Annotated in this window: 42 protein-coding genes and 2 pseudogenes (1 of these 44 cut by a window edge); 20 read left to right on the top strand and 24 right to left on the bottom strand. The window is 70.0% G+C overall.

The genetic code is table 11. From position 1 onward, the window contains the following. From ACFU9P_RS05000 to pdhA, 4 genes and pseudogenes are all read right to left on the bottom strand, one after another. On the bottom strand, positions 1-373 hold the start of the coding sequence (locus tag ACFU9P_RS05000) for an enoyl-CoA hydratase/isomerase family protein (protein WP_384077817.1). The gene continues 377 nt to the left of window position 1, outside the view; 373 of the gene's 750 nt are visible here — the first part of the coding sequence; it begins with the start codon at positions 371-373; its stop codon lies off the left edge, out of view. 61 nt (positions 374-434) lie between these two features. After that, positions 435-1,811, bottom strand: a complete 1,377-nt coding sequence (locus ACFU9P_RS04995; RefSeq protein WP_384077816.1) for a dihydrolipoamide acetyltransferase family protein — start codon at positions 1,809-1,811, stop codon at positions 435-437. Continuing rightward, a pseudogene (locus tag ACFU9P_RS04990) lies at positions 1,808-2,824 on the bottom strand (alpha-ketoacid dehydrogenase subunit beta); the annotation flags it as partial. The pseudogene ACFU9P_RS04990 and the gene ACFU9P_RS04995, both read right to left, overlap by 4 nt. 3 nt (positions 2,825-2,827) lie before the next feature. Continuing rightward, complete coding sequence (gene pdhA / locus ACFU9P_RS04985; RefSeq protein ID WP_384077815.1) at positions 2,828-3,934, bottom strand: pyruvate dehydrogenase (acetyl-transferring) E1 component subunit alpha; 1,107 nt, start codon at positions 3,932-3,934, stop codon at positions 2,828-2,830. Between the two features lie 118 nt (positions 3,935-4,052). Here pdhA and ACFU9P_RS04980 point away from each other — a divergent pair, with 118 nt between their 5' ends. Next, on the top strand, positions 4,053-4,562 hold the full coding sequence (locus ACFU9P_RS04980; RefSeq protein ID WP_384077814.1) for an Lrp/AsnC family transcriptional regulator: 510 nt from the start codon (positions 4,053-4,055) through the stop codon (positions 4,560-4,562). A gap of 91 nt (positions 4,563-4,653) precedes the next feature. On the opposite strand, the gene ACFU9P_RS04975 is transcribed toward ACFU9P_RS04980, so the two are convergent. Next, positions 4,654-5,382, bottom strand: a complete 729-nt coding sequence (locus ACFU9P_RS04975; protein WP_384077813.1) for a GntR family transcriptional regulator — start codon at positions 5,380-5,382, stop codon at positions 4,654-4,656. A 102-nt stretch (positions 5,383-5,484) separates the two neighbouring features. After that, positions 5,485-6,927 carry an FAD-dependent oxidoreductase gene (locus tag ACFU9P_RS04970; RefSeq protein WP_384077812.1) on the bottom strand — a complete coding sequence of 481 codons (1,443 nt, stop codon included), beginning with the start codon at positions 6,925-6,927 and terminating at the stop codon, positions 5,485-5,487. A gap of 139 nt (positions 6,928-7,066) precedes the next feature. Between ACFU9P_RS04970 and ACFU9P_RS04965 the strand changes: the two genes are divergently transcribed. From ACFU9P_RS04965 to ACFU9P_RS04940, 6 genes are all read left to right on the top strand, one after another. After that, the gene (locus tag ACFU9P_RS04965) at positions 7,067-8,065 is read left to right on the top strand and encodes an ABC transporter substrate-binding protein (RefSeq protein WP_384077811.1); all 999 of its coding nucleotides are present in this window, start codon (positions 7,067-7,069) and stop codon (positions 8,063-8,065) included. Next, a complete protein-coding gene (locus tag ACFU9P_RS04960; RefSeq protein WP_384077810.1) occupies positions 8,062-8,916 on the top strand; it encodes an ABC transporter permease in 855 nt (284 codons plus the stop codon). The genes ACFU9P_RS04965 and ACFU9P_RS04960 overlap by 4 nt, the downstream gene beginning before the upstream one ends. Next, on the top strand, positions 8,880-9,734 hold the full coding sequence (locus ACFU9P_RS04955; protein WP_384077809.1) for an ABC transporter permease: 855 nt from the start codon (positions 8,880-8,882) through the stop codon (positions 9,732-9,734). Before ACFU9P_RS04960 ends, ACFU9P_RS04955 begins: the two co-directional genes overlap by 37 nt. A 92-nt stretch (positions 9,735-9,826) precedes the next feature. Further along, positions 9,827-10,651, top strand: a complete 825-nt coding sequence (locus ACFU9P_RS04950; RefSeq protein WP_384077808.1) for an ABC transporter ATP-binding protein — start codon at positions 9,827-9,829, stop codon at positions 10,649-10,651. Positions 10,652-10,818: 167 nt separating this feature from the next. Further along, positions 10,819-11,379, top strand: coding sequence for a hypothetical protein (locus tag ACFU9P_RS04945; protein WP_384077807.1), 561 nt, complete (start codon positions 10,819-10,821; stop codon positions 11,377-11,379). A gap of 58 nt (positions 11,380-11,437) precedes the next feature. Next, positions 11,438-12,178: a DUF1775 domain-containing protein gene (locus ACFU9P_RS04940; protein WP_384077806.1), complete on the top strand. Its 741-nt coding sequence runs from the start codon at positions 11,438-11,440 to the stop codon at positions 12,176-12,178. Between the two features lie 74 nt (positions 12,179-12,252). Here the strand turns inward: ACFU9P_RS04940 and ACFU9P_RS04935 are convergent, their stop codons facing one another. Both ACFU9P_RS04935 and ACFU9P_RS04930 read right to left on the bottom strand, forming a co-directional pair. Further along, positions 12,253-13,527 carry an MFS transporter gene (locus tag ACFU9P_RS04935; RefSeq protein WP_384077805.1) on the bottom strand — a complete coding sequence of 425 codons (1,275 nt, stop codon included), beginning with the start codon at positions 13,525-13,527 and terminating at the stop codon, positions 12,253-12,255. Beyond that, on the bottom strand, positions 13,524-14,627 hold the full coding sequence (locus tag ACFU9P_RS04930; protein ID WP_384077804.1) for a PLP-dependent cysteine synthase family protein: 1,104 nt from the start codon (positions 14,625-14,627) through the stop codon (positions 13,524-13,526). The genes ACFU9P_RS04935 and ACFU9P_RS04930 overlap by 4 nt, the downstream gene beginning before the upstream one ends. Positions 14,628-15,372: 745 nt before the next feature. Here ACFU9P_RS04930 and ACFU9P_RS04925 point away from each other — a divergent pair. From ACFU9P_RS04925 to ACFU9P_RS04915, 3 genes are all read left to right on the top strand, one after another. Next, positions 15,373-17,442 carry a dynamin family protein gene (locus ACFU9P_RS04925; RefSeq protein WP_376379236.1) on the top strand — a complete coding sequence of 690 codons (2,070 nt, stop codon included), beginning with the start codon at positions 15,373-15,375 and terminating at the stop codon, positions 17,440-17,442. A 102-nt stretch (positions 17,443-17,544) separates the two neighbouring features. Next, positions 17,545-17,913, top strand: coding sequence for a BlaI/MecI/CopY family transcriptional regulator (locus tag ACFU9P_RS04920; RefSeq protein WP_376379233.1), 369 nt, complete (start codon positions 17,545-17,547; stop codon positions 17,911-17,913). After that, positions 17,910-18,821 carry a M56 family metallopeptidase gene (locus ACFU9P_RS04915; RefSeq protein WP_384077803.1) on the top strand — a complete coding sequence of 304 codons (912 nt, stop codon included), beginning with the start codon at positions 17,910-17,912 and terminating at the stop codon, positions 18,819-18,821. Before ACFU9P_RS04920 ends, ACFU9P_RS04915 begins: the two co-directional genes overlap by 4 nt. A 54-nt stretch (positions 18,822-18,875) precedes the next feature. Here the strand turns inward: ACFU9P_RS04915 and ACFU9P_RS04910 are convergent, their stop codons facing one another. After that, on the bottom strand, positions 18,876-19,916 hold the full coding sequence (locus tag ACFU9P_RS04910) for an NlpC/P60 family protein (protein ID WP_376379227.1): 1,041 nt from the start codon (positions 19,914-19,916) through the stop codon (positions 18,876-18,878). Positions 19,917-20,144: 228 nt separating this feature from the next. Between ACFU9P_RS04910 and ACFU9P_RS04905 the strand changes: the two genes are divergently transcribed. Further along, positions 20,145-21,647 carry a phosphoesterase gene (locus ACFU9P_RS04905; protein WP_376379224.1) on the top strand — a complete coding sequence of 501 codons (1,503 nt, stop codon included), beginning with the start codon at positions 20,145-20,147 and terminating at the stop codon, positions 21,645-21,647. A gap of 85 nt (positions 21,648-21,732) precedes the next feature. Here ACFU9P_RS04905 and ACFU9P_RS04900 read toward each other — a convergent pair whose 3' ends face one another. Then, positions 21,733-22,356, bottom strand: coding sequence for a TetR/AcrR family transcriptional regulator (locus ACFU9P_RS04900; RefSeq protein ID WP_384077802.1), 624 nt, complete (start codon positions 22,354-22,356; stop codon positions 21,733-21,735). 49 nt (positions 22,357-22,405) lie between these two features. On the opposite strand from ACFU9P_RS04900, the gene ACFU9P_RS04895 reads away from it, so the two are divergent. After that, positions 22,406-23,356: an NADP-dependent oxidoreductase gene (locus ACFU9P_RS04895; RefSeq protein ID WP_384077801.1), complete on the top strand. Its 951-nt coding sequence runs from the start codon at positions 22,406-22,408 to the stop codon at positions 23,354-23,356. Between the two features lie 75 nt (positions 23,357-23,431). Here the strand turns inward: ACFU9P_RS04895 and ACFU9P_RS04890 are convergent, their stop codons facing one another. From ACFU9P_RS04890 to ACFU9P_RS04855, 8 genes and pseudogenes are all read right to left on the bottom strand, one after another. Continuing rightward, the gene (locus ACFU9P_RS04890; RefSeq protein WP_384077800.1) at positions 23,432-26,620 is read right to left on the bottom strand and encodes an amidohydrolase family protein; all 3,189 of its coding nucleotides are present in this window, start codon (positions 26,618-26,620) and stop codon (positions 23,432-23,434) included. Between the two features lie 102 nt (positions 26,621-26,722). Continuing rightward, positions 26,723-28,114 (bottom strand): PLP-dependent aminotransferase family protein, encoded by a 1,392-nt coding sequence (locus ACFU9P_RS04885; RefSeq protein WP_384077799.1) that lies wholly within the window; start codon positions 28,112-28,114, stop codon positions 26,723-26,725. Beyond that, complete coding sequence (gene dpgC / locus ACFU9P_RS04880; protein WP_384077798.1) at positions 28,111-29,487, bottom strand: (3,5-dihydroxyphenyl)acetyl-CoA 1,2-dioxygenase DpgC; 1,377 nt, start codon at positions 29,485-29,487, stop codon at positions 28,111-28,113. Before dpgC ends, ACFU9P_RS04885 begins: the two co-directional genes overlap by 4 nt. Before the next feature lie 93 nt (positions 29,488-29,580). Then, positions 29,581-30,420, bottom strand: coding sequence for an enoyl-CoA-hydratase DpgB (gene dpgB / locus ACFU9P_RS04875; protein ID WP_384077797.1), 840 nt, complete (start codon positions 30,418-30,420; stop codon positions 29,581-29,583). Between the two features lie 46 nt (positions 30,421-30,466). Further along, complete coding sequence (gene dpgA / locus ACFU9P_RS04870) at positions 30,467-31,477, bottom strand: 3,5-dihydroxyphenylacetyl-CoA synthase DpgA (RefSeq protein ID WP_384077928.1); 1,011 nt, start codon at positions 31,475-31,477, stop codon at positions 30,467-30,469. Positions 31,478-31,659: 182 nt separating this feature from the next. Then, positions 31,660-32,904, bottom strand: a complete 1,245-nt coding sequence (locus tag ACFU9P_RS04865) for an aminotransferase class I/II-fold pyridoxal phosphate-dependent enzyme (RefSeq protein WP_376379200.1) — start codon at positions 32,902-32,904, stop codon at positions 31,660-31,662. Positions 32,905-33,097: 193 nt separating this feature from the next. Further along, complete coding sequence (locus tag ACFU9P_RS04860; RefSeq protein WP_384077796.1) at positions 33,098-34,516, bottom strand: phenylacetate--CoA ligase family protein; 1,419 nt, start codon at positions 34,514-34,516, stop codon at positions 33,098-33,100. A 181-nt stretch (positions 34,517-34,697) separates the two neighbouring features. Further along, positions 34,698-35,492: pseudogene (locus ACFU9P_RS04855) on the bottom strand (enoyl-CoA hydratase/isomerase family protein); the annotation flags it as partial. Positions 35,493-36,084: 592 nt separating this feature from the next. Here ACFU9P_RS04855 and ACFU9P_RS04850 point away from each other — a divergent pair. Continuing rightward, positions 36,085-36,798: a LuxR C-terminal-related transcriptional regulator gene (locus ACFU9P_RS04850; protein ID WP_376379193.1), complete on the top strand. Its 714-nt coding sequence runs from the start codon at positions 36,085-36,087 to the stop codon at positions 36,796-36,798. A gap of 39 nt (positions 36,799-36,837) precedes the next feature. Here ACFU9P_RS04850 and ACFU9P_RS04845 read toward each other — a convergent pair whose 3' ends face one another. The 3 genes from ACFU9P_RS04845 to ACFU9P_RS04835 form a co-directional block, all read right to left on the bottom strand. Beyond that, complete coding sequence (locus tag ACFU9P_RS04845) at positions 36,838-38,088, bottom strand: MFS transporter (protein ID WP_384077795.1); 1,251 nt, start codon at positions 38,086-38,088, stop codon at positions 36,838-36,840. 2 nt (positions 38,089-38,090) lie between these two features. Beyond that, complete coding sequence (locus ACFU9P_RS04840) at positions 38,091-39,110, bottom strand: RimK family alpha-L-glutamate ligase (RefSeq protein WP_384077794.1); 1,020 nt, start codon at positions 39,108-39,110, stop codon at positions 38,091-38,093. A gap of 354 nt (positions 39,111-39,464) precedes the next feature. Beyond that, positions 39,465-40,784 (bottom strand): MFS transporter, encoded by a 1,320-nt coding sequence (locus tag ACFU9P_RS04835; protein WP_384077793.1) that lies wholly within the window; start codon positions 40,782-40,784, stop codon positions 39,465-39,467. A 499-nt stretch (positions 40,785-41,283) separates the two neighbouring features. On the opposite strand from ACFU9P_RS04835, the gene ACFU9P_RS04830 reads away from it, so the two are divergent. After that, the gene (locus ACFU9P_RS04830; protein ID WP_384077792.1) at positions 41,284-42,477 is read left to right on the top strand and encodes an acyltransferase family protein; all 1,194 of its coding nucleotides are present in this window, start codon (positions 41,284-41,286) and stop codon (positions 42,475-42,477) included. Positions 42,478-42,521: 44 nt separating this feature from the next. Here the strand turns inward: ACFU9P_RS04830 and ACFU9P_RS04825 are convergent, their stop codons facing one another. Further along, positions 42,522-43,418, bottom strand: coding sequence for a polysaccharide deacetylase family protein (locus tag ACFU9P_RS04825; RefSeq protein WP_384077791.1), 897 nt, complete (start codon positions 43,416-43,418; stop codon positions 42,522-42,524). Positions 43,419-43,770: 352 nt separating this feature from the next. Between ACFU9P_RS04825 and rox the strand changes: the two genes are divergently transcribed. Next, positions 43,771-45,207, top strand: a complete 1,437-nt coding sequence (gene rox, locus ACFU9P_RS04820; protein WP_384077790.1) for a rifampin monooxygenase — start codon at positions 43,771-43,773, stop codon at positions 45,205-45,207. Positions 45,208-45,366: 159 nt separating this feature from the next. Here the strand turns inward: rox and map are convergent, their stop codons facing one another. Next, entirely contained in the window at positions 45,367-46,134 is a 768-nt protein-coding gene (gene map / locus ACFU9P_RS04815) for a type I methionyl aminopeptidase (protein WP_384077789.1), read from the bottom strand. A gap of 985 nt (positions 46,135-47,119) precedes the next feature. Between map and ACFU9P_RS04810 the strand changes: the two genes are divergently transcribed. From ACFU9P_RS04810 to ACFU9P_RS04795, 4 genes are all read left to right on the top strand, one after another. Further along, entirely contained in the window at positions 47,120-47,335 is a 216-nt protein-coding gene (locus ACFU9P_RS04810) for a type A2 lantipeptide (protein ID WP_376379169.1), read from the top strand. Between the two features lie 171 nt (positions 47,336-47,506). Further along, positions 47,507-48,313, top strand: a complete 807-nt coding sequence (locus ACFU9P_RS04805; RefSeq protein WP_384077788.1) for an HlyD family efflux transporter periplasmic adaptor subunit — start codon at positions 47,507-47,509, stop codon at positions 48,311-48,313. A 143-nt stretch (positions 48,314-48,456) separates the two neighbouring features. Continuing rightward, a complete protein-coding gene (locus ACFU9P_RS04800; RefSeq protein WP_384077927.1) occupies positions 48,457-50,574 on the top strand; it encodes an NHLP family bacteriocin export ABC transporter peptidase/permease/ATPase subunit in 2,118 nt (705 codons plus the stop codon). Position 50,575: 1 nt separating this feature from the next. After that, on the top strand, positions 50,576-53,548 hold the full coding sequence (locus tag ACFU9P_RS04795; protein WP_384077787.1) for an NHLP bacteriocin export ABC transporter permease/ATPase subunit: 2,973 nt from the start codon (positions 50,576-50,578) through the stop codon (positions 53,546-53,548). A 45-nt stretch (positions 53,549-53,593) separates the two neighbouring features. Here the strand turns inward: ACFU9P_RS04795 and ACFU9P_RS04790 are convergent, their stop codons facing one another. Next, positions 53,594-56,431 (bottom strand): LuxR C-terminal-related transcriptional regulator, encoded by a 2,838-nt coding sequence (locus ACFU9P_RS04790; RefSeq protein ID WP_384077786.1) that lies wholly within the window; start codon positions 56,429-56,431, stop codon positions 53,594-53,596. Positions 56,432-56,774: 343 nt separating this feature from the next. Between ACFU9P_RS04790 and ACFU9P_RS04785 the strand changes: the two genes are divergently transcribed. Continuing rightward, entirely contained in the window at positions 56,775-57,485 is a 711-nt protein-coding gene (locus ACFU9P_RS04785; protein WP_384077785.1) for a hypothetical protein, read from the top strand. Positions 57,486-57,671 lie beyond the last annotated feature (186 nt).

Raw genomic sequence — 57,671 nt, 5'->3', positions numbered from 1 at the left:
TGCCGGGGCCCGCGATGCGGACATCGCAGGCGTACGACAGTTCCGCCCCGCCGCCCAGCACCCAGCCGTCCAGGGCCGCCACCGTCGGCAGCGGCAGGTGCCGGAGGCGTTCGAAGAGACGGCTGTTGATGCCCTGCAACGCCTCGTCCCGACCGCGCCGAAGCAGCTCGGCGATGTCCGCACCGCCGGCGAACACCCCGTTCTGTCCGGTCAGCAGCAGCAGACGCGGCTGCTGCTCCAGCAGGCCGCACACGTGATGCAGTTCCTCCACCATGTGCGCGTTGATGGCGTTGCGGGCGTGGGGACGGTTCAGTGTGACGACAACGCGGTCGTCCTTCTCGTCGACCAGCAGTGTCTCGTAGCCGACGGTCATGCCCGCTCCACCGGCATGGTCGCCTGGTGTGCTGCTTCCGGCACGGCTGCTCCTCGGCTGCTCATACATCGGCCAGCAGCGTTGTCGGGTTTTCGACGCAGTCGGCCACGTAGCGCAGGAAGCCTCCGGCCACACCGCCGTCGCAGACCCGGTGGTCGAAGCTCAACGAGACCTGGACGACCTTGCGTACGGCAAGAGCGCCGTCCACCACCCACGGTTTGTCGATGATGCGTCCGAAACCGACGATGGCCGCTTCAGGGTGGTTGATGATGGCCGACGAGCCGTCGACACCGAACACACCGTAATTGTTGAGAGTAAAGGTCCCACCGGTCAGGCAGTCGGGTGGCAGGGATCCCGAACGCGCCAGACCGGTGAGACGTTTGAACTCGGCTGCCAGCTGCGCCGTGGTCAGGAGATGGGCGTCCCGGATGACGGGTACGACCAGTCCTCGTTCCGTCTGAGCGGCGAAGCCGAGATTGACATGGGGGAACCGGACGATCTCGTTGCTGTTCGTGTCGACGGTCGAGTTCAGCTCGGGGTAGCGCCGCAAGCCGGCGACGCAGATGCGGGCCAGGAGGGCGAGCAGACCGATGCCGTGATCCGGGTCGGCGGCCTGGAGGACACCCTTTGCCGTCAGCAGTCCGGTGGCGTCCGCGTCGACCCAGGTGGTCGCGTCAGGGATCTCCCGCCGGCTGCGGGACAGCTTGTCCGCGACGGCCCGGCGAAGCCCTCGCAGCGGAATCCGCTCCACCACCGGGTCCCGGCGGTCCACAACAGCGGTCCCGGCATCGACGGACGTGGCCTCCGCCGGCTCCGTCACCTCCGTGATGGCACGCTCCACGTCCCGGCGCTGGATCACTCCGTACGGGCCGCTGGGCACGAGTGCCGTGATGTCCACGTTCTGCTCCCGGGCCAGCCTGCGTACCAGCGGGGAGATCACACGCGGAGCGAGTCCACCGGCGTCGGTGTGGCCGGCGGGAGCGGCGGTGGCCGGTGCGGGTGCGGATGCGGGTGTCGCAGTGGAGGCTACGGGGGTGCCACGGCGCCGGCGGCGCCGGCCGGCCGGGGCGTGCCCGGTGCCGTAGCCGATCAGTACATTGCCAGAACCGGCCTGCTCCTCTTCGCGGTACCGCGCTGCCGCCGCCGCTTGCGCGGAGTTCTCGGGGGCCGTCGGCGGAGCCGCGGCACCGATGGAGATGAGCGGTTCACCGACACCCACGGACGCTCCCGCCTCGGCGTGAAGCCTCACGACGGTGCCCGCATAGGGGACCGGCACCTCGACGGCCGCCTTCGCGGTCTCCACCTCGACAACGATCTGGTCGATCTCGACCGTGTCGCCGACCGCCACCCTCCACTCGGTGATTTCGGCCTCGGTCAGGCCTTCACCGAGGTCGGGCAGCCGGAACAACTGCTCCGAACCGATGCTGGTCGCCGTCATGACACCCCCTGGACGAGGTGGCGGACGTCGGGCTCGTCGTCGAACTGCAGCCGGTCGACGGCGTCCAACACACGGTCGACGCCGGGAAGGTGCGCGTGTTCGAGCTTCGGCGGGGGATAGGGGATGTCGAAACCGGTGACACGCAGGACCGGCGCGGCCAGGGAGTGGAAGCAGCGTTCCTGGACGCGGGCCGTGATCTCGGCGGCGACACCGGCGAATCCCTGGGCCTCCTGCACAACAACGCACCGGCCCGTCCTGCGTACGGACTCCGTCACCGTCGCGTCGTCGAAGGGCACTATGGTGCGCAGGTCGACGACCTCCAGGCTGATCCCTTCCTCCGCCGCGGCCGTGGCCGCCTGCAAGGCCACGGAAACACACGGACCGTAGGCCAGGAGCGTGCCGTCGTGTCCCTTCCGCCGCACGACCGCCCGTCCGAACGGCGGGGCCTGACGGGTTCCCGTATCGGCTTCCTCCTTCGACCAGTACAGCCGCTTGGGCTCCATGAAGATCACGGGGTCCGGGTCGTCGATCGCGTCCCGCAGCAGCCAGTAGGCGTCCTCCGCCGTCGCCGGGGTGACGACCTTCAGGCCAGGGGTGTGGGCGTAATAGGCCTCACTGGAGTCGCAGTGGTGCTCCACTCCGCCGATGCCGCCCGCGTACGGGATGCGGATCACCATGGGCAGGGAGAGGCGCCCGCGGGTACGGTTGCGCAGCTTGGCCACATGCGAGGCGATCTGCTCGAACGCCGGATAGGCGAAGGCGTCGAACTGCATCTCCACCACAGGCCGGAAGCCGCCCATCGCCATGCCCACCGCGAGGCCGACGATCCCGGCCTCGGCCAGAGGCGTGTCGAAACAGCGGTCCTCACCGAACTCCTTGGTCAGCCCGTCCGTGATCCGGAACACACCTCCCAGCGCGGCGACATCCTCGCCGAAGACCAGCACCCGCTCGTCCGCGCGCAGTGCGTCACGCAGCGCGCTGTTGAGCGCCTGGGCCATCGTCATCGAGGCCATGGATCAGTCCTCCTGAGGGTGCAACTCGGCGGCGAGCTGGGCCCGCTGCTCCAGTAGTTGAGGGGTGGGTTCGGCGAAGACATGGTCGAACAGGTCCATCGGATCGGCCTCGACGTCGGCGTTCATCCCGGCCCTGACCTGAGCGGCGAAGGCCTCGGCGGCCTCTTTCGCCTCCTCGATGTCCTGGGTGCCGAGCAGATTCCGTCCCCGCAGATATGTCTCCAGCCGGGACAGGGGATCCGCTGTGCCCCACTCCTCCACCTCTTGCTGCGGCCGGTAGCGGGTCGGGTCGTCGGCGTTGGTGTGGGCCTCCATGCGGTACGTGTGCGCCTCGACCAGGAACGGCCCCTCTCCCGAGCGGGCGTGCTCCACAGCGGCCAGCAGCACCGACAGGACGGCTACCAGGTCATTGCCGTCTACCTGCTCGGACGGCACCCCGTACCCGATGCCCTTGTACGCCAGTGAGGGCGCGGCGGTCTGCCGGGACAGCGGCACGGAGATCGCGTACTGGTTGTTCTGGATGAAGAACACCACCGGCGCCCGCAGCACGGCGGCGTAGTTGAGGGCTTCGTGGAAATCGCCCTCGCTTGTTCCGCCGTCGCCGATGAAGGCCATGACGACGGCGTCCTCGCCCTTGCGGCGCAGTGCCTCGGCCATGCCGGTCGCGTGGATCGTCTGAGTGGCCAGAGGAGTGCACTGGGGAGCCACGCGGGCGGCGGCCGCGTCGTAACCGCAGTGCCAGCCACCGCGGAGCAGGGTCAGGACCTCGATGGGGTCGATGCCCCGCGAGACCAGGGCGACGGAGTCGCGGTACGTCGGGAACAGCCAGTCCCGCTCGCGCAGTGCCAGGACGCCGGCGATCTGGCAGGCCTCCTGGCCGCGGCTCGACGGATACACCGCGAGCCGTCCCTGCTTGGTCAGGGCGGTGGCCTGGGTGTCGAACCGGCGGCCGAGAACCATGCGGCGGTAGGCCTCGCGCAGCAACTCGTCCGCCGGCTCGGCATAACCCGACGGAGGCTTGACGGGCCGGCCGTCGGGGGCCACGAAGCGCACCGGCGCGAGTGAGGGGAGGAGGCCGTCAACCGCTTGGCGGAGAGCCTTCACGGACATGCTGCACCGCTTTCTTTGGACACTTGACACGCGAATCGTGGCCTGTTCCGGTATAACTGTTCAAGCAGTCGTAATAACAAGAGAAGGATTGCCGATCCCTCTCGGGACGGAGCACAAAGTGTCGATTGTTGACGGCCCCGCGGGTCCGGAGGCCGGACGTTCTGCCGCCGGCCTCGACGCCATCGACCGCGCGATCATCGCCGCCCTCCGGCGCGACGGGCGCATGTCTGTCCGCGCGCTCGCCGATCACGTGCACATCTCACGGGCCAACGCCTACGCGCGCATCGGCCGGCTGACGGAGGACGGCATCATCTCCGGCTTCACGGCCCAGTTGAACCCGAAAAAACTCGGGCTGGGCACGAGCGCCTACGTATCGGTGACCATCGAGCAGAACGCCTGGCGAGCCGTCTCCGGCAGGCTGCGGGAGATTCCGCACATCGAGCACTTCGCCCTGGTGGGAGGCGACTACGACGTGCTGGTGCTGGTGCGGGCGCCCGACAACACCGCACTGCGGCACGTCGTTCTGGAGTCGATCCAGGACATCCCCGGGGTGCGCGCCACCCGGACATGGCTGGTGTTCGAAGAGGCCGACGGGCTCGGCACCCAGTGGGACGCTCCGGACCGGTGATCACACCGCCACGATCCGGACACCGGAACCGGCCCGCGTCCGGACACCGGAACCGGCCCGCGTCCGGACACGGAACCGGCGCGCGGTGCTGTCAGCGGCGCATGCCCGCGAAGGCGTCGACCATCGCTTCGGCCACCTCGGTGACGTGATCGCTCATCAGATCCGCGGCCGCCCGCGCGTCCTTCGCCTCGACCGCGGCCAGGATCTGGCGGTGCGCGTCGAGTTCCACGGTTGATGTGATGTGGTGCTCGGCCTTCGGCATGAGGTGGTGCAGCCGCCGTACCTCGTCGAGCTGGTCGGTGAGGATCGCCAGCGCCCTGCCGTTGCCGGTCAGGGCGGCCAGCTCGCTGTGGAAGGCCCGTGCCGCGCCCAGCGCGGGTTCGATCGACTCGGCGTCGCGGGACTGCTCGGAGCAGAGGCCGGACAGCCGGGCGATGTCGTTTTCGGTGCGCAGGTGTGCCGCCTGTCCGGCCATCACGGGTTCTATCATCCGGCGGACCTCGAACACCTCACGGATGTCCTCCAGCCGGACCGGGCGTACGAGATAGCCCTTGCGCGGCATCACCAGGACCCAGCCGTCCTGGAGCAGCAGCCGCAGGGCCTCGCGGACCGGGGTCTTCGAAATGCCGTAGCGCGTGGCGAGTTCGGGTTCGAGGAGCAGCTCGCCGGGACCGTGGCGGACCTGGAGGATCTCCTCCTTGAGCCGGTGGTAGACCTGCTCGGTCAGCGAGAGTCTGCGAGCGGGCTGCTCGGCTCCCGGCTCGGCCGCCACCAGAGTCCTGCGCTGCTCCGCCATGGACCCGACCACCTCCGTCGTCAACAATGCCCAAGGTATATCTGACCGTCCGAGCCGGAACAACTGCCTGCTCCTTCATCCCGCCGAACCCGTCCGCGGACCCCCGCCGGGCCCGGCGCGCCGCTCTCACCGGGCCCGGCGCGCGGCGGCCCGTCCCGCGATCCTGCCGGAGTAAAGACACGGTCCGAACATCGTGCCTTCGAGGGCCGCTCGCCCGTTGATCCTTCCTCCCGCCATGCCCGCGACTTCACCGGCGGCGTACAGACCCTCGACCGGCTCGCCGGAGACGGTCAGCACCTCGCACTCCGGACCCGTGTGCACCCCGCCGAGGTTCTTCTGGGCCATCGGGAAGAGCTGTACGGCGATCAGCTCGCCGGTCAGCTCGGTCAGACCGGCCATGGCGCGGCCGGTCAGCGGGTCGTGGACGGCGCCCGTACGCACGGCCGTGTTGAATTCGCCGATCGCCTGAACCACGGCCTCCTCGGGGAGCCCCGTGGCACGGGCAAGCGCGGCAGGGTCGGCGGCCGTCCGTACGTACGCGGACTCCGTCCAGAACCGTTTCATCGCGGCCGGGTCCGGGCCCGCCGGGGTTCCGTAGTGTTCGTTGTCGATCAGCAGGACGTGCTCGGCCTCGGCCGCCGAGAAGACCGACCAGGCCGTGCGTCCGGGCTGGTCCAGCAGCGCTCCGGTACCGGAGTGGCCTCCGCGGAGGGACTCGTCGTGGAACCTGCGGCCCTCGGTGTTGAGCCAGATCTCCGTGGTCACACCGCGGATGCCGAGCCCACGGGCGCCGGTGCGGTCGCTCGGGTCGGGGGTACCGGTGGGGTAGATCCACACATGGTCGAGGTTGGTGAATTCCGCGCCGCACGCCTCCAGCAGGCCGTGCCCGAGCCCGACCGCGGTCGGTGAGCCTCCCGCGAGGACACGGGGGAGTTCGCGCAGCGCGGCGGAGTGTTTCAGCACCATGTCGATGCGCCCGACATAACCGCCGGTGCACACCGCCACGGCACCTGCGGCGAGTGTCTCGCCGATTCCCGCGGAACGGGTCCGTACAGCGGTGATCCGGCCGCCGGTACGGCACAGCTCCTCGGCGGTGACGCCGGTACGGACGGTCACTCCGAGCGCTCGTGCGCGGGCTTCGAGCACCTCGACGATCCGGCGGCCCCATCCGGCCGGGATGTGCCAGCGCGGCACACTGTTGCCTTCCGGCCGGCCTAGGCTTTGCCACTCGATGCCGAGACCGGCGCACCACTCGTACACCTCGCGGGCGCTGTCGGCGACGTAGCGGCGAGCCCACTCCAGGTCCGCGGTCGGCCCGCCCATCCGCTGCCAGTCGGCCATGGCCAGTTCGACACTGTCGGTGATGCCCTGCGACCGCTGGAGCGGGGTGTCGACCAGGAAGCAGGCCGCCCCGCTCATCACCGACGCCCCGCCGATCGTGTCGGCCGCCTCAAGGAGCCGCACATCGAGCCCCGCCTCCGCGGCCTCCACCGCGGCCGCCAGACCGGCCACTCCGCTGCCGATCACCACGAGGTCCGGGGTACGCCCGGTCGTCTTCCTGCCGCTCATCGGCCCGCCTCCACTGTTGTCGTCCGGTCGGCCTCCTGGATTGAGGCAAGCAGATATATCTAGGAAATACTATTGACATGATAGTGAAATCTGATGACCATCGCAGCATTCGATCGCGGCTGACTGGCGAGAGGTCCTCATGGCCAAGCACTTCTGTTCAGCTTCTCTCACCGCAACGCTCGTCGCAGGGGCCGTTCTCCTGCTGACCGGCTGCGGTTCCGGGTCGGCGGACGACGCCGGTTCGTCGTCCGGTGACAGTGCCGGCCTGACATCGTTGAAGGTCGGCTCGTCTCCGACGCTGACCAACGCGTCGCTGTACCTCGCGACACAGGACGGCACATTCAAGGCGAACAACCTCAAGGTGTCACCGCAGCAGGTGACGTCAGGCGCTCAGGCGCTGCCCATGCTGCTCAACGGACAGATCCAGTTCACCGCTGCCGACCCGCTCGGTGCGATCAAGGCGATCAGCGAGAAGATGGCTGTGAAGATCGTGGGACAGGGCAGTGTGAACGCCACCGAAGCGGCCAAGGACTCCACGGTCCTGGTGGTGGCGCCCGGCAAGGTCACCTCGGTGGCGGGACTGTCCGGCAGGACCGTCGCCGTCAACGCGCTGGGCGGGCTCGCGGAGGTGGCCGCGCGGGCGGCGATCGACGCCAAGGGCGGGACATCGAAGGATGTCCGGTTCGTGGAGATGTCCTTCACACAGATGGTCGCCGCGGTCGAGAACGGGAAGGTCGACGGGGCGGTGCTCAACGAACCGTTCGTGTCCCAGGCACGGTCGGCGGGTCTCACGGATCTGGTGCCGGTGATGTCCACATCGATGCCCACGGTGCCGAACAGCGTCTACCTGACGTCCGAAAGCTATGCCAAGAGCCACCCCGAAGTGGTCCAGGCGTTCTCGGAGTCGCTGGACACGGCCAATGTGACGCTGAGCAAGGATCCGGCGAAGATCCGGGAGGTGGCGGCCGAGTCGACCGAGACCAGTGCCGAGGACCTGGCCAAGATCGTGCTCCCCACCTTCCCGGACCAGCCGTTGAGCCGGCAGACGCTCGACGACCTCCAGACACTCATGGTCAAGTACGGAATTCTCGACTCCCCCGTCGACCTGAGCTCGTACATGCTGGTCGCCCAGCCGTGACCACCGTGAACACCGTCACCGAAGCTTCCCCGCACACCGCCGGCGCGGCCCCGCCGAAGACGGCCGGTGTGCCGAACCGGCGGGCGGCGCTGCTCGGCGCGCGTGTCCTGTGCGTCGTACTGACGCTCGCCGTATGGCAGTTGCTCGTGGTCATCGGCGCTCTGCCGGACGCGGCCATCGCCGCGCCCTGGGACATCGGCCGCGCGCTCGGATCGACGCTCACCGACGGCTCATTGTGGTCGGCCGTCGGGGACACCGCCTCCACGTGGGCGATCGGCCTCGGTCTCTCGCTGGCCGCCGCGGTCCCGGTGGGGCTGCTGCTCGGCGCGAGCGGGCTGCTCTACCGCTTCTCCCGTTTCAGCATCGACTTCCTGCGCTCCATCCCGCCCATCGCCCTCATCCCGCTGGTCCTGCTCGAATACGGCGCCACCACGAAAATGGCGCTGGTCCTGGTGGTCTTCGGATCGCTGTGGCCCGTACTTCTGCAGAGCATGTACGGCATGCATCAACTCGACCCGAACCTGCGGGACATGGCGCGGACCTATGGAATCGGGCGATGGCACTACATCTGCTTCGTCGTGCTGCCCAGCGCCTCCCCCTTCGTCGCCACCGGGATCCGGGTCGCCGCCACCATGAGCCTGCTGCTGGCCATCGCGGCCCAGCTCATCGGCGGAGCACCCGGACTGGGCGCCGAGATGACCCGCTATGAACAAGGCGGCGACGTTCCCCGGATGTGGGCCATGGTCGTCGTCATCGGACTGCTGGGCATCCTGCTCAACCGGGGTCTGCTCGCGCTTGAGAGGAGGACACTGCGATGGCACTCGGCGTACCGTCCCGCCGCGGCGGGCTGACGAAGGCCCCGCCGGGCGGCCGGGCCGGAGCGCCCGGCGGCCGGCCGCTCCGGCTGCTGTCCGGACTGGCCCTGGAACTGATCCTGCCGGTGGGGGCTGTCGCGACATGGTGGGTGCTGAGTGCGGACAGCACGTCGGCGTATTACCCGCCCCTCTCCGACAGCGTCTCGGCGCTGCAACAGATCTGGTTCTTCTCGCACTTCGGATCGGACGCCGTACCGAGCCTGGTGCACCTGGCGGCGGGCCTGGGCATTGCCGTGGTCATCGGGGTCACGGCGGGCCTCCTGCTCGGTCTGGTCCCCTTTCTGGCGGACGCGTTCGCGCCGGTCCTGGAGTTCGCACGCGCCACCCCCGGGGTCGCCCTCGTCCCGGCCGCACTCCTGCTGTTCGGCATCGGTACCGAGATGCAGGTGAGTCTTATCGCCTACGGCACGGTGTGGCCGATCCTGCTGAACACCGTGGACGGGGTGCGCTCGGTGGACCCGGTGGTACGGGACGTGGCCACCAGCTACCGGCTCGGCCGCCGCGACCGGGTGCTGCGTGTGATCCTGCCCGCCGCGAGCCCGCAGATCGTCGCCGGGGTGCGCACTGCCCTGTCGATCGGCATCACCGTGATCGTGTTCAGCGAGATGGCCGGCTCCACCAGCGGTATCGGCTTCCGTATCCTCCACGCCCAGCGGCAGTTCGCGATCACCGACATGTGGGCCGGAATGCTGTTCCTGGGCATCGTCGGCTACCTCGTCAACGTTGCCTTCCGCGGTCTGGAACGCGTCCTGCTGCGCTGGCACCGGGGAATGCAACGCGTGGAGCAGAGGTGAGTCCCCGTGCGCGTCGAGCTGCCTCCACCGACAGTACGCAGCGGAAACAACCGGATGAATCGGGTGGACCGGACAGGATGGATGACCTGGAGATGACTGTGACGACCGGCTCGACGGGGCGTGGTGCCCATGACACGACTCCTGGAGCGGGTGCCGCGGGCGAGTCCGTGGTTCTGCGTGTGAAGGGACTGTCGAAGTCCTATTCGGGCAGGCAGGTTCTGGACGGTATCGATGCGGAGGTCCGCAGCGGGGAGTTCGTCTGTGTCGTCGGCCCGTCCGGTGCGGGCAAGACCACCTTGCTGCGGTGTCTTGCCGGCCTGCTGGCACCGACGGGCGGCGCGGTGTTCATGGACGAGGTGCTGGTGGAACGGCCGCCGGAGAAGCTGGCGGTGGTTTTCCAGGACTACAGCCGGTCGTTGATGCCGTGGATGAGTGTGCTGGGCAATGTGACACTGCCGCTGCGGTCGAAGGGGCTGTCCCGTACCGACCGGCACGAAGCGGGCCTGGCGGCGCTGGCGGGCGTCGGGCTGGAGGGGTGCGAGCACCAGTACCCGTGGCAGTTGTCCGGTGGAATGCAGCAACGGGTGGCGATCGCACGGGCGTTGGCCTATCAGCCCGAGGCGCTGCTGATGGACGAACCGTTCGCGTCGGTCGACGCCCAGACGCGGGCCGATCTGGAGGACCTGATCCTGAAGGTACGGAGGGAATTCGGCGTTACGGTCGTGCTTGTCACCCACGACATCGACGAGGCGGTCTACCTCGCCGACCGGGTCCTGGTGCTCTCCGGCCGGCCGACCACCGTACGGGCGGTCGTCGACGTACCGCTGCCGGCCGACCGGGACCAGCTCCACACCAAGTCGCTGCCGGAATTCGCGGTTCTGCGCTCACGCGTGCTGAAACTGATCCAGGAGGGCTGAGCCGCCACCGGCGTCAATGACGTCCGGCGGGATTCGGGGGTGGGGCGGCGGGCCGGGGCGTGGGCGTGGATGATGAGCGCACCATGAACTGGCCCGGGGGACACGAGTCCGGCCGGCCGCGGCGGCTCGGGCCGGGCGGCCGGTGGGCGAGAGCTGCGGTTTTCACGGTGACCAGCGCCGTACTTGCGGCAGTTGGGCATCACCTTGCGTCGGAGGAACCCGTCCCGTGGCCCCGGCTGCTGGCCGCCGCGGCAGCGATCGCGTTGGTCTCGTCCGTCGGAGCGGGGAAGGCCCGGTCGTGGTGGACGGTGACGGCCGTTACGGGTGGAGCACAACTCGCCCTCCACACAGCGCTGTCCGCACCCGCCGCGCCGGGCCACGGCCATGCCCACGGACATGCCGGGTCAGGCGCGGGTTACGCGGCGTACCACGGCGCGACGGCGATGACACTGGCACACTGCGGGGCCGCCATCGGCGTGGCCCTGTTGATGTACCGCGCGGACCGGGCGCTGAGCGGGCTGCCCTGTACGGTCGGCCGCTGGGCCAGAGCCGGGATGGCGCTCGTCGCCGCCGCCCTGGGGCGCCGGCCGGCCCCGCTCCGTACGGTCGCGTCCGTACGCCGGTTCCCGCAGTACGCCGCGACGGCACCCGGCGCCGAGGCGCTGCTGTCACATGTGGTCGAACGCCGGGGCCCTCCGGGCAGCCGGGCAGGAGAGGCGTTCCCCTGACCCGGCGGGCCGCCCGTATCCGGGATGAGTCCGCCCGTACCGAGAGAGCCCGATCATCGTGAACACATCATCAATCGCCCTTGTCCTGCGGCGCTGCGCCGTGACGACGGCCGCCGCCGTGGTCGTCCTGGCCGCGGCGGCCGGGCCCGCTGCCGCGCATGCCGAGGTCACCGCTTCCGACTCGCGGGCCCTGGCCGAGAACGTCACACTGAGTTTCACCTCGGAGGCCGAGAGGAGCGAGGCGGGGATCAAGGAACTCAGGATTGTCCTGCCCCAGGGCATCGCGCCGGACATGGTCGCGCTCAAAGAGGCACCCGAGGGGTGGAAACTGACGGCGACCGCCGACGGATACACCGTGGGCGGTCCCGCGCTCGCGGCGGGAACGGACGCCGAACACAGCGTTACGGTACGGCAGTTGCCGGACGCGAAGTCGCTGGCGTTCAAGACCGTCGAAACGTACAGCGACGGCGACATCTCCCGCTGGATCGAGGTGCCCGGCGACGGCGAGAAGGTGGAGAACCCGGCGCCGGTACTGGAACTCGAAGCGGCGGCACCGGGAGCCACCCCCATCGCCCCGAGCCCGAGCCCGAGCCCGACACCGGAACCGAGCGTCAGCTCCTCCTCCCCGGCTTCGTCCACGACTGCTCCCACCGCCACGGCGAAGACATCCGCCGACGCGTCAGCGGCAGAGGACTCCGGCAGCAACACCGGAGTGATCGTCGCGGCGATCGCCGTCGTGATCGTCCTGGTCGTGGGCGCCGGGGTGTGGTGGGTACGGCGCGGCCGTAGCCAGGCGTAGGCGCCCGAGGGTGCTGGTGCGCGACCGCCCGGCGCGCACCAGCACCCGCCTGCGCCGTGTCCGTACCCGCTACGTCACGCCCGTACCACGGCGGGAGTTGCCACACCGAGGTGCCCGCCGCGGGCCAGGGCCGCGACCGCCGTCGCGCACCCCGCCCCGACCAGCGCGAGGACCACCCACGGCAGCGCGGCGAAACCGGTGTGGCGGCCGGCGTCGACGACAGCGCCCGTGGCCAGATTCCCCACGGTGATGCCGATGCCGCAGACGGTGTTGTAGAGGCCGTAGTGGGTGGCGACCCACCGCCCGCCGGACAGGGCGACGATCGTGTCCATCTCGAACGGATACAGCACCGCGGTAGCCGCCGCCAGCAGACCGGCGCACACCACCAGCGGCACCATGACCAGCACGGCCCCCCAACCACCCCGCGCGGGAACGGCACTTGAGGTGAGGGCCGGGGGCAGGAAAGCCACCGCCATGAGTGCGAGCCCGGCGACCAGACAGCGATGAGGCGTCCACGTACGCTGACACCACGCGGTGATGCGCATCTGTCCGGCGAGTGCGACCAGACCGGAGACGACGAACAGCGCACTGGTCGCCGCGATGCCGTACACACCGTCGCCCACCAGGCGTTTCGTCTCCAGTGGCAGCGCGAGATACATCTGGAACGACAGGACGTACGAGCCGGTCATGGCGGCGGCGAACAGCCAGAAGGGCCGGTTGCGCAGCACCGTCGCCGCCTGCTCGCGCCAGGTCGCCTCCTGTCCGCCCGAGGCCCTCTCCCGTACGGGCAGCCGCCGCAACTGCAACAGCGTCAGCACCGCGAAGAGCGCCGCCGCCACCGCGCAGGTGACCGGGAACGCCACAGCGGTCAGCGCCAGTCCGATCAGCGGGCCGAGCAGCACTCCCGCCTGGTAGAAGACATTGAAGAGCGCGAACGCCTCGACGCGACGCTCACCCGCCTCGGCGGCGAGATACGCGCGGACGGCGGGATTGAACAGGGCGCCGGCCAGACCGGTCGCGGCCGAAGCCGCCAGCAGACCCGGCAGAGAGTCGGCGACGGCGAGCCCGGCGAAACCGACCGTACGAAGCGCACACCCGGCGATGATCAACGGCCGGTGGCCGAGCCGGTCGGCGAGCATTCCGCCGATGAGGAACATGCCCTGCTGCGACAGGTTGCGCATCCCCAGGATGAGCCCGACCGCCCAGGCGCCCAGAGCCAGCGAGCCCGACAGATGAGCGGCCAGATAGGGCATCAGCATGTAGAAGCCGAGGTTGATGGTGAGCTGGTTCACCAGCAGCAGCTGAACGGTGGCATCGAACGAACGGGCCTTCTTCCAGGTCGAGTTCACCGCCGGCTCCCTTCCACCACCGTGGTGGCGGACAGCGGATCGACGACCGTGGAGCAGCGCGTCCACCGGGTCACTTCCGCTTCGTCGGGCCGGGAGACGACCGCCGGCCCGATGGGTTCTTCCGTGAGGAGGAGACCGTGGGCCCGGCAGTAGTCGTCGTTGAAGACCGTGTCGAAGTAGCGGTGCGGTCCGTCGGGGAAGACAGCGGCGACGCGGGTCCCTTCGGGTTGTGTACGGGCCAGCCATCCGGCCACCAGGGCGACCGCGCCCACACTCCAGCCGCCGGTGGCGAACTGCCGCGCGGCCAGGCGCCGCGCCGACCAGACGGCCTCGGCGGGGGCGACCCAGTGGACTTCGCTGAAGGCGCCGTAGTCCACATTGCGCGGATAGATGGACGAGCCCAGCCCGCGCATCAGCCGAGTGCGGGCGGGCTGGCCGAAGATCGTGGACCCGACCGTGTCGACTCCGACGAGCCGCATCGCGGGCATACGGGCGCGCAGACCGCGGGCGATCCCGGCCGAGTGGCCACCGGTGCCGACCGCACACACCAGCACATCGATGCGCTGCAACTGGCCGGCGAGTTCGTCGGCGAGTCCGGTGTACGCGGCCACGTTGTCGGGGTTGTGATACTGGTCCGGGCACCACGCCCCCGGGTACGCGGCCAGGAGTTCGGCGACCCTCTGACGGCGCGCTTCCTGCCAGCCTCCTTCCGGATGAGGCCGGTCGACGACGTACAGCGTGGCCCCGTGAGCGGCGAGCATCCGCTCCACGATCGGTTCCATGCCCGGGTCGGTGACCAGATGCACCGGATGCCCGTGCAGCACCCCGGCCAGGGCAAGGCCCAGGCCGAGAGTGCCGGAGGTCGATTCCACGACCGGGGCACCGGGACGCAGGTCTCCGCGCTCACGGGCCCGGGCGACCATGTGCAGGGCGGCCCGGTCCTTGATGCCGCCGGGGTTGAAGCCTTCGAGTTTCGCCCAGAACCCTTCGGGCGCGGTGGTGAACGGTTCGTCCACCCACAGCACGGGCGTGTTGCCGACAGCGCCCAGCACACTGCGAGGTGAGCTGATTGGCCGTACGGGCAGGGGGAGTTCAGTCATTGTGCGGTTGGTGTCCTTCGTACGACCCGGGGCACACCGCGGTGACGCCACCTGCCGGCAACGCACCGCGTCACCCCAGGAGAGGAGCGATCGGGGCCGTCAGGCCGCCCGTCGGCGGGCGGCACATCGCCGCACACCGGAGCAGCCGGGCCCGGTCACGTCCTGGACACACACCCCTGACTGAGCACTTCACGCCCGCCCGCGGCGGGAGGCCCGCGCCGCGGCGCGCCGGCGCACAGAGGCGAGCCGGTCACCCGCGGCCGGTCGCCGACCGTTGCGGAAAGGGCCTGGAGCGGCTGGCGTTCATCCACCTGCCCGGCGAGATGGTGTTCGGCCACCGGAGCGCAGGAAGGATCCGGTTCGGCACACTCCGACGAAAGCTCCGAGGCCGAGGCCGCCGGACGGTCGGAACGGGGATCGAGCAGCCGGTGATGCCCACCGCTGTCACAGCCGCCGATCAACAGGGCAGCCAGAGCCCCCAGCAGCAGGGCGACCACCCATCTGCCGTGCTCACGGAAACACTCCGACTGAATTCGCACAGTGACGCACACGCTACCGTGCGTGGAGGCCGGCGATGGCGAGGGGAGCCGCCGAACGGGTGAGGGAGCAGCGGACGCGCAGGGTGTCCGTACCGAATTCCCCCTCGCGGGCAGCGAGTTCGGCCCCGGGTTCGGCCCCGCACCGGAATGAGCACATATCGTGGATACGGCTGACCGCCGGCCCCGGCCTCGGTTATATGTGTGCCATGACTGTGCCAAGGGACCTGGACGAAGTGCGGGACGAACTGCGCGCTGCTCTCGACCGGTGCGAGGCGTGGCTGCGCGCCGCGTCCGACGCTCCCGAGACCCCGGCGGGATGGCCGGAGGACCTTCTCGGTGACGCCGACACGGTGAAGCGGCTGCGCACACGGGCGGCCTCGGCGCTGATCAATGTGGCGCTGCTGGGCGCCTTCTCGTCCGGCAAGAGCTTTCTGCTGAGCGGTCTGCAGTCCGGTCTCGAACTGGTCGAGGTGCCCACCGGCGACGGCCGGACCGCGGACAAGTTCGTGGGACTGCTGCCCTCCTCCCCGGCACCCACCACCGCTTGTCCCGCCAGTGTGGTCCCGGTGGACGGCCAGTCCGCCGTCGACGCTTCGGGCACCGGCTATCTGCGGGTCCGCTTCACCGACTCGCCGGAGGACGAGTGGGAGGACGTCGGCAACTCACCGGCCCCCTCAGTGGTGGCCGCGTACGCGATGCAGGACGCGGATGTGACGGACCGGCTCAGGGAGCACCGGGGCCGTGAGGTCGCCGAGCTCGAAATCATGCTGGCCGGTGCCAGGCTTCCGGCGAAGCTCTACGACCTGCCCGGCTACGGTTCGCCGAACCCGGTCCACGACGAGATCGTGCGCGCCGCGATGGCCGACGCGGACTGCTTCATGTACGTGTCGCACGCCACCCGGACCCTCTCGGAGAGGGACCTCGACCTGATCCGCTTCCTCTACGACCACTATTTGCTGTCGGGGAAACGGGTGGTGTGGGTCGTCACCGCCATCGACGCGGCGTCCAATCTCGATCTGCGGAACGATCCGGAGTGGAAGGCGAGCATCGCCCGCAACAACGCCTATCTGAGGGACAACTTCAAGCTGCCGGGCGGCCGGCCGGATCTGGGCTTCATCGGTGAGGGCTTCCTGCCGGTCTCGCCCGCCCTGGAGGCCCGCGCGGTCAAACTCAGTGAGGACGGGGACGAGGCCAAAGCGCGACGGCTGCGCGCGGAAGGCCGGATGGACACACTGCACCGGGCGATCGAGGAACTGATCAACAGGGGTACGGGCACCCGCCATATCGCCGCCGTCGCGGCGGAGGCCCGGGTCCTGCTCACACCGCGGCGCCAGTTGCTCGACGAACGTCTGAGTACCGAACGTCTGGAGATCGACGAACTCAAGGAACTGCTGACAAGTCAGCAGCAGCGCATGGAGTCGCTGGACTCGGCGCTGCCGCGGCTGCGCGAGGACCTGGAGCGCAAGCTCCAGAACCGTATCGCGCGGTCCGTCCGTCCCTTCAGCCGGCTGGCCGGCCATCTCCACGGCGAACTGGACGCCACGATCAAGGCCACCGACCTCACCAAGCCGGCCAGGGCGAACGAGATCCAGGTCTCGAAGGCACAGGCGCTCCGCACCTGGCTGGAAGGCCCCACCGGTCCCGCGACACTGTGGACCGAGCAGTTCGCCGCCTTCAAACAGGACGTCGTCCAGACGGTGGAACAGGCTCTGGGCGACCAGGAACTCGCAGGACGGCTCCCGGAGTTCAGCCTCGACGTGGCCGGGCTCTCGTCGACGCCCCTGCCGGCCCGGCGGCCGGCCAGCCGCCACGACGTGGTGCAGCGGGCGGCGGCACTGGTCGGTATCGTCACCCCCGTCGCGGCGAGCGGTGGCTGGCTGTACGGTCTGGCCGCGGCCGGCACCATCTTCCCGCCCGCCGGTCTGGTCGCCGGGGTGGCCGCCGCGGTCTATCTCGTGATTCAGCGCCGGAAGGGCGCGATCAGCTCGCTGGAGGCTCTCCAGGACGAGTGGATCAGCGCCATGGACGCCGAAGTCACGGCGGTGATGGACCAGTTCACGCTTGCCACGAGCGTGCAGGGTACGGATGTCATCGACCATCTGGCGGACAATCTGGCGCAGTACCGCGAGCAGCTCGAACAGTCACGTGATCTCGTACGGGAGCGCATCGCGAACCCCGAGAACCAGGTCCGGCAGGGTCTCATCGACGAACTCGAACCACTCTGCACCGAGGGGCGGCTTCTCGTCGACACCCTCCGGGGTTTCGAGGCGGACTGACGGCGTACCCAACCGCGGGGGTGACTTTCCTGGAGGGAGACGGATCTGCGCCGACGCCTACTATGGCTCCGCGTACTCGGTGAGGGAAGGAAGACAACGGCCATGCGGCGGCTGGGGCATCTTGAGGCGGAGATCATGGACCGCCTGTGGACATGGGACCGTCCGGCCACGGTGCGCGAGATCGTCGACGACATCAATGAGACCCGGCCCGTCGCGTACACAACGGTGATGACCGTCACCAACATCCTGTTCACCAAGGGCTGGCTGCTGCGCGACCGACAGGGCCGCGCCTGGCTCTACACACCCGCGCGCAGCCGGGAGGCGTACGCCGCCGCGCTGATGGAGGACGGACTGGAAACCAGCCGGGACCGCCCGGCGGCGCTGATGCACTTCGTCGAGAACATGACCCCCGAGGAGATCGACGCCCTCCACAAGGCGCTGCGGAGCGTGGGACGACAGGCCAGGCCGTGAACGCGGTTCCCGCGCTGACCGGGTACGCGGCGGTGGTCGGCGTGGTCGTGCCCCCGTTGCTGCTGCGCAGTGCCTGGCCCCACCGGATTCCCGTGCTGGGGGCGGTGGTGTGGCAGGCGCTGGCGGTCTCGTTCTCGATCGCGGTCGCGCTCGCCGCGGTCGGCCTGGCCGTACCGACCGAGCATCTGCACGCCGGACTCGTGGGCGTCCTGCACCACTGCGGTCTGCACCTGGGCACGGGCCGGCCCGATCCCGGTACGGCGGACCGGCTCGCCGTCGCACTGCCGAGCGCCGTCTTCTCGGTGCTGGCCGCGAGCTTCACGTTCCATCTCGTACGCGCACGACGCCTGCGGGACCGGCACAGGGACGCCGTGGACCTGGTGGGGCGTCATTCGGCCCGGCTGCGTGCCACCGTACTGCCGTACGAGAGACCGGCAGCCTACTGTCTGCCGGGGCGCCGCCCCCGGATCGTCATCAGCGACGCCGCCCTCCGTGAACTGTCGCCCGAACAGCTCGACGCCGTTCTGGAGCACGAGCGCGCCCATGTCGCGGGCCGTCACCATCTGGCGCTGGCGGCCATGGAGGCGTTCCACTCGGTCTTCCGCCGTCTTCCACTGGCCCGCCTGGGCAGGGAACAGACGGCGCTTCTGCTGGAGATGGCCGCGGACGACCGCGCGCTGCGCAGCCACCCGCACGAGGTGCTCGCCACCGCGATGTACGAGATGGCGGCGGCCCGGGCGCCGAGGGGAGCGCTCGCGGTGGGCGGCGGGAATGTCGCGGTCCGCATGAAGCGGATCCTCGTCCCCCGCAGTGCACCGCACCCCGCCGTCGCGTGGGCAATCGCCGCGCTGGCCACGGTGGTTCCCGTACTGCCGTTGCTGGTCGCCTGCTCTCCCGGCCTCGGCTGACCTCTGCGGGCCCGGAGCCGGGACCGGGACCGGGGCCGGGGCCGCGGCCGGCCGTCAGCCGATGCGGACGCCCCACATGAACGGCATACCGCTCCGGGCGATCGATTCGTACCGCACCTGGGCGCCCGGCTTCGGCGAGTGCAGGATCTGCCCGTTCCCCGCGTAGAAACCGACATGGCTCAGGTCCGTACGCATGATGATGAGATCGCCGGGCTTGAGCGCGCTCAGGGAGTTGATCCGGGTGCCGACGTTCGCCTGGGCCTGTGACGTACGGGGGATCGACACTCCCGCCTGGTTGAACGACCAGGAGGTCAGCCCGCTGCAGTCGAAGGAGTTCGGTCCCGTCGCGCCCCATACGTAGGGCATCCCGACCCGGCTCTTCGCCGCTTCGAAGGCCGCGGCGGCCCGCTGGGAGGCGCTGGCCTCGTTGCCCAGTTGCACCCGCTCGCTGGACCGGTTGGCGCGCTCCTCCTCGGCGGACCGTTCGGCCCGCTCCTCGGCCGTGAGGGTGTTGAGCAGCCGTTGCGCCTGTGCGAGCTTGCCCTGGATCTCCTTCTTCCTGTCCCCGAGTTCCTCGCGGGTCTCCTGGAGGTCCTTGAGCTTCTCCGAGGCCTGGCTGCGCTGTTGCTGGAGATCACGCTGCTGCGACTGGTACTGGTTGAGCGCGGTGATCTGCCGGGCGCTCAACTGGTCGAGCGCGGAAGCGTTGTCGAGGTAGCCGTCCGGATCGGACGAGAGCAGAAGCTGGACGGACGGGTCGAGCCCGCCGGTCCGGTACTGGGCCGCGGCTATCGAACCGAGCCGGGTCCGCAGGTCGTTGAGATCGCTCTGCTTGCGCGCGGCGGTGTCCTGCAGATCATCCACCTGCTTCTGCAGGACGCCGGCCTTCTCCTTCGCCCCGTTGTACTTCTCGGTGGCCTGTGTGGCCTCCTCGTACAGCCGGTCGATCTGCGCCTGGACACCCTTCTTGTTGGGGTCCGGCAGCGGATCGGCCGAAGCCGACTGTGCCGTCACGGCGACGGCCGCGGCGGCCGTCGCCGTGACAACGGCCGCGTAGGCCTGGCTGGTCTGCTTGGGACGACGGTGGGACGCCACTGCGGCGGTCTCCTTCTGATCGATCTCACGAAGGCTTGTGGGTTAATACTATAGAGCTTAGTTCTTTAGTAACAAGGCGGGCGATGGGCGGGGCGGTTCGTTGGGCTCGGCTCCCGGGGGTCGGATTCCGTTGTTCTCAGTAGTCCTGACCCCTGTTCATGTTGTGTTCGGTTTGATCTTTGACACTCGGCCATCGCCCCCCAGTGTTTGTTGACGAGAGGTTTCACCGTGACGGACAAGAACATCGAAGACCCTGAGCAGACGGCGATCTCGCGGCGCCGGCTGGTCAAGTTCGCGGGTGTGGGGGCGACGTTGGCCGCCGCGACCCCGCTCGTGGGAGCCGGTACGGCGTACGCCCACGACAACGACGACCGCAAGCAGGAGAAGTCCGGCGACTCCGGCAAGCGGGTGTGGCGTGCCGGTGATCACCATGTGCACTCGGAGTACAGCGGTGAGTTCGACACGTCGACGAACCCGCCGACGTTCCACAAGGGCGCCGACGCGGTCTACCCGATCGTCACCAACGCGATCATGGCGAAGAACTTCGGTCTCACCTGGGTGATGTGCACCGACCACGGTGGTCCGACGCACTCCAAGGTGAACCTGGAGCAGGCCTACCCCGATCTGCTGCGCTCGCGTGTGCTGGTGCCCGAGGTCCTCCAGTTCTGGGGGATGGAGTTCGACGCCCCCGCCCTGGACCACCACACGCTGATGATTCCCCACCACAGCGACGAGGCGCAGCAGCTCTTCGAGCTGGAGAGCCGCTTCGCCAAGCATGACGCCTTCCCCGCCGATCCGGGCCGGGACACCGAGGCGAAGATGATCGAGTTCCTGAAGGCCGCGAAGGACATGCGGCGCAAGCCGCTGGTCATCGCCCACCACGCCTCGCGCTCGGCGACCGGTCTCGGTGTGTACGGGCAGGACACCCCGCGTGAGTTCCGCAACGGCAACAACGTCGCGCCGGAGATCTACGTGGGCTTCGAGGGCGCGCCCGGTCACCAGGCCGGTCCGCTCAACGGCGGTGCGCGCGGCGGGTACGGCAACTACCCGACGCACGGTGGCTTCGACCAGATGACGGCGCGTGTGGGCGGGCTGTGGGACTCGCTGCTCGGTGAGGGCCGGCGCTGGTGGATCACCGCGACCTCGGACTCGCATGTGCACTGGACCCGCGGCGGCTCCGACTTCTGGCCGGGCGAGTACAGCAAGACCCATGTGCTGGCCCGGCAGGACTACGCCGACATCATGGACGGGCTGCGCAACGGCCGCGTCTGGGTCGGCACCGGCGACCTGATCACCAGCCTCGACCTGACGGCGAGCAACCGCGGTGACGAGGCCGCCATGGGCGAGACGCTCACGGTGAGCCGCCGTAACCGTACGGACGTCGAGATCGAGATCCGGTTCCGTCCGCTGGAGGGCAAGAACGGCAACGGCGACCGGCCCGAGGTCCGCCGTGTGGACCTGATCACCGGTCAGATCACCGGCCCGAGCGCCAGCCTCGACACCGACACCAACCCGACCACCAAGGTCGTGGCACGGTTCGGCCCGCGCGACTGGCGCAAGCAGGGCAAGGAGTACGTCATCAAGCACACCCTGCGCAACGTCGAGGGCGACCTGTACGCCCGCGTCCGCGGCACGAGCACCGACGAGGCGGAGCCGCTCGCGGACGGGCTGGAGAGCCCGTGGGACGACCTGTGGTTCTACTCGAACCCGGTCTTCGTCCACGTCCGCTAGTTCCCGGACACGTAGGTCAAGTCCGACGGCCACGGGTGCCCGATCACGATCGGCCACCCGTGGCCACCGCCGGGTCGGACACGGCCTAGCCTCTGGAGAGCGGCAGCCGGACGGGCGGCGGGAGCGGGGCCGGGACGGGGTTCGCCCGGAACGACTGGATCATCAGGGCCGCGAAGCGGCGCGACGCCGCCACCCTCATCTCGGGCGACTCGGCGCGGATGCCTTCGTTCGCCATCAGCGCCAGGCTGATGTCCTCCAGTACGAAATCCCCCCGCAAGGAGCCCGCTCCCTTCGCGCGCCGTACCAGTTCGAGCAGCAGACGCAGCGTGCGGTCGCGGTCCGCGGCGAAGTCGACCGCTTGAGGGAGCTGCGAGGTGAACGCGCGGGCGAAGCCCCGGTCGAGGGCGTGCATCTCCATGAGCTTCTCGATCACCAGGCAGAACCCGTTCCACGGGTCGCCCGCCGCCAGCCCCTCCTCCACGACCGCCGAGCAGGACGCCATCTGCTCGGCGAAGGCCTCGGTCAGCAGCGCTTCCTTGGTCTGGAAGTGCCGGTAGACGGTCGCGACACCGACCTCGGCGCGCCGGGCGATCTCCCGGATCGGTACGTCGAGGCCCTCCGCGGCGAAGGCCGCGCGGGCGACCGCGAGGATGCGCTCGCGGTTGTCGCGGGCGTCGGAGCGGAGCTTCGTTACCACTTCGGCCGTCACCTCTCTCACTTTAGCCAAACGGACGGGGTGCTCCGTTACGGTCCGGCGCATGAGAGCGATTCAATTCACCGAATACGGCCCGCCCAGCGTTGTGCACGTCGCCGAGGTGGCGGCGCCGCACGCCGGACCGGGCGAGATCCGTATCGCCGTACGGGCCTCCGGAATCTCGCCCGGGGAGACGCTCATCCGCTCAGGGACGCTGCGTGACATGGTGCCCACGACGTTTCCGTACCGGACCGGATTCGACGCCGCGGGCGTGGTGGACGAGGTCGGCGACGGTGTCACGGGCGTGAGCGTCGGCGACGAGGTGTTCGGCTTCGCCGCCATGGCCACGCGCGGCGCCAACGCCGACTTCGCGGTCCTGGCCGCCTGGGCGCCAAAACCGGCCGCGTGGAGCTGGGAGGAAGCGGGCGGCGCGGCGGGCGGCGTCGAGACGGCCACCCGGGTCCTCGACCGGCTCGCGGTCGGCGCCGGGCACACCGTGCTCGTACAGGGCGCGGCCGGTGGGGTGGGCACCGTCGCCGTACAGCTCGCCGCCGCCCGCGGCGCCACCGTCATCGGTACGGCGAGCGAGCACAACCACGACTTCCTGCGCTCCCTCGGCGTGGAGCCCACGACGTACGGTACGGGGCTCGTCGACCGGGTCCGCGCGCTGGCACCGGCCGGGGTGGACGCGGTGTTCGACTGCGCCGGAGGGGCGCTGCCGGACCTCATCGCCATCGCCGGCGACCCGGCGCGCGTGGTGACGATCGCCGACTTCACCGCGGCGGCCCACGGCGTACACATGTCACACGGAGCCCCGGCCGACGACACGGGCGCCGCCGTGGGAGCCCCCGCCGACCCGCCGGCCGTGCACGGTCTCGCGATCGCGGTCACGCTCGCCGCCGAGGGCCGGCTGCGGGTGCCGGTCGCGGCGGCGTTCCCGCTCGCCGAGGCCGCCGCCGCGCACGAACTGAGCGAAACCCGCCATGCCCGCGGAAAGATCGTGCTGGTGAACTGACCGGATGAAGTGAACGATCCCGGTCCGCCGGGCAGCATCGGGCCCGTGACCGGTTGTCGTGACCGGTCACGCCGTTCAGCAGAGGCAGCCCGTTCCCCCGGGGCGCGGGTCCCGCCACCCGTACCGGCGGTCGGCCTCGGGGGAGACCAGGGAGTGGTCCTTCGGGTTGGCGGCGGACCCGCGGGCGGCAGCTGTCGTGGGCGCGAAGGGCGCCAGGAGCGAGTCCACCGTACGGACCGTGCCGCCGGTCACGACCGTCCGTACGGCCGCCGCCGCGTCGATGTCCCGGAGCGGATCGCCCTCGACGAACACCAGATCGGCGAGCATCCCCGGGGCGATCGCGCCGAGCAGCCCGTCCACGCCCATGCGCCGCGCGGAGTTGGCCGTGGCGGTGCGCAGCGCCTCGTACGGGGTGAAGCCGCCCTGGACCAGCGCGCGCAGATTCTGGTGCAGGGAGAGCGCGGGATCGTCGAGCGGGGCGTCCGAACCGGCGACGACGGTGCCGCCCGCGCGCTGGATCCGCAGCAGCATGTCCACGCCGCCCGCCAGCAGCGCCCGGTTCAGCCCGGCCGCCGGGCCGCCCGCCGCGTCGGCCTTCGCCACCAGCGCGGTGTAGTCCCACGGTGGGTAGAGCCGCCGCGTCCGCTCGTCGGCGACGAGCGAGCGGTCGTCCGCGAGCAGCACGGACGAGTTCAGCAGCGTGGAGGTGACGGGCATGGAGGCGGCGGCCAGTACGGCGACGGAGTCCTGGTACGCCCGGCCCAGCCGGGTCTGGGTCTGCGAGTAGCCGACGCGGTTGCCGCCGCCCGTGTGCTCCATGGCGTCCATGCCGTAACCGGCCTGCGGATACGCGTAGTGCGAGGTGACCGGCATACCGCGCTCGTGCGACTGCCGGGTCACCGCCCGCTCCAGGGGCGCGGGCAGCCGGATATAGGTCTTGACGAGGTCGTAGGAGAGCGCCGACGCGCGCGCCAGCTCAAGCCGGAGCTGCTCGGCGGAGACGACGGGCCGGACGTTGTTGTAGAAGACCCGGGCCCCGTCCAGGGCTTCCCCCGTACCGAAGAAACGCGGACCGACGCGCGCCCCCGACTCGATGGCCTCCCTCGTCTCCACCATCTGGTAGGCGGGGTCGGCCGGTGACACGACGGCGGTGATGCCGTACGACAGCATCAGGCGCCCCGTGCGGTCGCCCCACTGCCGGCCGCGCATGTGCCAGTGCACATGCGAGTCGATCAGACCCGGCATCGCGGTCAGGCCCGACAGATCCACGACCTCGTCGCCGCGGCCCCGGCCCGCCGGGCGGATCTCGGCGATCCGGTCGCCCTTCACGACGATGTCCGCCGCGCCGCGCAGCCCGTCGCCGCGGCCGTCCCAGAAGGCGCCCGCCCGCAGCACCACGGTGCGGGTACCGACGGGCCGGCGGAAGGTCAGCGCTACGGGCACGGTCCGCGGGGCGCCGCCGGAGACGGGTACGGTCCGCAGCCTGCCGTTGCTCAGATAGTGCAGAAGGCCGTGCGAATCCACCGACAGCGAGTCGGTGACCTCGGCGGTGATCTGCTCGGGCGCCCCGGTGACCTTGCCGGTGGCGTCGACGGGCACCCGCCAGGCCGTGCTCTCCATGACGAAGACGAAGTGCCGTCCGTCGGGGGTCCACACGGGCCCGTCGTCGCCCCGCGTGGCGATCGACCGATGGGGCGCGACGGGCTCGGAACGCGTCGTACCGGTGGCGAGATCCACCGAAAGGATCTCGCTGAGTCCGGCGCGGTTCCGTCTGGAGTACGGCTTGTTGGCGGCGACGGCGAGCCGGGTGCTGTCCGGGGACCAGGTGGGGCGGCCGGGCTGGAACACGACGGGCAGCACCTGCCGTACGGTCCCGGAGGCCAGGTCCAGCACCCACGTACCGCCGTTCTCGTCCTGGTAGGCGATCTTCGTACCGTCCGGGGACCAGCGCGGGGTCAGCTGCGCGCCCGCCAGCCGGGTCAGCCGTACGGGCTCGCCTCCGGCGAGATCCTGGCGCCACAGGGCGGCGGTGCCGGAACGGTCGCTCACGTAGACGAGGGCCGTGGAGTCCGGGGACCAGTCGGGGTCGGAGGCGAAGAACCCGTCGTCCACCAGCCGGACGGGGATCTCGCCGGGCCGCGTCCCCATCACCCACAGGGCATTGAGCGCGCGGAAGGCGATCCGCTTACCGTCGGGGGAGACGACCGGGCTCGCGATGCCCTTGACCTGCTGTACGGCGGTCGAGGTGAAATCCCTGACCTGGTGCCGCCAGGGCGGACGGTCCAGGGTGACGGTCGCGGTGAAGTCGACCGTACGAGAAGCCGTACGAGCGGCTCCCTCCCCGTCCACGCGGACCCGCTGTACGCGCCCGTTCGCCGTGTAGAGCAGCTCGTCGGCCGAGATCCAGGAGGTGCGCAGGGCATGGACATCGGCGCCGGTGACCACGGCCCGGCCGTCGAGCATCACCTCGGCGCGGGTGCCCGCGATCTGTACGTAGCTCAGCCGGCGCCCGTCCGGGCTCAGCGCCGGGCCGTAGATCCTGGCGTCGCCGCTCGCGGTGACCAGCCGGGTGCGCGCCCCGGTCGCGACGTCCACGGCGTCGACGGCCGTGTCGTTGACCGTACAGACGACACGGGTGCCGTCGGCCGACCAGGCTGGCATGCCGTCCTCGTCGTCGCCGGAGGTGAGCCGGGTCCGGGCGCCGGTGGCCGGTTCCAGCAGCCACAGGTCGTTGCTTCCGGAGCGGTCCGAGGTGAAGACGATCCGGCTGCCGTCGGGCGAGTGGCGCGGCTCGCGGTTGTCGTATTCGTCGTCGGTCAGCCGGGTGAGGCCGGTGCCGTCCGGCCGTACGGACCAGAGCTGATACGTCCCGTCACGGAAGGACTGGAAGACGAGCGTGCGCCCGTCCGGGGCCCAGTCCGGCTGGGTCGCGTCCTGCAACTCCCCGGTGAGCCGGACGGCCTCGCCGCCGTCGGCGGGCACCAGCCAGATCGCGCCGAGCGGATCGATGGCGAGGCGGGTGCGGTCGGGGGAGAGCGCGGCGGCCATGTTCGTGCCCTCGAAGACGGTGACTGTACGGGGCGCCCGTCGGTCACCGCCGTCGCCGGCACCGTCCAGGGGCGGGTCCGGTACGGCGGCGGTCGCCGGGCCCGTGGCGGCTCCCGTGGCGGCCAGCGCTCCGGCGGCCAGAACACCGCCCCCGACCAGGACGCGGCGTCTGCTCGGGCGGGCGGAGGCGGTATCGGCCGCGGTGTTGTCGTCCATGACGTGTTTCGGCTTCCTCTCGGGAAATGGGCGGCGCAAGGGGTCCGGGCGAGACATGGGGGTCCGGGCGGGACATCGCGGACACGCCCCGGGGGCAGGGCCCTATGGGCACACGGCGTGCAGGAAGCGCGTCAGCCGGGCGACGCCCTCCTCGATCGTGTCCGGGTCCAGATAGCTGCACGCGAGCCGGAGCTGACGGTCCCCGCCGTCGCCCAGATAGAAGTGCGACATCGGTGTCCACAGCACACCGAACTCACGGGCCGACCGTTCGAGCAGCCGCTCGTCGGCCACGACGGGCAGCCGCACCCGTACGAAGAAGCCGCCCCGGGGCCGGTTCCAGGACACCCCGGCGGGCGCCCCCGTCCCAGGGCCGAGGCCGCGGTCCAGCGCGTCCAGCAGCAGCCGCAGATTCCGCTGGTACAGCGCGGCCTTCGCCCGGACGAGCGAGGCCAGCGAACCGTTGTGCTCCAGCAGGATGCCGCCGATGACGGCCTGTGCGAGCGGCGAGGTGTTGACGGTCACCATGCTCTTGAGCGTGGCGAGTTCATCGGCGAGCAGGACCGTACGGCCCGAGGCGTCGTCGCGTACCCGCTGGTCCGCGACGACATAACCGACCCGGGCCCCCGGCATGCACACCTTGGCGAACGTGCCGAGATGGACGACCCGTTCGCCGCCCGGCAGCGCTTTGAGCGGCGGAAGCGCGCCCGGCTGCTCCGCCGTGAACGCGTAGGCGTTGTCCTCCAGTACGAGGAAGTCCTCCCGTTCGGCGACGGCGAGCAGCCGGTGCCTGGCGGCCAGATCCATGAAGCCGCCGGACGGGTTGGAGAAGTCGGGTGCGATGTACAGGGCGCGGATACGGCGGCCCGCCCGCCGGGCGGTCCGGCACACCTCGTCCAGCTGGGCGAAGTCGATGCCGTCGGTGTTGTCGCCGCCGTCGCCGGTGCCTCCGGAGTCGACGGCGTCGTCGATCGGTACCAGATCCACCCCGAGCACCGAGGCGGCCCCGGACAGTCCGACGAAGCAGGGATTGACGACCGCGACGAGATCCGCCGGTGACGCGACGAGCGCCCGGAGCGTCAGCAGCATCGCCTCCTGGCAGCCCACCGTGATCACCAGGGACTCCGGTGGTACGTCGATTCCCTGGTCGGTACGGAGTGCGTCGGCCACCAGACCGTTGATCAGGCCCCGGCTCGGCCCGTACTGGTAGAGCAGCCGCTCGGCCCCCTCGGGCGTCAGCCCGCGGTCCTCCTGAAGATGGCGCAGATAACGGGCGGTGTGGCGGGCGGTGTCGATCTCGGCGAAGAAGCTGGTGTGCGGGGCGCCCGGCGCGAAGGAGATGGCGTCGGGGAAGCGGCTCATCACCTCGTTGAGGAAGCTGATCGACCCCATGGCAGGGGAGCCCAGCGAGCCGTGCAGGGCATCGCGGGACAGTACAGCGCCGGTACGGGTGCTGAGATGGGTGCTGGTACGGGTGTCAGGACGGGCGGTCGTCACCGTACGGTCCCCCCTGCGGTGAAGCGGCCCACCTTGTCCAGCACGTCCTCCCCGTACAGCCGCTCCGCCTGCGCGAGCGCGAACTCCGCCATATAGGAGCGGAACGCGTCGACCGGCTCTTCCGAGAGACGCAGCATCCGGCGGTTGGCGAGCACGGCAGGCGCCGCGAGCCGGGCCACCGCCTCGTCCACCGCGCGGTCCATCGCCTTCGGGTCGACGACCTCGTCCACCAGCAGCCGCGCGGCCGGTTCGCCCGCCCAGATCTTCCGCCCGCCGAGCACCAGTTGGCGCGCGGTCCGGGCACCGGTCAGCCGCCCCAGCCGGAAGTTCGCGGCGCCCGGCACGATGCCCTCCTGGGCCGCGGGCAGACTGAGATACGAGTCCGCGGCGGCGATCACCTGGTCCATCACCAGCAGAAGCTGCGCGCCGCCGCCGATCGCGAAGGTGTCCACGGCCGCCACCCAGGGCTTCTCAACGCCGTGGGCGGGAAAAGTGTCAGGCCGGTCCTCGGTGGAGAGGCCCCGGTACATCTTGCTGATGTAACCCAGCTCGCGCTGGAGCAGAAAACCCGTGAACGAGATACGGCCGTGGTGGAGTTCGGCGAGATTGATGCCCGCGCTGAAGATCCGCCGGCCCTGGTAGCGGGGATGGGGCACGGGCCCGCCGCGCAGCACCCCCACCCGGATGGAGTCGTCCAGGAGCACGAGGTCGACGGCGATGTCGAGCTGGGCGATCAGCTCGTTGTCCTCGGCGTTGAGACAGGACTCGTTGTGGAAGGTCACATGGCCCGCGTCGCCGCGCCGTTCGACGGTGACCTTTCCCAGTTCGGCCCGGCCGGTGGCGCGGAAGTCCGGCAGCAGCGCACGGGCCTGGGATGTCGGGTCGCGCAGGACGTCGACGAGATGTCCGCCCGCCTCCGGCAGCCGCAGGATCTCCCGGAAGAAGATGCCCTGGTCGATCTCCCGGCCTTCCTTCTCCGCCTGGACATGGCGCAGTTCCGCGGCCAGTTGGGCACGGGTCGGCACCAGACCGGGGAACGCCTCGGCCGCCGCTTCGGCCAGGGCCGTGAGCCCGAGCCGTACGGTACGACCGTCCGTCAGCCGGTCGTAGACGGCCGCGGCATGAGTGCGGAGGAAGGAGGCACGCAGACCACGGCAGGCGCGGTGGATCCCGGCGGCCAGGCGTTGCTCCTCCGCGGAGCGCGCCGCGCGCGGCGGGAGGCCGGCGAGCGGGGCCTCACGGATACGGATCTCCGCGGCCAGGGCCTCGGCGGCGGCGGTGAGTCCGTGGTCGGACACCGGACCGTCGTTGCTCACCAGGGGCCCGGCGCGCTGTGGAACGGCGGAGGACGGGGGAGTGCCAGTCGTCGACACGTGTTTCCTTCGGAGACTCGGAGGTGCGGAGGCGGGCGTGCGTGTGTGCGGTGGCCGGGGCGTGCGGCGGTCAGCGGCCGGAGTCGGCGGCGTTCAGGAGGCGCCGTTCAACGCCCGGCGGCGCAGACTTCGGTCGCAGGCGGCGAGATGGGCGCCCAGCGCCTCCTCGTAACTGAGGGTCGCGTCGAACAGCAGCCGGCGCCGGATCGACCACTCGCGTCCGGGCACGGCCGACAGCTCCTCGGCGACCCCCGCCGCGCGCTCCAGCGCTTCCCGGGTACCAGCGACTGTTTCGTCCAGCAGATCCAGTCCGGCCGCTTCCTTCGCGTCCAGCCATGGGCGCCTGAGCAGCAGCCGCCGGGCCCTGGCGGTACCGATCTGCTGGGCAAGCCGGTGTACGGCCGTGCTCGGCCAGGCACCGTCCTCGCCGCCCGCGAGCCGCAGCCGTGCGCCGTCGTCGGCGATCCGGTGGTCGGCGGTGAGCAGGGCCTCCAACGCGGGTCCCGTGCATTCGCCGGTCACCAGGGCCAGGGTGGGGCGGTCGGCCGTCTCCAACCGTCGCAGCGCGCGCTCCCAGGTGTTGACGAGATGAATGCCCGTACCGACGGGCCCCGTACCCACTGGTCCCGTACCGATGGGCGAGGCGCTTGCCGGGGCGCCGGAGCCGGCCGCGCCGACCCGCTCCCCGGACTCCGTACCGCCGGCCTGGTCGTCCCGGTCGGCCTCGGCGGCCCGGTCTTCGCGGTCGGCCCCGCCACCGGACTCCGTGTCCGCGCCCGTACCCAGCAGAAGCAGCACCACCCCGCTCTCCGCGCTTTCCGCCTCCTCGGCCGCCGCCTTCACCCTGGCCACCAGTTCGGGGGTCAGCTCCTCGTCCCCGCCCACCGTCAGGACCGCGGCGGCCCCCTCGCGCAGCTTTCCGATCAGCGTCATCGTTTCCTCAGCCTTCGTGTCGGGGGTCGCCACCGCACCGGCGCCGTCACCACTGGACCAGCGCCGTCTCGATCGTCGAGCCGGGGCCCATTGTCATCAGCACGCCGTAGTCACCGCGGCGCACCCGTCCTTCCTCCATCAGGCGCTCGTACGAGAACAGGAACGATCCGCTCGACAGATTCCCGTAGTCGCGCAGCACCCCGGTGGTGTGGCGTACGGCGTGGGGGCTCAGCCCGAGGTTGACCTTGACCGAGTCGATGACCTTCTTGCCGCCCGAGTGCACCAGCCAGTGGCCGATGTCGGCGCGCCGCAGACCGGTGCCGCCGAGCAGCCGGCCGACCACCTCCTCGGCGTGCGCGCCGACGACGTATGGCACATCGCGGTCCAGGAAGAAGCTGAACTTGCCGTGCGTGTCGTCCCAGTCGTAGCGCATCGCCGCCACCGCCTCGGGGATGATCCGGCTGGCGAACTTCAGCAGTGTGGCCCTCGGCGCGCTGTCCTCGTCCTCCTCCTCGGCTTTCCCGTCCGGGTCGGTGACCAGCACGACCGCCGCCGAGCCGTCGCCGAAGAGGCTGTTGACGACGGCGGTGCGCATGGTGCCGTCGAAGACGTACGCGGCGGAACAGACCTCCGCGCAGACCATGACCGCCGCCTGCCCGGGGTTGGCCGCCGACCAGGACGCGACGGCGTTCAGCGCGTTGAGCCCGGCGTTGCAGCCCATGCCCACGACATCGAGCCGGCCGGCCGCGACCGGCAGCCCCAACTCCCTGATCAGCAGCGCCGAGAAGCCCGGGGTGAGCAGCCCGGTGGTGGTCACACAGCAGAGGTAACCGATGTCGCCGAGGGCCAGCCCGGCCCGCTTCAGGGCCGTCTCCAGCGCCTGGGCAGCGGTCCGTACGCCCTGCTCCTTGTGTTTGGCGAGCAGTTCGCCCTGGGTCTCGGTCTTCCTTGTGCCGTCCGCGAGTTCGGGCGGCAGCGTCAGATAGCGCCGTTCTATCGCGCTGTTGAGGAAGACGGACCGGATGCGCGGAACCTCGATCCGGAAGAGGTCCAGCATCTCGCGCTGGGTGTACGAGTTGGGGGGAGTGGCCGTACCGAAGCCGGCGACAGCGGGCCGGGGCCCGGCGTTCGCGGTGCTCAGCGGCCCGTACGCGGTGATCGGCCGACCGATGTCCGCCGCGCCCGGCGGTCGTCGGACGGGCACCGTGTCCGGCCCCGCCGTACCCGTGGCGCCCCTCGTCATGCCCGCACCCCCAGCTCATTGGTGGCCAGTTCGATCTGTTCCGCGGTGTGCAGCGCGGAGACGGCCATCCGGATCAGACCGCTGCCCTTCGCCACGGTCGGGAAGAACGCCGGGGTGACGATGACACCCGCCTTGCGCAGCCGCCCCGCCGCCAGCAGCGCGTCCTCCTCGCTCTCGAAGAGCGCCCCGCGGATGGGGGAGCGGGTGCCCGCGTTGAAGAGCGCGCCGCCGGTACGGGAGTCGAACAGCTCGGTGTTGCGCCACAGGTCCCGCTGGAGCCGGGCCACCGTACCGTCGAGATGCAGCTCCGCCGACACCCGGCAGGCGCTCACCACGGGCAGGGCGATCGGGCCGCCGAAGATCAGTGGATTGGCGAACCTGCGGAGCTGTACGGTGTCCTCCTCGCTGTTCAGCACCACGAAGCCGCCGTTGCTCCCGCCGAAGGCCTTGGCGAGGGAGCCGACGAGCAGCACCGGGGCGGGCAGTCCGCCCGGCAGATCGCGGAACTCCTCGTACGCGAAGCCCGCCCCGCGCGGCCCGCTGATCGACACCCCGTGCGCGTCGTCCACGTACAGATATCCGTCGGCCGCCGCGCACAGGCCGTACAGCCCGCGTACGTCGATCAGGCCGCCCATGGAGCCGACACCGTCGACGATCACGATCGGGGTGCGCCCGGCCTCGCGGACCGCGGCGAGCCTGACCGCCAGCTCGTCCGGCCGCTCGCAGTCGAACCGGTCGACGGTGCCGATCTGTTCGAGTACGCCGCGCAGTACTTGCAGGGAGGCGTGTGCCGTGCGCTCGATGAGGAACGCCGCGCCGTTCTTCGCGATCGGATAGCTGGGCAGCACCCCGCTGCCCAGCAGCGGCAGCACCCCGAGATGGACGCTGCCGACGGAGGTGAAACAGGTGGCGTGGCGGTCGCCGTAGACAGCGCCCAGCAGGCTTTCGAGGGCCTCCAGATCCTCGTGGCGCATCCGGGTGCGCGACGAGGAGAACTGCACGCCGACCCGGCGGAGCGTGGCGACGGCGGCCTCCACCAGCGCCGGATGCGTGTCGAGTCCGAGGTACGAGCAGGAGATGAACTCGACCGCGCGTGCGCCGTCGGCGAGGATCACCTCCTTGCCCTCCCGTGCCGCGAAGACATGGCTGGTCAGATCGGCGGCGATGGCCCGGGTCAGCGCGTCCGACGTCTTGTCGACGCGCGTTGCTACCCAGTTGCCGCGTTCGGTCGTACGAGGCATCGGATATCTCCAGTGAGGAATCTGGGGATGGTGCTGTTGTCGCCGGGGGGGCTGGGGCAGGGGCCCGGACAGAGGCTGGAAGCCATCGGGTCCGCGTCGCCCCGCCCGCTCCACGCGGTCGTGGCCGGTGGCCGCCCGGCGTGCGGCGGTCCGGTGGTACGGCCGGTGGTCGCCGGCGCGCCCGTCGGGCCGGTCAGTGCGCGGGCCGCTCCACGAAGAAGGGGGTCTTGCCCCGTGGGGTGTGGTGGAACGCCGAGCCGTCGACCCGCTCCAGCGTCAGACCGCGGTAGGAGGGCGCGGTGAAGACCCTCCCCATGTGGTACGCCCCGTACAGCGCGGCTATGGCGTCCTCGGCCGTGACCCCCGTCGGCGTACGGTCGGAGAGCAGCAGCCGAATCGAGAAGCCGGGACCGCGCGGACTGTCAGGACCGTGCTGGACCACCTGGAACTGGCAGTCGGCCGGATCGGTGATGCCCAGGGTCCCGAGCTGTTCCATCACCAGGTCGCGCGAGATGGTCGTACTGTCCACGTTCATGGACTGTCCGACGCGCCCGGTGAGGGTCAGCTGCCGGGCGGCGCTGCCGCACAGACAGGGCTCGGTCTCGATATAGCCCTCGTCACCGATCTGATAGCGCAGCAGCGGCATCCCGGAGTCGGTCAGCGTCGTGACGACGACCTCGCCGACGCGTCCGTCGGGCTGGGTGCGCTCGGCGTCGGTGTCGATGACCTCGACCACGAGCACGTCCTCGTGGAGATGGTGGGTCGAACCGCGCTGATAGGCGCACTGATAGCCGATGGGCCCCGTCTCGCTGGTGGAGTACGAGAACGAGCGCACCGTCAGATCGGGCCGTGCGGCGGCGAGTTGACGTTCCCGGCTTTCCCCGAGGATCTCTCCGATGTACAGGAAGTTGGTGACGACGCCCGCCAGGAGTTCACGGGTGGCGTCGCCCGTCAGGAGCTGGGTGCCCGCCGAGGGCGAGCAGATGACGGTGTCCACCCGGTGGTCGCGCAGCACCTCGGGCGTCTCCGGCGAGGCGAGGGCGCTGCTTCCCATGGGGAAGGCCATGGCGGGCAGCAGCTCGGTGACCTCCTGCGCGAAGCCGAACGCGCCGTTCAGCTCGCCCGGGTAGAGGAAGTTGGCGACGCGCCGTGGACGCGGCTTGAGAGCGCTCCGTACCCCGCGGGCACCGAGATACGACACCCGTCGGCTGAACTCCCAGGAGTGGTAGATCATCTTGCGGAGCCCCGAGGTCCCGCTGGAGCGCAGGACGAGCCCGGCCGAGGCATCACCGAGGACCAGATTCTCCGAGGCGGGCGGACAGGTCTCCTGGAGATCGGCGGGGGAGAACAGCGGCAGCTTGAGCAGGTCGCGGGCCACCCGGAGATCGAGCGCGCCCGGCCAGCTCGCGGCCACGTCCGGGTTCTGCCGGAGGGCGCTGACGGTCGCCGCGAGGTTGCGCTGCTGTATGTCTTCGAGCTGGGCCCGTGACAGCGTGTCGAGATTCTCGGCCAGTTCGATCCCGGACGGTCCGCCCGATGTCAGGTCACGCGAAGCTCTGTCGTGGAATCTCGGTGATGGAGTGGTCTCCCGCAACACGTTTCCCCCGTGCATTGAGTGTTCCCGAAAGACAGCCGCAGGGTCAGGGGCGGCTGTCCGCTGTGGACCGGTCGACGGTCAAAGGCTCGGCCGTGGAGCGGTCTGTTGTGGAGCGGTCCGTCGTGGATCGATCTGTTACTGGGTGGTCTGTTGTGGCGCGGTCCGGTGTGGAGCGGTGTTCGGTACGGGCCTGGTATCCCGGCCAGTCGGGTGTCCGTTTGTCGTTGAAGGCCGCGACACCCTCGGCCCAGTCGGCCGAGAGCGCGACCGTGTGCCAGGCGGCGTCCTCGACTTCCAGGCCCGCCGCCAGGTCCTTGCCCTGGCCCAGCCGGAGGGCGCGCTTGGCCGCCCGCAGCGCCACGGGTGAGTTGGCGGCGTACGAGCGGGCCAGATCGAGTGCCATGGCACGGGCCTCTCCAGCGGGTGCCAGAAAGTCCACCAGCCCCAGGTCGTACGCCTCGGCGGCGGGCACCCGGCGTCCGCTGAAGACAAGGTGCGCCGCCGTGGCCGCACCCACCCGCCGTGGCAGCAACTGGGTGCCGCCACCGCCCGGAATGACCCCGACGGTGGTCTCGGGCAGCCCCACGGTCGCACCGGGGTCGGCCACGATCACATCGCAGGAGAGCGCGATCTCGTAGCCGCCGCCCAGGGCGTAGCCCGCGACCGCGGCGATGGCCGGCATCGGAAGCCCAAGTACACCCGCGTAGACCGCGCGGCTGCCGGGGCGGGCGGCGGTCCGGTCCGCCTCGCTGTAACCCCGGCGTTCCTTGAGGTCGGCGCCGACACAGAAAGCGCGTTCAGAGCTGGAGGTGATCACGGTGACACCGACGGACGGGTCGTCGGCGAGATCCGCGGTGGCCGCGGCCAGGGCGGCCCCCAGCTCGGCGGAGACGGCGTTCATCCGGTCGGGACGGTTCAGTACCAGCTCCGCCACTCGGCCGCTGTCGAGCCGGTGAACGAGGATGTACTCTCCGTAGCGGAGCCCGGACATCAGCCCCAGCCCAGATCGTCGGAATGCAAGTCCCGTCCGGGAATTCCTGCCCACCTGAAACGAGCGGGAACAGCGGAATCAACGAAATGATCGGTCACGCGCTGCACGACTTGCTTCCCCCCTGAACCCCATCAATGCCTACGCATCGTCAATGTGTCATGCGCCGCGGGACCTCTCCAGACCGGTGCCGTGTCGCATCGCCGCCAGGCGGGGATACGTCGGGTGGAAAGTAGATTCAATCGCTCAAATATAAATAATTCGGATTCTTCGGATTCTCTGGATGCGAGGTAGCGAGATCATGGAGCCAGTGCCGCCGGCAGACACCTCCCCGTTTCCTGGTGACGACAGGATCAGCGAGGCGTACGCATATGTTTGCGGTTCCGGGAATGCATCCTTGGCGGGTCTCGCCAGGGCTCTGGATACCACGGAGACCGAGGCGGCACGGCTGGCGGAGCGGCTCGCGGAGTTACGTCTGCTCCGGCCGGCCGACGACGGAACCTATGCGCCGTTGTCGCCGCGGATAGCCGGAGCCTGGCTCATCGCCCCCGCCGTACGGCAGTTGGAGGACCGTCAGCGGCGGATCATCCGGCTGATGACCGAGTTGGACACGCTCACCAGGATCTATGAACAGAGTCCGGCCGAGCGCCGGAGCCGCCCGCAGATAGAGGTGCTGCCGGAGCTGGCGGACGTACGGAAGGCGCTCACGGAACTCTCCGCTGGAGCGCGACAGGAAATCCTCACCTCCCAGCCGGGCGGCGCGCGGCCGGCCGATGTGCTGCACGAGGCGCTGGAGCGTACGGAATCGGTGCTGCGGCGCGGGATCTCCATGCGCACGATTTATCAGCACACCGCTCAGTTCAGTAAGGCAACGGTCGACTATGTGAAGCATGTGACGCCGCTCGGGGTCGATGTCCGTATGCTGAGCGACGCCTTGATGCGAATGATCATCTTCGACCGGGAAATCGCGGTCCTGCCCTTGCACGGCAACCAGGACGGAGCAGTGGTTGTCGGTGAACTGAGCATTGTGGGTTTCGTTGTGCACACTTTTGAACGGGCCTGGCCGGCGGCCCGTCCATTTCCTGTCTCTTATGACCGGGGTCAGGTCAAAGGGACGTCCGTGGAAATCCAGCTCGCCATTTCGCGGCTGCTGGTCGAGGGCCTTGAGGACAAGGTGATCGCCCGCCGGATGGGCATGTCGCTACGGACCTGCCAGCGCCATATATCCGAGATCATGTCGCGGATCGGGGCCCGTAACCGTATGCATGCGGGATATCTCCTGGCCCGGATCATAGACGAGCCGCGCTGACGGCCGGCCGTCCGCTGATCGCCGGCCGCTGACGCGACGTCAGGACTTCCGTGGCTGCTGAGCCGTGGCCGGACTCGCGGCCGGGGTGATCGACCGTACGAGAGCGATCCCGCCGACGAGCAGTACCACCCCGGCCAGCAGACCGACCCCCATGCCCGAGCGCGTGGGCGCGGGGAGCCAGGACAGCGAGGTGCTGACCGCGAGTCCCGCCGTCATGTTGCCGACGATCTCACCGACCGCCGTGACCACACTGACCAGGGCGAAGACATCGGTGAGCTGCCCCTGGGGCACGGTGTCGGCCGCCTCCACCTGGATCTTGGGAAAGGCCAGTGACTCCGCGATCGCGAACAGCGTCAGCCCCGCGAGGACCAGCGGCAGACTGGCGGTGAACGACAGCACCAGCCCCGTGCCGCCGGCCACCGCGACGGCCGGATAGAGCGCGCCGCGCGCCAGCTTGGCGAAGAACGGCAGCAGTGCGAGCTGGATGGCGATGATGGCCAGCGGCTGATAGCTCAGGAACAGCGTGCGGTGCTCGGCCAGTTCGGGGTTGACGACCTCGTACAGCAGCACCATCGAGTACAGGAAACCCATCGCGAAGTAGATCGCGAAGGTATAGCCGAGCAGCACCGCGGCGGCCGGGTTCCTGAGGATCGCCAGCCGTCTGCGCATCCCGCCCGAACCCCGGGGCGGCAGGGCGAAGTCCAGTCCGCGGGCGAGCAGTCCGACGGTGAGCCCGACGCACAGTTCGACGGCGGCCAGGGCGAACAGCGCGGGGACGCCGCTCCTGCCGACCGGTCCCGCCGCGAGCGGGGCCAGCACATAGGCGGCGTTGAGCAGGATGAAGAAGATCTGGAAGATCTGGGCGCGGCGGTTCTCGCCCGCCGCGCTCATCAGGAGCGAGCGCACCGCGGGACGTGAGATGCCCACGCCCAGACCGGCCAGTACCGCGAAGAGATACAGGGCCGGGGCGGTGGTACTGATCGCGACGGTGGCCACACCGGCGGCCTTCAGCGAGGACGCGATCGTCAGGATCCAGCCCGGATGGAGCCGGCCGAACACGATCGGCGTGAGCACCGCGCCGGCGAGTGCCGAACCGACATGGACGGAGAGGGCGAAGGAGAAGACGGACGGGACGATCCGGTCGCCGTGCAGCACCGTCACCGGAAGCAGCGTCAGGACGATCGCCAGACCGAGGTTGGACAGCAGGCTGAATCCCAGCCCGGCTCCGACGGCGGGCGGATGCGAGGCCGCGGCCTGCGAGGTTTCCGCCTCCGTCGTGGTATCCGCCATGCTCACTGCCCTTCGCCGGACGCGACGCGCGCGCCGGCTTCGGGGATTCGGGCTTCGGGGGTCCCGGCCGCCGCCCCCTCCTCGTACAACAGCCGTTCCACCCAGGGGAAGAAGGCATCGGCGAGCTGGGACCTGGCCGGTTCGGGCATCGAGGAGAACTCGGCCATGGCGGTGCCCCACTCGCCGAGGACGGGACCGTCCTCCGTCAGCAGCCAGTCGACACAGAGGTATCCGGCCCGCAGATCCGCCACGATCCGCTCCACATCGCCCAGTACGGCCGCGACATCCGGGTTGGCGCTCGCGCTGCCGCCCTGGGTGATGTTGGCCAGATAGGCGCCCTCGGCCGGCCTGCGCAGCATGCTCGCGGCGAACTTCCCCTCGACCATCGCCACCCGCAGGTCCCCGGTGTTGGGCAGATACTCCTGGACGATATAGCTCTGTCCGGTCTGGGAGACGATGTCGACTGCGGCGCGGAGCTGCTCGTAACCGTCCAGCTTCAGCACCCCGAAACCGACGCCCATCTCCCGGGCCTTGAGGATGTACGGGCCCTCGCCGATCTCCTTGCGTACGACATCCAGCCCCTTGCGCGCGTACCGCCCGAACGGCAGCGCGACCGTACGGGGCGTGCGGATCCCGAGCGTTGTCGCATGCGCCAAGATGGCGAGTTTGTCCCGCTCCAGGCATTCGGGCCCGACGAGCGACCGGTTGAGCAGAACCGAGTCGCTCGCCTCGATCGTGCGGTAGATCCCCCGTAAGAAGTGGGTGGCCTGCGGATCACCGCTGACGTCGTCGACGATGTACGCCTGCCGGGTCTCCAGCAGATCCACCCCGTCGTGCCACAGCCGGGGCCGGTCCGTGCTCGCCGGCACCAGCTCGTTGGCCATGACGAACCGGAAGCGGAAACCGTGCCGTGCACAGGGTTCCGCCCAGCGCTCGGTCATCTGGGCGATGATCTTGTCCACGTACTCCGGAAGATAGTCGTCCGGATGGCAGATCCAGGTCACCAGGCGCTCGGTGGGCACGATCACATACTCCTACGGAAGACCTCGGGAACAGACCACGGCCGCACGCCCCACCCCCCGGAGCGCAACACCGCAGCCCCCCACTTTCGCACCAACCCCCAACCCCTTCACGGCCCCAGGGGCCTCGTATCCGCGCCATGCGCCGATACGACAGGGGGTGCGGCGGGGTGGCGTGGGTGATCGCGCCGACTCCCGGTCGAGAAGTGGCGACCGTCGGCGCCGACCACGACGGAACGCGGTCCTCGCGGGCGGGCCGGCGTAAGGCCTCAGCACGCCGGGCCCGTTGACCAGCCGTCGGTGGGTCAGATGGCGTGCTGCTCCTGGTGGTTGGCCACGATCTCGTACAGCCGGTTCTCATTGTCGGGCTTCGGTGTCATCTCCGTGGCTTTCCTCGCTCGGTGCTTCCGGATCGGTGGGTCGCGCCCGCGCGAGCTGTGTGGCGGTCTGTTCCGGGTGGCGCTGGCGTACGGGGGTGAACGCGGCGGCGGCGACCACGGCCAGGAAGACGACTGCCACTCCGGTGAGCGGGCCGCGCGTCCCCAGTCGGCCGACCAGGGCGGTCAGCAGGGCCGCGCCGAGGGGCGCCAGGCTGCCGTGGATCGTCCAGAACGCGGAGGTGACACGGCCCAGCAGATGGTCCGGCGTGACCTGTTGCCGCAGGGACATCGAGCAGACGCCCGCCAGCGCCATGCCGAAGGAGTACAGACAGATCGTCACGGCCGCCACGGACACGTTCCCGGTGCCGCCCAGCACCAGCACCGACACCGAGCACAGACTCATCGCGCCGAGCCAGCAGCGGCCGAACCCCCAGGAGCGGCGCAGCCTGGCGGTCGCGGCGGCGGCCACGCACGTACCGACCCCGCCCAGCGCGAGGACGTAGCCCACCGTACGTTCGTCCTGCCCCAGTCCGTGCCGCAGGTGGTAGATGAACACGTCGGTCATGCCCAGGCTGAGGAAGGTGGTGACGGTCAGCAGCACGGTGAGCGCCCGCAGCACCGGCGTACGCCACAGGAACGCGGCGCCGGTACGGAAGCCGGAGCGCAGGTCGTGAGCCCGGGGCGCCTTGCTCGCGGCCTCGTCGGCCGACGGCCGCGCGGCGGGCCTGAGCCTGATGAACACCAGGCCCACCAGTGAGATCCCGAAACTGCCCGCGTTGATCGCGACGGCGGCCGTCGGCCCGAAGAACCCGGACACCACACCGGCCAGGGCCGGGCCCGCGATGTACGCGATCGCGTTCGTCGCCTCCAGCCGGCCGTTCGCCGCGACGATCTGGTCCTTGTCGACGAGGTTCGCCACGGCGGTGACATACGTGATCTTGAACAGCATCTCGAAGACCGATGCCAGCGCCATGACCACATACAGCAGCCAGACCTGCGGGCTCAGGGCCCAGCAGACCGGGATCGCCCCGTACAGCACCAGCCGGGCGGCGTCGCACAGCATCAGCAGGCGCCGCCGGTCGAAGCGGTCGGCCCAGGCGCCGCCCACCAGGCCGGTCAGCAGCGAGGCGGCACCCGCGACGGCCGTGAGCAACCCCATCTGCGCCGCCGACCCGGTCGTGTGCAGCACGAGCAGCGGAAGCGCCACCAGCGAGAAGGCGTTGCCGACCTCGGACAGCGCCTGGACCGCCCAGAAGACGGAGAAGTCCCGGTTGGACCAGAGCGAACGCGCGAACATGCGAGGGTCTTCCGTCCTGGGGCTGGGGATCGGGGGCGTACGGCTCCGCCACGGCGAGCGCCGCGGCTCCGCCATGGCGATCGCGATCCGGCGGGGCCCGTGAACGGCCGGCGGCCGTACGGGACCAGCACGTTGTCGATCCCCGGGGCTATTGCCGTCCGCACGGTAGCCGAAGCGGGTCACCGGCTTGGCAGCGGGCCACCCGGTGACCGGTCGGGTGCGGTCCGATTCGGTCCAACTCGGTCTACAACCATCGGAGGGCGGTACGGGTCTCATGTCTTGAGCGTTGAGAAACCCCGATTCGTGTGGGTTTGGTGTACCTCCATCAGGCCCCGGTTCAGATACGGACTCACATGCGTACACGTACCGCGACGGCTCCCAGGACAGCGTCCGTCGCCCTCCTCCCAACCGCTCTCGCCGCTCCCGAGGCGCAGGCGATCGGCCACCGGTCATCACTGATTGCCGTCCGCGGGCGGGGTTCCCTGACGGGAACGAGTAGATGTTGATGCGGGGGGTGGGCGGGACGCAGGAGACACCCACGCTGGAGCGGCCGCTCGCTGTGGCCCAGCGGCCGCCGCGGCCCGCCACAGCGACGGAGGGGCACATCGTCGTCAGCGGGCGGAAGGACCGTCGGCTGTACGCCATCGACGGCATGCGCCTGCTCGCCGCCCTGATGGTGGCCGTACACCACTACGTCGGCACCTACCGGGTCAACCAGCCGGGCAACGCGATCTGGGACCGGCCGACGTCCGACATCATGCCCACCGTGTTCCGGTTCGCCGCCTACGGCTGGATCGGCGTCGAGATCTTTTTTGTGATCAGCGGCTTCGTGATCTGCATGTCGTGCTGGGGCCGTACCCCGCGGCAGTTCTTCGTCTCGCGGGTGATCCGGCTCTACCCGGCGTACTGGTTCGCCATCGTCCTCACCACCGGCTTCCTCGTGGCACTGCCCGGCGTGTGGGAGCGCCAGCAGATGCGGAAGATCCTGCTCAACTTCACGATGCTGCAGTCCGGTGCGGGCATACCGAACGTCGACGGCGTGTACTGGACCCTCTGGTCGGAGCTGCGCTTCTACCTGCTCTTCCTGGTCGTCGTCGCCACGGGCCTGACGTACCGCAAGGTCGTAACGTTCTGCTGCGTGTGGGGCGTCGCGGCAATGCTCGCCCCGGCGTCCGGCTTCCGCCTGCTGGTACTGGTCGCGAACCCGGACGGCGCCTGGTACTTCATCGCGGGGCTCGCGCTCTACCTCATGTACCGGTTCGGCCAGGACCTGTTGCTGTGGGGCATCCTCGGCATGGCGTGGCTGATGGGCCAGTTGGAGCTGGGACACCGCATCGACGCGGTCGAGCGGGTCTCCAGTTGGCGCGGCAGTGTGCTCATCTTCACCGTGTTCTTGCTGATCATGGTCGCCATCGCCACCGGCCTGACCGACCGCATCCGCGGCAAGTGGCTCGTCACCGCCGGCGCCCTGACGTACCCCTTCTACCTCATCCACTACACGGCCGGCACAACCCTGATCAACCGCCTGCGCGACACCCTGGACGCCCGCCTCCTGGTCGTAACCCTGATCGCCGGCTTCCTGGCCCTGAGCTGGCTGATCCACCGCTTCGTGGAACGCCCGGTGGCGCGAATACTGAAGAGGGGCCTGGACAGGTCGTTCGCGCGCCAGCGCGGGGCCACGGACGTGGCGTGAGCTGGGGTTGGGGGCAGTGCGTAGCGCACGGACTGCCGGATCGGTCATCGAGGGCCCGTGTTCTGGGACCAGACTTGCTGGATCGTCCGGTAGTCGATCACGGTTATGTCCTCCTGTTGAAGAACGTCACGGGCCTGCGGCGACGTCAGAAACTCGTAGTCCGTCCGACGCACGGGCCAGCCACTGTCGATGGCCTGCGACTCCTCGTTTCCCAGACTGGGATGGACCGCCCATTCGTTGAGCCCGGCAGACAGGTCCCGCAGCATCTGAGCGTATTGGGCTGCTTTTCCTTCGATGCCGAGGGAGAAGCTGTCCAGGAATTCGTTGTCCGTGACCGGCAGCCCGCGTCGGCGCATTGTCCGGCGCGCGGGTTCGAGCCAGACCCGGACCGCGAGTCCGTACTCGGCTGCCAGCATCACGGTCAGATCGAGAATGTCGTCGCGGCCGCCATCGGCGAGGCAATGGAAGTCCAGATGAGCCGGTGTGAGCCCGGCGTCGGCGACGGCGTCGATCTGGGCGCGGAACTCGAGTTCGATCTCATCGGGCCGTGCCTGGCCGAGCAGGGCCGCCCGTCCGGCGGGCGTCGGCGAGAACAGCTCACCCGCAGGGTCCAGCAGTGACGGAACTCGTTCCTTGGCGGCCATCGGCCCCCATCGGATGTCGGGCATATCGCACATCAGGGTGAGGTGGATTCCGAACGGGATCCGCGGCCGTCGTCGGAGCAGTTCCATAGCCTGCGGCGCCGCGGGACAGGGGGCCATCAGGCTGCACGAAGTGGCGATGCCCTCCTCGATCGACTCGATCACCGCGGCGTTGATTGCTGGGTACATCCCGAAGTCATCGCAGTTGACGATCAGCAGCCGGGCATCCGGTGGATATCCGAGTAACTCGCTCGACCGCTCGGCAGGCGTGACGGGCGCGGGGTCGGCGGTCTCATCCATACCCGCAGTGTGCGGCCCGGCCCAGACGTCCCGCACGGGGATATGACCACCTCGGAGCGAGGGTGCCGTCCGAGCGCGCCCGCGACCGTACCGCCGACGCCTGGTGTCACGCACACGAGGTGCGTCGACGCGTTGGCCTCGGATTCGCCGTCCGGTCCGGCACGTGGTCCGGGGGCGCTGCTGGGGTGCGTGAGAAGGCCGTCGGTCTTTCCTCGCACAACAAAGGGCAAGGCGAATACCCACTCCCTTACCCTTCTCAACGTATAGCGCACGGGGGGTCTTGCGGCAAGGCCCCGGTTGTGCTGCAGAATCTCCGGCCGAGGCCAGAACCTGCGGAAAACGGGGATTCGCGATGATTGATGTGATCGTGGTCGGTGGCGGGCCGACCGGGTTGATGTTGTCCGGGGAGTTGCGGCTGGCCGGGGTGCGTGTGGTTGTGCTGGAGAAGTTGGCCGGGCCGACCGGGCAGTCCCGTGGGCGTGGTCTGCACGCGCGCAGCGTCGAGGTGATGGATCAGCGCGGTCTGCTGGACCGGTTCCTCGCGGTCGGTGAGAAGTTCGAGGCCGGCGGCTTCTTCGGTGGCATCCACAAGCCGTGGCCGGAACGGCTGGACACGGCGCACCCGTACGGCCTCGCCGTCTCGCAGCAGGTCACCGAGCGGCTGCTCAACGAGCGTGCCCTCGAACTCGGGGCCGAGATCCGGCTCGGCTGCGAAGTGGTCGGGCTGAGCCAGGACGAGGACGGGGTGACCGCCGAGCTGGCGGACGGCACACACCTGCGCTCGCGCTATCTCGTCGGGTGCGACGGCGGCCGCAGTGCCGTGCGCAAGCTGGTCGGCATCGGTTTCCCCGGCGAGCCTGCCAAGGTCGAGACGCTGCTGGGAGATATGGAGGTGACCGAGGACCCGGCGACGATTGCCGCCGTCGTCGCGGAAGTCCGCAAGACCCAACTGCGGTTCGGCGCCATCCCCGACGTGGACGGGAACGAGGGTGTGTACCGCATCGGCGTGCCCGCCGACGGCGTGGCCGAGGACCGTACGTCGGCGCCGACCCTCGACGAGTTCAAGCAGCAGCTACGGACGCACGCGGGCACCGACTTCGGCGCGCACTCGCCGCGCTGGCTCTCCCGCTTCGGCGACGCCACCCGGCAGGCCGAGCGCTACCGGGTCGGCCGGATGCTGCTGGCCGGCGACGCGGCGCACATCCACCCGCCGACCGGCGGGCAGGGGCTCAACCTCGGTGTGCAGGACGCGTTCAACCTCGGCTGGAAGCTGGCCGCCGCGGTCAACGGCTGGGCGCCGGAGGGTCTGCTGGACAGCTACCACGCCGAACGGCACCCGGTGGGCGCCGCCGTGCTGGACAACACCCGTGCGCAGATCACGCTGCTGGGGACCGATCCGGGTGCGGTCGCGCTGCGGAAGCTGTTCTCGACGCTGATGGACTTCGAGGAGGTGAACCGGTACGTGACCGGGATGATCACCGCGGTCGGGGTCCGCTACGACGTCGGCGAGGGCCACGAATTCCTCGGCCGACGACTGCGGGACGTGCGGCTGAAGCGCGGCCGCCTCTACGAGCTGATGCACGGCGGCCGCGGGCTGCTGCTCGACCAGACCGGCCGGCTGTCGGTGTCGGGCTGGGCAGACCGGATCGACCACGTCGTCGACGTCAGCGAGGAACTGGACGTACCCGCGGTGCTGCTGCGGCCGGACGGCCATGTGGCCTGGGCCGGCGAAGACCAGGCGGATCTGCTCAGCCGGACGGCAAAGTGGTTCGGCACGCCGGTCGACTGAACGCGCAGCAGCGGCATCCCCGAGTCGGTCAGCGTCGTGACGGGATGAACTCCGTGGATCTGCCTGATCCAGGGACTGCGCGTGCTGCGCGTCCAGTCCGGCGCGGTGTGCGGAACAGGTGAAGCGCCTGCGTGTGGCGGCGTGTGATCCGTTCCTCGGTCAGGGCAGGGTGAGGATGCGGGGGCCGTCGTGGGTGATGGCGATGGTGTGTTCGATGTGGGCGGCGCGGCTGCCGTCGATGGTGCGCAGGGTCCATCCATCGGGGTCGGTGCGGTAGTCGTTGTGTCCTCCGGCCATGAGCATGGGTTCGATGGCGAGGGTGAGGCCGTGGCGCAGGGGGAAGCCGCGGCCGGGTCGTCCGTGGTTGGAGACGTGGGGGTCCTCGTGCATGTGGCGGCCGATGCCATGGCCGCCGAAGTCGGTCGGCATGCCGCAGTCGGCGGTGCGGGCGACGGTGTTGATGGCGTGGGAGATGTCCCCGATGCGGTGGCCGACGGTGGCGGCGGCGATGCCGGCGTCCAGTGCCCGCTGGGTGGCGGCGATGAGTTCCAGGTCGGCGGGGCGCGGGGTGCCGACGGTGAAGCTGATCGCGGCGTCGCCGGTCCAGCCGTCGAGTTCGGCTCCGCAGTCGATGCTGACGAGGTCGCCGTCGCGCAGGCGGTAGTTGTCGGGGATGCCGTGTACGAGGGCGTCGTTGACGGAGGCGCAGATCACCGCGGGGAAGGGGGTGGGGGCGAAGGAGGGCTGGTAGCCCAGGAACGGGGAGCGTGCTCCGGCCTTGGCCAGGACGGTGCGGGCGGCTTCGTCGAGCTCGCGCAGACGGACCCCGACGGCTGCCGATCGGCGGGCCGCTGCGAGGGCCTGGGCCACGACGCGTCCGGCTTCACGCATCATCTCCAGCGCCGTGTCGGTCTTGATCTCCACCATGTGCCGTGACTCCCTGCGATGCCGCTACCCAATACTTATACCGGTATTAGTATCACAGGTGCGGTGGGGGTTCCTCCGAGGCCGCAGGAGCGGCAGCGTGGAGAGCGGTTCGGGGCGCTGCTCCGTGAGGTCCACGGTGACCGCCGCCGTGGGACGAACCCGGGGCCCGGCGGATGGTGTGTCGTGGCCGGCGGCTCTCGGCCACCGGCTGCCGGACGACGTGGACCACCCGGCGCTACCCGGCGATATCGGTTCCCGGTTGCGCTGATGCCGCGGGCGCGGACCTCGTGGTCCGCTCGGAGCGATTCGAATACGGGACTGCTCGGCATCAGGCGCCCTATCGGCGAAGAAATTCCCGGATCGGCGGAATTCCGGCCGACAGCCTGACAGAGATTTCCGGCGAGATCGCGGCAGCCCCCGCGGCACGGACCGACCCCGCAGCCGGCGCGCCGCCCCCAGGTGTGCGCAATGCCCCAAGGTATGCCAGTAAAGGCCCCATTCCTCGCCACGCCAGGCATCCCGACATTATGCCGAGTTACTCACCGTACTTCGCCGTACTTCACCGCACATCGGCGCACGGCGCATCGCCGTGCATCGCCGCACGTCACCGCGCGGACCCGAATGCGCCGCGCCGTGATGTGACGCGCATAGACGCCCGTCCGATGAATCTGCACACCGAATACTCAGGCAACACGCCCTCTCCCCGGGCGCTTCCCCCGCGCCGGACGGTCGCCGTGTACCCGGGGGCGGGAATGTCGTGTTCGTAGGCAGTGACATTCCGGACAGCGAATGTTCAATCTGCCCGTTGTGTGAAGGAGCTGCCACCACTTGATGGACATGTGTGCACGCCTCGCCGACCGGGTGCCGGAATGCTCACCGTCACCCGCGATCGGATTGGCTGCCCCGCGCGGCTTTGTGCTTTGATCCATCGCACTGCGGGAGACCGCGGCAATTCCGAATTACCCACACGAAGGGCACCCACATCATGAACAGCACCCCCCAGGTCGCCACCCAGGAAATCTCCGACGCCGACCTGGACAACGTGTCCGGTGGCCTCCTCGGCGGCGTGATCGGCACCGCGGTCGGCACCGTCGACTCCATCGTTCCCGTCTCCGGCACCGTGGGCATGGTCACCGGCACCGTCGACTCGGTCACCGGCGCCAACACGTCCGGTGCCCTGGGTGTCGTCGGCGGTCTCTAGGACTCCCCTTCAGACAGACCTCTGAGAGACCGCATCACATGCCGTGTGTCCCGGACCCGCCGCCAAGGATCCGGGACACACGGCCGTTGAGGGGCCGCCGTTGAGGGACGGCTGTTCAGGGACGGCCGTCGACGGAAGAGAGCCGACGGAAGAACGTTAGGGAAGAGTGTCGTGCAGTTTCGTCAACAGGCACTTTCCAAGCTGCAGTCGCCCGAGGAGATCGACCTTCCGGTGCGCTACGCCCGGCCCCGGGGCGGGCTCGTGCTGGCCGTCACCGTCGTGGCGATGATCGCTGCCGGCGCCTGGGCCGTGACCGGCACCGTGTCGTCCACGGTCGCCGCGCCCGGAATCCTCACCCACATACGGGGCAGCTATGTCCTGCAGAGCCCGGTCGCCGGTCAGGTCACCGACGTACTCGCCGAGGAGGGACAGCGCGTCGCCGCCGACGCGCCCCTGCTCAAGGTCCGTACGGCTCAGGGGAACAGCGTCGTGCGCACCATCGCCGCGGGCCGGCTGACCACACTGGTCGCCTCGATCGGCTCCGTGGTCACCACCGGGGCGGACGTGGCAGCCGTGGAGCGCTTCGACCGCGCGGACGATCCCCTTGTCGCGCTGCTGTACATGCCCATGGCCAACGGGGCGTCCGTGCCCGTGGGCGCCGCCGTCGATCTCACCCTCCAGTCGGTGCCGGCACAGCAGTACGGGGTGCTGCGCGGGCGGGTCGAGGCGGTGGGCCGTACCCCTCAGACACGCCAGCGGATCAGCGGTTTCCTCGGCAACAGCCAGCTCGGCGAGCAGTTCTCCAAGGACGGCCAGCCGATCGCTGTTGTGGTGCGGCTCGAACGGTCCTCCGCCACCACATCGGGCTACGCCTGGTCGTCCTCCGGCGGCCCTCCGTACGCGATCGACTCCATGACCCTCGCCACCGGCTCCGTCCATGTGGCCGAGCAGCACCCGATCGATTGGCTGCTTCCATGAGCACGCAGCAGCGGCTGCCACCGGCCGGCCGCGGCCGGCACCGCCCCGAGAGCGCGCAGGCCCCCCGGCGCGGTGCGCGCCGCGCCTCCCCGCAGGCCAAGGCCAAGAAGCGGAAGCCCGTCCGTACCCCCACCGTGCTCCAGATGGAGGCGCTGGAGTGCGGTGCCGCCTCGCTCGCGATGGTCCTGGCCCACCACGGCCGGCACGTACCGCTGGAAGAGCTGCGCATCGCGTGCGGAGTCTCCAGGGACGGCTCGCGCGCCAGCAACCTCCTGAAGGCCGCGCGCAGTTACGGTCTGCGGGCCAAGGGCATGCAGATGGAACCGGGTGCGCTCGCAGAGGTGCAGGCGCCGGCGATCCTGTTCTGGGAGTTCAATCACTACGTGGTCTACGACGGTGCGGGGCGTCGGTTCGGCCGCAGGGGCGTACACATCAACGACCCCGACAAGGGGCGGCGCTTCGTCGCGCCGGAGGACTTCGACACCAGCTTCACCGGCGTGGCGCTGGTCTTCGAGCCGACGGCCGCCTTCCGTACGGGCGGCCGTAAGCCGGGCATCATGAGCGCCCTGCCCGCGAGGCTGCGCGGTACGCGATCCACGCTGCTGGCCGCGCTGTTGGCGAGTCTGCTGCTCGTCGCGGTGGGCGCCGCCGTGCCCGCGCTGAGCCGTACGTACATCGACATGTTCCTGATTGGCCGTCAGGACTCCGTGCTGGGACCGCTGTTCGCCTCCATGGCCGCGATGGTCGCGCTCACCGCCGTACTGACCGGGCTGCAACAGGCGAATCTGCTGCGCGGCCGCATCATCTCCTCGACCCTGAGCAGTGCCAGGTTCCTGCGCCATCTGCTGCGCCTGCCGGTGACGTTCTTCGCGCAGCGCAGCCCGGCCGATCTGGTCCAGCGGCTGCAGTCCAACGACGTGGTGGCGGAGACACTGGCCCGGGACCTCGCCGCCGCGGCGGTGGACGGGGTCGTGGTGATCCTCTACGCCGTGCTGCTCTGGACGTACGATCCCCAGCTCACCGTCATCGGTGTGCTGATCGCCCTGCTCAACGTGGTCGCGATGCGGATCGTGATCCGGCTGCGCGCCACCCACACCCATAAGCTGCGCGCGGACAGCGCCCGGCTGACCAACACCTCGTACACCGGCCTCCAGTTGATCGAGACCATGAAGGCCACCGGCGGCGAGAACGGCTACTTCCGGCGCTGGGCCGGCCAGCACGCCACCACACTCGACGAGCAGCAGCGACTCGGTGTGCCCGGCGCGGTCCTGGCCGTCGTCGCGCCGCTGCTCGCGACCTTCAACAGCGCGCTGATCCTGTGGATCGGCGGGCTGCGGGCCGTGGAGGGCCATATCTCGATCGGTCTGCTGGTCGCCTTCCAGGCGCTGGTGACGCGCTTCACCGCGCCCATCACCCGGCTGAACGGAGTGGCGGGCCGGGTGCAGGATTTCGCGGCCGATGTGGCGCGTCTGAAGGATGTCGAGAGTTTCCCGGCCGACACGCTGTACTCACGGGAACAGCCGGACGCGAGCACGCGCAGGCTCACGGGCCATGTGACGCTGGAGGACATCACGTTCGGCTACAGCCCGCTGGACAAGCCGCTGCTCACCGGCTTCTCCCTGTCGGTGGGGCCCGGCCAACAGGTCGCGCTCGTCGGCGGGTCAGGCAGCGGCAAGTCCACCGTCTCCCGTCTGATCTCCGGGCTCTACGCCCCCTGGGAAGGCACGATCCGGATCGACGGACAGCGACTCGACGACATCTCCCGCAGCGCCCTGGCCGCCTCGGTCTCCTTCGTCGACCAGGACGTCTTCCTCTTCGAGGGCACGGTCCGTGACAACGTGGCGCTGTGGGACCCGTCGATATCCGACGAGGCCGTGATCACCGCCCTGCGGGACGCCGCGCTGTACGACGTGATCGCCCGGCGTCCCGACTCCATCCACAGCCGGGTCGAGCAGGACGGACGTAATTTCTCCGGCGGGCAGCGGCAGCGGCTGGAGATCGCCAGGGCGCTGGTAAGGCGGCCGAGTGTGCTGGTCCTGGACGAGGTGACGAGCGCGCTGGACGCGGAGACCGAGCGGGTCATCATCGACAATCTGCGGCGGCGCGGATGCGCGTGCGTGGTGATCGCACACCGGCTGTCTACCGTGCGGGACAGCGACGAGATCGTGGTCCTGGACCACGGCGCGGTCGTCGAGCGGGGGCGGCACGAAGAACTGGTCGCCGCCGGAGGCCCGTACGCCGAGCTGGTCAAGGAGCACTGACGTGTCGTCCGTACGCCCCACGGACCAGCCGGGCGCGGATCCTGAACCGGGCGGTGCCGACCCGGTGATTCTCGCGCTGGGCGGTCTCGGCGCACCCGTCGACTGCGCGGGTCTGCGCAGTGTGCCGCTGGAGGGGCCGCAGATGCTGTGGCTCGTCCTGGGCGGAGCGCTGGACCTGTTCGCCGTGGGCGTGGCCGAGGAGGGACACTGGCATTTCCTCGGCCGCCTCGAAGCGGGAACGCTGCTGCTCGGACCGGTCGAGGGGCCCGCGCACACACTGCTCGGCAGACCCTCGCAGGACTGCCTGCTGCGCAGGATCCCCCTGCGCGAACTCCACCGGCCCGAGTACGGACACCGGCCCGAGTACGGGGATTACGGCCATTACGACGCCTACGGCCAGGCGTCCGCGGAGCCTCATGCGTACGAGGATCCTCACGCGTACCGGGATCCTTACGCGCACGACGACCCCTACGGACCGCACGCGCCGCTGGAGCACGCCTTCGCTCTCGGTGTCGGCCGCGGCTTCGGCGTCCTGTTCGAGGCACCGCTCGACGGCCGTTCCGCGGTCGACGAGGCCGTGGCCGACGACGACGTCCTGTGGATGCCGGTCCCCGAGGGCAGTGTGCGCTACGGCGCCTCGTACAGCGCCGAGGCGGCGGGCGACCTGCTCGTCGACGGCACGATGTGGCAGGGGATGGTCGACCGGCAGTTCCGGCTGCTGTCCGCCGTGGACCGCTGGATCGAACGGGTGGAGCGCGCCCACGAGGACCGTACGGCGGCCGGCATCAAGGCGGGCGAAGCGGCCGGGGCGCGGGCCGACCAGGCACTGCTGGCCTCCATCGGCAGGCCGGAGCGGGCCGGGCGGAGTTCCGCGGGCGGCGAAGGAACCGACGACGACACGACGTACGCCGTCTGCCGTCTGGTCGCCGAAGCGTCGGGCATCACCCTGACCGGACCGCCGAAGGGCGGCGCGGCCGGTGTCACCGACGACGCGCGCGGGGGCGCACGTGTCTCCCTCGTCGAGCGCATCGCCGTCACCTCCCGGATCCGTACCCGCGCCGTCCGGCTGGACGGGCGGTGGTGGCGTACGGACACCGGTCCGATGGTCGGGCATTGGGGCAAGTCGGGCGCGCCGGTCGCACTGCTGTGGCGCCGGGGCGGGTACGAGGCGGTGAACCCGGCATCGGGTCTGCGGCTGCGTATCGGCTCCGCCAACGCCGCCGAACTCGAACCGCGCGCCGTGATGTTCTACCGCCCGCTCCCCGAACAGCCCCTGACACTGTGGCGGTTGTTCCGTTTCAGCCTGCGCGGCACCCGGACGGAGATGCGTCATCTGCTCATCGCCGGACTGGTCACGGTCGGGCTCGGCGGGCTCGTGCCCATCGCCACCGGCCAGGTGCTCGGTGTGTACGTACCGAACGCCGAGAACAGTCTCATCGTCCAGGTTTCCCTGGCACTCGTCGTCACCGGCATCGTCTCCGCCGCGTTCATGCTGCTGCAGAACCTCACCATCCTGCGGATCGAGGGCCGGATCGAGAGTTCGCTGCAACCAGCCGTCTGGGACAGGCTGTTGCGGCTGCCGACGAAGTTCTTCACCGAGCGCTCCACCGGGGAGCTGGCCAGTGCGGCGATGGGCATCAGCGCGATCCGCCGGGTGCTGTCCGGCACCGGTCCGGTGGCCGTGCAGGCAGGCACGGTCGGCGCGATGAATCTCGGGCTGCTGCTCTTCTACAACGTGCCGCTGGCGCTGGCGGCGGTCGCGATGCTGATCGTCATCGGCTCGGTGTTCCTCGCGATGGGGCTGTGGCAGCTCCGCTGGCAGCGACGGCTCGTCGAACTCGGCAACAAGCTCAACAACCAGGCGTTCCAGACCCTGCGCGGCCTTCCCAAGCTGCGCGTCGCCGCCGCCGAGAGCTTCGCGTACGCCGCGTGGGCACGCGAGTTCGCCCGCTCACGCGAGCTTCAGCAGCGGACGGGCCGGATCAAGAACCTCACCACCGTTCTCGACGCCGTATATCTGCCGTTGTGTACGTTCATCATGTTCGTACTGCTCGCGGGACCGGCCCGCGGCAGCATGTCGGCCGGCGCGTTCCTGACCTTCAGCACGTCGGTGACCATGCTGCTCACATCGGTCACGCAGATCACCGGCGCACTCATCTCGGGCGCCGCGGCACTGCCCCTGTTCGAGCAGGTCAGGCCGATCCTGGACGAGCCGCCGGAGGTACGGGGCGCGAGCGCGCAGCCCGGTGTCCTGTCGGGCGGCGTAGCGGCCAGAAACCTGTCCTTCCGCTACACCGACGACGGCCCGCTGGCTCTCGACGACGTGTCCGTCGAGGTCGGGCCCGGCGAGTTCGTGGCGGTCGTCGGCCCGAGCGGATGCGGCAAGTCGACACTGCTGCGCCTGCTCATCGGCTTCGACAAGCCGCTGTCCGGCAGTGTGCTCTACGACGGCCAGGATCTGGCGGCCCTCGACCAGGCCGCCGTACGACGTCAGTGCGGAGTCGTCCTGCAGAACGCACAGCCGCTCACCGGGTCGATCCTGGACTGCATCTGCGGCGCCGAGGCCTTCACCCAGGAGGAAGTGTGGGAGGCGGCGGAAATGGCGGGCCTGGCCGAGGACATCAAGCGCATGCCGATGGGTCTGCACACCATGATCGCCGGCGGTGGCGCGATCTCGGGAGGCCAGCGGCAGCGGCTGATGATCGCCCAGGCGCTGATCCGCCGGCCGCGCATCCTGTTCTTCGACGAGGCCACCAGCGCGCTGGACAACGAGACACAGCGCATCGTGGTCGAGAGCACCCGCAAGCTGAGCGCCAGCCGGCTGGTCATCGCCCACCGGCTGACCACGGTCATGGACGCGGACCGGGTGATCGTCATGGCGGACGGCCGCGTGGTCGAGCAGGGCCCGCCGGCCGCCCTGCTGGCGGACCCGGCCGGCCGGCTGTACGAGCTGGTGCGACGGCAGATGACGTGACAGGGGTCGTACGGTGCGGCCCACGGCGATGTCCGCCGTCGGTCGTCAGCGGTCCCCGAACTCGTCGGTGGCGCCGGCTGCTTCGGTGCCGTCAGTGCCGTCGGTGGGTTCGGAGAGGCCGAGGGTGAGGACGTTACGGAGTTCGCGTCGGTTCGTCACACCGGTCTTGCGGTAGACGCGGTACAGGTGGTTGTCGACGGTACGCACCATGATGCCGAGCAGGCTCGCGATCTGCCGGCTGCTCTGTCCGTCGGCGGCGAGGCGCGCGATGTCCCTTTCCCGGTCGGTCAGTTCGGGGGTCCAGCAGGCGAGAACGGCGGGTGTCATGACGCCCTCGCAGTGTCGCGCGAGCTGAAGGCAGCGGTCGGCGGCGCGTTGTGCGTGGACCGTGCTTCCGTTGCGTAACCACAGGCGTGCCGCGTGTGCGGCGGCCTCGGCCGCGTGCAGGTGCATGCCGGCGGTCTGGAACGAGGCGCAGACCTCCTCCAGCGCGGACGCGTCGCGGTCGGCGAACGCACCGGCGTGTTCGGCGTAGATCCTGATGTGCGGGTTGTCGGAGACGGCGGCGAGTTCGACGAGCCGGCCGGAGACGGCCGCGGACTGACCGAGACGTACCGGCAGGTGCAGCAACTCCGCCTCCCACAAAAAGGCCTGCTCCTGGCGGGCGTCGTCGGCCGCGCGCATCGCCTGGCGCGCGGCATCGCGCAGGCGGCCCCGGGCTGCCAGGATCCATGGCTGCGCCATCCGGAAGGCCAGGGTGTGGAGGATGCGGTACGACTGCACATGGGCGAGATGCGCTTGGTCGAGCAGCGTCTGCGCCTCGGCGGCGTTGCCGGTCATCGCCTCCACGGTGGCCCATTCACCGTACAGCAGCGCCTGCTGGCCCCAGGTGGCGTCGTCGCGCAGTATGGAGGCCGCTTCGCGCATGTGCCGCAGGGTCGACCGCAACTGTCCGCGGCGCGCGGCGATCCTGCCGAGGAAGATCTGCCAAGCACCCTGGCTCGCCACCCAGTTGGACTCCCGCGCCTGCCGGTACTCGGCAGTGGCGATCGCCTCGGCTTCCCCCAGCCGTCCCGAGAACGCCTGCGCGTTGCACAGCCAGCTCAGCAGACCGGCGTGCAGGAACGGCATGTCGTCCCCGTCCGACAGGATCATCAACGCCGATTCGGCCAGCCGTAACGCGGCGTCCGTCCGGCCGTGGCAGAAATGATCGATGCACTCGGCGTAGTACACCCTGACCGTTGTCCCCGGGGTCGGCGGTACGCACTGCCGGGCGCGGGCGACGGCCTCCGCGTACGCCGGCCAGTCGGCCTGCGCCGCGAGCAGTAGGGCTTGCAGGGCGGCCAGTTCGGCGCGCGCGGCCTCGTCGGCCATGGTCTCTTCCGTACGGCGCAGCAGGTCCAGGGCGTCGGCGGGGCGGTCGAGGGCGAGAAACATATTGGCGGCCCGCAGTTGCACCGACTGCAACTGCTCGCGCTCGGATGTGATGGTCCCCGACAGTCCGCTGTGGACCTGCTCCGCCCGCACCCCGTCCCCCGTATAGCCGAGCGCGACGGCCAGCGCCCGCTGGGCCGGCGCACCGCCACCCGCGTCGCACGCCGCTCGCGCCAGCCGCGCCGCCAGGGTGAAGTCCATGGTCAGTACGGCGTGTTCGGCCGCGGAGAGAAGGAACCGCGGATCGGTGAGATCACCGGCTTCCAGACGCCAGCCGCCGACCCGGGCCGGATCCTCGCGCCGGCGCATGCCCGTACGCTCGATCGCCTCGGCCAGATCCCGGCAGTGGCGCCGCCACCGGTGAGGGGGCGTCCGCCGGCGCAGCACCTCGCCGTACAGGGGATGGGCCAGCCGTACTTGGGTGCGCCAGCCGTCCTTCTCGCCGATGATCAGCTCGCGGCGGTCGAGTTCGTCCATGACCGCGGGGCCGGTGAGCTGTTCGAAGACCGTCACGCCGAGGGGTTCCCCCAACGCCATGAGTTCCGCGGCACGCTGCACCGGCGCGGAGAGCTGCCCGATACGCCGGCTCACCAGATCGACCAGACGTGTACTGAGCTGGAACGGCCCCTGCCAGCACCACACTTCACCGACGACCGCCAGCGTGCCGGAGGCGAGCCCCGCGTCGACGAGCTGCTGCAGCCACAGCACATTGCCGCCGCTGTACTGCCACAGCCTGTGCGCGGTCGCGGTCTGCACCTGCCCGCGCAGCGTACGTTCCAGCAGGCGGCTGACGGAATCCGCGCCCAGCGGCGGCAGATCGACCCGGTCCGCGTAGTTTCCGCGTATCAACGCCTCGACGGCATCGGGCATCGGCACATCGGAGCGGCCGGTGAGGACGATCCGCATACCGCCGTGCGTGGAGCCGTGCATACCGCTCCGTACGGCGAGATGCAGCAGGAGGGAAGCCGAACCGTCGTCGAGCAGATGCACGTCGTCGACGAGCAGGGTCCGCTGTCCGTCACCGATGCCGGCGAGCAGCCCATCGGCGAGGACCCGCAGCAGATTGGGACGCCCGCCGGCCGTGGGCAACGTTGTCGGCAACAGGTGCGCCAAGGCGCCGAAGGGAATGCGCGCGACGCTTTCGGTGGCGGACGCCGTCAGTAATCGCCCGGGGGGTACGGCCGTTCCGGTTTCGGTTCCAGTTCCGTTTTTTGCTCCGTTTTTGGTTTCGGCTCCGGACAGCAGCTCCCGGGCCATTCGCGTCTTGCCGACGCCGACGGGGCCCGTGATCAGCAATACCGGCCGGGCCGAGTGCTCCATCAGCGATGTCAGTTCGGCAAGCGTCACGTCCCGGCCCGTGAACGGCCAGGAGGGAGAGGGCGGATAAGGCGGATAGGCCTCGTGTGCGGAAGGTTCCGGCGATATCGGACGATCTATCCGGTCTTCCATCGGAAGCCCTCCGTGTGGATCAGCCCCACCCGCCGGGCCCGCTGGTCCGGCGCTGCCGGGCTGAGTATCGCATTACTCACGACATGAAACTGCCGTATGGATAGGTTTCACACCGCCCGCGTCCATTGGTGCTCCCGGTGGAATTCGACCGGCTCCGCATCACCTGTTCTGGCTGTGAATCGACCCTCGTTGAATGGCGAAAACTCGCTTCAGCGCTGTTTTGAGACTCCGGTGGCCGATATCGGCCACCGTGTTGAGGACCGACCGAGGAGAACACATGCATGGCAGAGGAAATGGCAGAAGAAGTACGGCCCGCGGTGGCGTGAATGCCATGGAGAATTCCGTGGGGGAAGCCGGCTCCGGCTTCTTGCGCCGCGCACTGGCGGGGCTGATCGCGGCGGTGGCGCTGTTGACGGGACTGGTGGTGACGGGCCCGTCGGCCATGGCGGCCGACCTGCCGTACGGTCCGTACACCTGCGCGTCGGGCTTCGTGTGGCGGGAGGCGGTCGCGTCGGACCTGGTCTGTGTGACGCCGCAGATCCGCTCCGAGATCGCGACGGAGAACGCGCTGGGGCCGTCCCGCCGGGAGCCGAACGGCGGCATCTACGGTCCTGACACCTGCAAGCCGGGCTTCGTCTGGCGCGAAACGCGGCCCTCGGACCACGTCTGCGTACCGCCGGCGAGCCGCGACCAGGCCCGCGCCGACAACGCCAACGCCCCGTGGCGGCTGGCGGACCCGGGCGCGACACCCCGCGGCGGGGTGTCCGTCTCCACCACGTTCCACCAGCTGGGCGGCTACCTGTACGCCACCGGCAGCGGGCTCAGCCCGAACGGCGTGGTGCGGTTCTACGCGGTGGGCATCAACACGGTCGCGCCCTACTCGCTGGGCTCACTGAGCGTCAGCGCCTCCGGCACCGTGCCGGGCTGGCAGTACGTCGCGGACATCAGGTGCCGAGGCGGACAGACGCAGCCGGCCACCATCGTGGTGCTCGACCAGAGCTCCGGCCTGGTCACCACCGGCGGCACGACGGACGCGTTCCGCCACTGCGGCTGAGCCGGGAATCGCGCTGAAGGCCGCGAGCAGCGTGTGCGTGTGTACGGACGGGCCGGGGGGGGGGGGGATTCCCCCAGCCAGCGCCCGCACCCCCCCCCCCACCCCCCCCCCCCCCCCCCCCCCCCCCCCCCCCCCCCCCCCCTCCCCCCCCCCCAAACACAACCAAACCCCAACCCCCAACCCCAC

It is taken from the genome of Streptomyces sp. NPDC057617 (assembly GCF_042800555.1).
Classification (GTDB): Bacteria; Actinomycetota; Actinomycetes; order Streptomycetales; family Streptomycetaceae; genus Streptomyces.
This window is presented reverse-complemented; position numbering and strand designations above follow the sequence as displayed.

What these genes read in the sequence shown, in the direction of transcription:
- ACFU9P_RS04890 (WP_384077800.1), bottom strand. Translation starts at nt 26,620, where the DNA reads ATGGACGACAACACCGCGGCCGATACCGCCTCCGCCCGCCCGAGCAGA.
- ACFU9P_RS04965 (WP_384077811.1), top strand. Translation starts at nt 7,067, where the DNA reads ATGGCCAAGCACTTCTGTTCAGCTTCTCTCACCGCAACGCTCGTCGCA.
- rox (WP_384077790.1), top strand. Translation starts at nt 43,771, where the DNA reads ATGATTGATGTGATCGTGGTCGGTGGCGGGCCGACCGGGTTGATGTTG.
- ACFU9P_RS04825 (WP_384077791.1), bottom strand. Translation starts at nt 43,418, where the DNA reads ATGGATGAGACCGCCGACCCCGCGCCCGTCACGCCTGCCGAGCGGTCG.
- dpgB (WP_384077797.1), bottom strand. Translation starts at nt 30,420, where the DNA reads ATGACGCTGATCGGAAAGCTGCGCGAGGGGGCCGCCGCGGTCCTGACG.
- ACFU9P_RS04845 (WP_384077795.1), bottom strand. Translation starts at nt 38,088, where the DNA reads ATGGCGGATACCACGACGGAGGCGGAAACCTCGCAGGCCGCGGCCTCG.
- ACFU9P_RS04930 (WP_384077804.1), bottom strand. Translation starts at nt 14,627, where the DNA reads ATGACTGAACTCCCCCTGCCCGTACGGCCAATCAGCTCACCTCGCAGT.
- ACFU9P_RS04865 (WP_376379200.1), bottom strand. Translation starts at nt 32,904, where the DNA reads ATGCCTCGTACGACCGAACGCGGCAACTGGGTAGCAACGCGCGTCGAC.
- ACFU9P_RS04955 (WP_384077809.1), top strand. Translation starts at nt 8,880, where the DNA reads ATGGCACTCGGCGTACCGTCCCGCCGCGGCGGGCTGACGAAGGCCCCG.
- ACFU9P_RS04830 (WP_384077792.1), top strand. Translation starts at nt 41,284, where the DNA reads ATGTTGATGCGGGGGGTGGGCGGGACGCAGGAGACACCCACGCTGGAG.
- ACFU9P_RS04950 (WP_384077808.1), top strand. Translation starts at nt 9,827, where the DNA reads ATGACTGTGACGACCGGCTCGACGGGGCGTGGTGCCCATGACACGACT.
- ACFU9P_RS04895 (WP_384077801.1), top strand. Translation starts at nt 22,406, where the DNA reads ATGAGAGCGATTCAATTCACCGAATACGGCCCGCCCAGCGTTGTGCAC.
- ACFU9P_RS04835 (WP_384077793.1), bottom strand. Translation starts at nt 40,784, where the DNA reads ATGTTCGCGCGTTCGCTCTGGTCCAACCGGGACTTCTCCGTCTTCTGG.
- dpgA (WP_384077928.1), bottom strand. Translation starts at nt 31,477, where the DNA reads ATGCTGGACCTCTTCCGGATCGAGGTTCCGCGCATCCGGTCCGTCTTC.
- ACFU9P_RS04800 (WP_384077927.1), top strand. Translation starts at nt 48,457, where the DNA reads ATGGAGGCGCTGGAGTGCGGTGCCGCCTCGCTCGCGATGGTCCTGGCC.
- ACFU9P_RS04860 (WP_384077796.1), bottom strand. Translation starts at nt 34,516, where the DNA reads ATGCACGGGGGAAACGTGTTGCGGGAGACCACTCCATCACCGAGATTC.
- map (WP_384077789.1), bottom strand. Translation starts at nt 46,134, where the DNA reads ATGGTGGAGATCAAGACCGACACGGCGCTGGAGATGATGCGTGAAGCC.
- ACFU9P_RS04995 (WP_384077816.1), bottom strand. Translation starts at nt 1,811, where the DNA reads ATGACGGCGACCAGCATCGGTTCGGAGCAGTTGTTCCGGCTGCCCGAC.
- ACFU9P_RS04920 (WP_376379233.1), top strand. Translation starts at nt 17,545, where the DNA reads ATGCGGCGGCTGGGGCATCTTGAGGCGGAGATCATGGACCGCCTGTGG.
- ACFU9P_RS04970 (WP_384077812.1), bottom strand. Translation starts at nt 6,927, where the DNA reads ATGAGCGGCAGGAAGACGACCGGGCGTACCCCGGACCTCGTGGTGATC.
- ACFU9P_RS04790 (WP_384077786.1), bottom strand. Translation starts at nt 56,431, where the DNA reads ATGGAAGACCGGATAGATCGTCCGATATCGCCGGAACCTTCCGCACAC.
- pdhA (WP_384077815.1), bottom strand. Translation starts at nt 3,934, where the DNA reads ATGTCCGTGAAGGCTCTCCGCCAAGCGGTTGACGGCCTCCTCCCCTCA.
- ACFU9P_RS04810 (WP_376379169.1), top strand. Translation starts at nt 47,120, where the DNA reads ATGAACAGCACCCCCCAGGTCGCCACCCAGGAAATCTCCGACGCCGAC.
- ACFU9P_RS04925 (WP_376379236.1), top strand. Translation starts at nt 15,373, where the DNA reads ATGACTGTGCCAAGGGACCTGGACGAAGTGCGGGACGAACTGCGCGCT.
- ACFU9P_RS04850 (WP_376379193.1), top strand. Translation starts at nt 36,085, where the DNA reads ATGACCGAGTTGGACACGCTCACCAGGATCTATGAACAGAGTCCGGCC.